Annotated in this window: 56 protein-coding genes (1 of these 56 cut by a window edge); 20 read left to right on the top strand and 36 right to left on the bottom strand. The window is 58.5% G+C overall.

Translation table 11 applies throughout. The annotated features are described in order from the left end of the window. The 4 genes from A15D_RS01335 to A15D_RS01320 form a co-directional block, all read left to right on the top strand. Window positions 1–561, top strand: the 3' portion of a protein-coding gene (locus tag A15D_RS01335; RefSeq protein ID WP_102790470.1) for a hypothetical protein. The gene continues 279 nt to the left of window position 1, outside the view; the window shows 561 of its 840 coding nt (coding positions 280–840); the start codon falls outside the window, past its left edge; it ends in the stop codon at window positions 559–561. A 92-nt stretch (window positions 562–653) separates the two neighbouring features. Next, on the top strand, window positions 654–884 hold the full coding sequence (locus A15D_RS01330) for a hypothetical protein (protein ID WP_102790469.1): 231 nt from the start codon (window positions 654–656) through the stop codon (window positions 882–884). A 74-nt stretch (window positions 885–958) separates the two neighbouring features. Beyond that, the gene (locus A15D_RS01325) at window positions 959–1,846 is read left to right on the top strand and encodes an NmrA/HSCARG family protein (protein ID WP_102790468.1); all 888 of its coding nucleotides are present in this window, start codon (window positions 959–961) and stop codon (window positions 1,844–1,846) included. Window positions 1,847–1,865: 19 nt separating this feature from the next. After that, the gene (locus A15D_RS01320) at window positions 1,866–2,306 is read left to right on the top strand and encodes an SRPBCC family protein (protein WP_102790467.1); all 441 of its coding nucleotides are present in this window, start codon (window positions 1,866–1,868) and stop codon (window positions 2,304–2,306) included. A gap of 19 nt (window positions 2,307–2,325) precedes the next feature. Here the strand turns inward: A15D_RS01320 and A15D_RS01315 are convergent, their stop codons facing one another. The 3 genes from A15D_RS01315 to A15D_RS01305 all read right to left on the bottom strand — a co-directional run bounded on the left by A15D_RS01315 (window position 2,326) and on the right by A15D_RS01305 (window position 3,781). Further along, the gene (locus A15D_RS01315; RefSeq protein ID WP_022985775.1) at window positions 2,326–2,688 is read right to left on the bottom strand and encodes an STAS/SEC14 domain-containing protein; all 363 of its coding nucleotides are present in this window, start codon (window positions 2,686–2,688) and stop codon (window positions 2,326–2,328) included. A 39-nt stretch (window positions 2,689–2,727) separates the two neighbouring features. Continuing rightward, window positions 2,728–3,189, bottom strand: coding sequence for a hypothetical protein (locus tag A15D_RS01310; protein ID WP_022985776.1), 462 nt, complete (start codon window positions 3,187–3,189; stop codon window positions 2,728–2,730). 145 nt (window positions 3,190–3,334) lie between these two features. Then, window positions 3,335–3,781, bottom strand: coding sequence for a YtoQ family protein (locus A15D_RS01305; protein ID WP_102790466.1), 447 nt, complete (start codon window positions 3,779–3,781; stop codon window positions 3,335–3,337). Window positions 3,782–3,916: 135 nt separating this feature from the next. Here A15D_RS01305 and A15D_RS01300 point away from each other — a divergent pair, with 135 nt between their 5' ends. Next, a complete protein-coding gene (locus A15D_RS01300) occupies window positions 3,917–4,708 on the top strand; it encodes a DUF3298 and DUF4163 domain-containing protein (protein ID WP_102790465.1) in 792 nt (263 codons plus the stop codon). A gap of 142 nt (window positions 4,709–4,850) precedes the next feature. Here A15D_RS01300 and cobS read toward each other — a convergent pair whose 3' ends face one another. Together cobS and A15D_RS01290 are read right to left on the bottom strand one after the other, a co-directional pair. After that, window positions 4,851–5,633: an adenosylcobinamide-GDP ribazoletransferase gene (gene cobS / locus A15D_RS01295; protein ID WP_102790464.1), complete on the bottom strand. Its 783-nt coding sequence runs from the start codon at window positions 5,631–5,633 to the stop codon at window positions 4,851–4,853. Beyond that, window positions 5,634–6,644, bottom strand: coding sequence for an AraC family transcriptional regulator (locus A15D_RS01290; protein WP_102790463.1), 1,011 nt, complete (start codon window positions 6,642–6,644; stop codon window positions 5,634–5,636). A gap of 89 nt (window positions 6,645–6,733) precedes the next feature. Here A15D_RS01290 and A15D_RS01285 point away from each other — a divergent pair, with 89 nt between their 5' ends. Further along, entirely contained in the window at window positions 6,734–8,437 is a 1,704-nt protein-coding gene (locus tag A15D_RS01285; RefSeq protein WP_102790462.1) for an alkyl sulfatase dimerization domain-containing protein, read from the top strand. A gap of 1 nt (window position 8,438) precedes the next feature. On the opposite strand, the gene A15D_RS01280 is transcribed toward A15D_RS01285, so the two are convergent. After that, window positions 8,439–8,972, bottom strand: coding sequence for a M23 family metallopeptidase (locus A15D_RS01280; protein ID WP_102790461.1), 534 nt, complete (start codon window positions 8,970–8,972; stop codon window positions 8,439–8,441). Then, window positions 8,951–9,835, bottom strand: coding sequence for a LysR family transcriptional regulator (locus A15D_RS01275; protein ID WP_102790460.1), 885 nt, complete (start codon window positions 9,833–9,835; stop codon window positions 8,951–8,953). Before A15D_RS01275 ends, A15D_RS01280 begins: the two co-directional genes overlap by 22 nt. A gap of 149 nt (window positions 9,836–9,984) precedes the next feature. On the opposite strand from A15D_RS01275, the gene A15D_RS01270 reads away from it, so the two are divergent. Beyond that, on the top strand, window positions 9,985–10,761 hold the full coding sequence (locus A15D_RS01270) for a ferredoxin--NADP reductase (RefSeq protein ID WP_022985784.1): 777 nt from the start codon (window positions 9,985–9,987) through the stop codon (window positions 10,759–10,761). Between the two features lie 323 nt (window positions 10,762–11,084). Continuing rightward, window positions 11,085–11,672, top strand: a complete 588-nt coding sequence (locus A15D_RS01265) for a protein tyrosine phosphatase family protein (RefSeq protein WP_022985785.1) — start codon at window positions 11,085–11,087, stop codon at window positions 11,670–11,672. A 7-nt stretch (window positions 11,673–11,679) separates the two neighbouring features. Here A15D_RS01265 and A15D_RS01260 read toward each other — a convergent pair whose 3' ends face one another. Continuing rightward, window positions 11,680–11,874: a YheV family putative zinc ribbon protein gene (locus tag A15D_RS01260; protein WP_022985786.1), complete on the bottom strand. Its 195-nt coding sequence runs from the start codon at window positions 11,872–11,874 to the stop codon at window positions 11,680–11,682. 56 nt (window positions 11,875–11,930) lie between these two features. Continuing rightward, on the bottom strand, window positions 11,931–13,967 hold the full coding sequence (prlC, locus tag A15D_RS01255) for an oligopeptidase A (RefSeq protein ID WP_102790459.1): 2,037 nt from the start codon (window positions 13,965–13,967) through the stop codon (window positions 11,931–11,933). Between the two features lie 182 nt (window positions 13,968–14,149). Between prlC and A15D_RS01250 the strand changes: the two genes are divergently transcribed. After that, a complete protein-coding gene (locus tag A15D_RS01250; RefSeq protein WP_102790458.1) occupies window positions 14,150–14,692 on the top strand; it encodes a gamma carbonic anhydrase family protein in 543 nt (180 codons plus the stop codon). A gap of 48 nt (window positions 14,693–14,740) precedes the next feature. Here the strand turns inward: A15D_RS01250 and A15D_RS01245 are convergent, their stop codons facing one another. The 7 genes from A15D_RS01245 to A15D_RS01215 all read right to left on the bottom strand — a co-directional run bounded on the left by A15D_RS01245 (window position 14,741) and on the right by A15D_RS01215 (window position 20,810). Further along, window positions 14,741–15,736 carry a lipid A deacylase LpxR family protein gene (locus A15D_RS01245; protein ID WP_102790457.1) on the bottom strand — a complete coding sequence of 332 codons (996 nt, stop codon included), beginning with the start codon at window positions 15,734–15,736 and terminating at the stop codon, window positions 14,741–14,743. Between the two features lie 55 nt (window positions 15,737–15,791). Then, window positions 15,792–16,223, bottom strand: a complete 432-nt coding sequence (locus A15D_RS01240) for an ion channel (protein WP_031226636.1) — start codon at window positions 16,221–16,223, stop codon at window positions 15,792–15,794. 14 nt (window positions 16,224–16,237) lie between these two features. Further along, window positions 16,238–17,053 (bottom strand): shikimate dehydrogenase, encoded by an 816-nt coding sequence (gene aroE, locus A15D_RS01235; protein ID WP_102790456.1) that lies wholly within the window; start codon window positions 17,051–17,053, stop codon window positions 16,238–16,240. Beyond that, window positions 17,050–17,958 (bottom strand): oxygen-dependent coproporphyrinogen oxidase, encoded by a 909-nt coding sequence (hemF, locus tag A15D_RS01230; protein ID WP_102790455.1) that lies wholly within the window; start codon window positions 17,956–17,958, stop codon window positions 17,050–17,052. The genes aroE and hemF overlap by 4 nt, the downstream gene beginning before the upstream one ends. Before the next feature lie 39 nt (window positions 17,959–17,997). After that, window positions 17,998–18,546, bottom strand: coding sequence for an L-threonylcarbamoyladenylate synthase (locus A15D_RS01225; RefSeq protein ID WP_022985793.1), 549 nt, complete (start codon window positions 18,544–18,546; stop codon window positions 17,998–18,000). 50 nt (window positions 18,547–18,596) lie between these two features. Further along, window positions 18,597–19,667, bottom strand: coding sequence for a DNA-processing protein DprA (dprA, locus tag A15D_RS01220; RefSeq protein ID WP_102790454.1), 1,071 nt, complete (start codon window positions 19,665–19,667; stop codon window positions 18,597–18,599). A gap of 72 nt (window positions 19,668–19,739) precedes the next feature. Next, window positions 19,740–20,810: a LysM peptidoglycan-binding domain-containing protein gene (locus A15D_RS01215; RefSeq protein ID WP_233191997.1), complete on the bottom strand. Its 1,071-nt coding sequence runs from the start codon at window positions 20,808–20,810 to the stop codon at window positions 19,740–19,742. Window positions 20,811–20,957: 147 nt separating this feature from the next. Between A15D_RS01215 and def the strand changes: the two genes are divergently transcribed. From def to A15D_RS01185, 6 genes are all read left to right on the top strand, one after another. Beyond that, window positions 20,958–21,464, top strand: a complete 507-nt coding sequence (gene def, locus A15D_RS01210) for a peptide deformylase (RefSeq protein WP_022985796.1) — start codon at window positions 20,958–20,960, stop codon at window positions 21,462–21,464. Window positions 21,465–21,646: 182 nt separating this feature from the next. Further along, window positions 21,647–22,627 carry a methionyl-tRNA formyltransferase gene (fmt, locus tag A15D_RS01205; protein ID WP_102790452.1) on the top strand — a complete coding sequence of 327 codons (981 nt, stop codon included), beginning with the start codon at window positions 21,647–21,649 and terminating at the stop codon, window positions 22,625–22,627. After that, window positions 22,605–23,921 (top strand): 16S rRNA (cytosine(967)-C(5))-methyltransferase RsmB, encoded by a 1,317-nt coding sequence (gene rsmB, locus A15D_RS01200; protein WP_102790451.1) that lies wholly within the window; start codon window positions 22,605–22,607, stop codon window positions 23,919–23,921. Before fmt ends, rsmB begins: the two co-directional genes overlap by 23 nt. After that, a complete protein-coding gene (gene trkA / locus A15D_RS01195) occupies window positions 23,918–25,294 on the top strand; it encodes a Trk system potassium transporter TrkA (RefSeq protein WP_022985799.1) in 1,377 nt (458 codons plus the stop codon). Before rsmB ends, trkA begins: the two co-directional genes overlap by 4 nt. A 157-nt stretch (window positions 25,295–25,451) precedes the next feature. Next, a complete protein-coding gene (locus A15D_RS01190; protein WP_102790450.1) occupies window positions 25,452–26,903 on the top strand; it encodes a TrkH family potassium uptake protein in 1,452 nt (483 codons plus the stop codon). A gap of 75 nt (window positions 26,904–26,978) precedes the next feature. Then, entirely contained in the window at window positions 26,979–27,605 is a 627-nt protein-coding gene (locus A15D_RS01185) for a hypothetical protein (RefSeq protein ID WP_102790449.1), read from the top strand. A gap of 115 nt (window positions 27,606–27,720) precedes the next feature. Here A15D_RS01185 and A15D_RS01180 read toward each other — a convergent pair whose 3' ends face one another. Beyond that, window positions 27,721–28,869, bottom strand: a complete 1,149-nt coding sequence (locus tag A15D_RS01180; protein ID WP_022985802.1) for an alkane 1-monooxygenase — start codon at window positions 28,867–28,869, stop codon at window positions 27,721–27,723. Window positions 28,870–29,013: 144 nt separating this feature from the next. On the opposite strand from A15D_RS01180, the gene A15D_RS01175 reads away from it, so the two are divergent. Further along, window positions 29,014–29,679 (top strand): GntR family transcriptional regulator, encoded by a 666-nt coding sequence (locus A15D_RS01175; RefSeq protein ID WP_102790448.1) that lies wholly within the window; start codon window positions 29,014–29,016, stop codon window positions 29,677–29,679. A 139-nt stretch (window positions 29,680–29,818) separates the two neighbouring features. On the opposite strand, the gene A15D_RS01170 is transcribed toward A15D_RS01175, so the two are convergent. From A15D_RS01170 to A15D_RS01115, 11 genes are all read right to left on the bottom strand, one after another. Then, a complete protein-coding gene (locus A15D_RS01170; protein WP_102790447.1) occupies window positions 29,819–30,220 on the bottom strand; it encodes a hypothetical protein in 402 nt (133 codons plus the stop codon). After that, on the bottom strand, window positions 30,217–32,418 hold the full coding sequence (locus A15D_RS01165) for an OsmC domain/YcaO domain-containing protein (protein WP_102790446.1): 2,202 nt from the start codon (window positions 32,416–32,418) through the stop codon (window positions 30,217–30,219). The genes A15D_RS01170 and A15D_RS01165 overlap by 4 nt, the downstream gene beginning before the upstream one ends. 191 nt (window positions 32,419–32,609) lie before the next feature. Next, window positions 32,610–33,032, bottom strand: a complete 423-nt coding sequence (locus A15D_RS01160; RefSeq protein ID WP_102790445.1) for a hypothetical protein — start codon at window positions 33,030–33,032, stop codon at window positions 32,610–32,612. Window positions 33,033–33,064: 32 nt separating this feature from the next. Continuing rightward, window positions 33,065–33,439, bottom strand: a complete 375-nt coding sequence (locus A15D_RS01155; RefSeq protein WP_022985807.1) for a glutaredoxin family protein — start codon at window positions 33,437–33,439, stop codon at window positions 33,065–33,067. A 585-nt stretch (window positions 33,440–34,024) separates the two neighbouring features. Further along, on the bottom strand, window positions 34,025–34,390 hold the full coding sequence (locus tag A15D_RS01145) for a hypothetical protein (protein ID WP_102790443.1): 366 nt from the start codon (window positions 34,388–34,390) through the stop codon (window positions 34,025–34,027). 308 nt (window positions 34,391–34,698) lie between these two features. Continuing rightward, window positions 34,699–35,334 carry a hypothetical protein gene (locus tag A15D_RS01140; RefSeq protein WP_102790442.1) on the bottom strand — a complete coding sequence of 212 codons (636 nt, stop codon included), beginning with the start codon at window positions 35,332–35,334 and terminating at the stop codon, window positions 34,699–34,701. Window positions 35,335–35,856: 522 nt separating this feature from the next. Continuing rightward, the gene (locus A15D_RS01135; protein ID WP_102790441.1) at window positions 35,857–36,996 is read right to left on the bottom strand and encodes an acyl-CoA dehydrogenase family protein; all 1,140 of its coding nucleotides are present in this window, start codon (window positions 36,994–36,996) and stop codon (window positions 35,857–35,859) included. A gap of 150 nt (window positions 36,997–37,146) precedes the next feature. Then, window positions 37,147–37,596, bottom strand: a complete 450-nt coding sequence (locus A15D_RS01130) for an OsmC family protein (RefSeq protein WP_022985810.1) — start codon at window positions 37,594–37,596, stop codon at window positions 37,147–37,149. 245 nt (window positions 37,597–37,841) lie between these two features. Next, window positions 37,842–38,699 carry a triacylglycerol lipase gene (locus tag A15D_RS01125; RefSeq protein WP_102790440.1) on the bottom strand — a complete coding sequence of 286 codons (858 nt, stop codon included), beginning with the start codon at window positions 38,697–38,699 and terminating at the stop codon, window positions 37,842–37,844. Between the two features lie 102 nt (window positions 38,700–38,801). Then, the gene (locus A15D_RS01120; RefSeq protein WP_102790439.1) at window positions 38,802–39,962 is read right to left on the bottom strand and encodes a S9 family peptidase; all 1,161 of its coding nucleotides are present in this window, start codon (window positions 39,960–39,962) and stop codon (window positions 38,802–38,804) included. Beyond that, complete coding sequence (locus tag A15D_RS01115) at window positions 39,959–40,603, bottom strand: VOC family protein (protein ID WP_102790438.1); 645 nt, start codon at window positions 40,601–40,603, stop codon at window positions 39,959–39,961. The genes A15D_RS01120 and A15D_RS01115 overlap by 4 nt, the downstream gene beginning before the upstream one ends. 161 nt (window positions 40,604–40,764) lie before the next feature. Between A15D_RS01115 and A15D_RS01110 the strand changes: the two genes are divergently transcribed. Then, window positions 40,765–41,688: a hydroxymethylglutaryl-CoA lyase gene (locus A15D_RS01110; protein WP_102790437.1), complete on the top strand. Its 924-nt coding sequence runs from the start codon at window positions 40,765–40,767 to the stop codon at window positions 41,686–41,688. 100 nt (window positions 41,689–41,788) lie between these two features. Here the strand turns inward: A15D_RS01110 and A15D_RS01105 are convergent, their stop codons facing one another. After that, window positions 41,789–44,323, bottom strand: a complete 2,535-nt coding sequence (locus tag A15D_RS01105) for a hypothetical protein (RefSeq protein ID WP_146026826.1) — start codon at window positions 44,321–44,323, stop codon at window positions 41,789–41,791. A 113-nt stretch (window positions 44,324–44,436) separates the two neighbouring features. Continuing rightward, window positions 44,437–45,081, bottom strand: a complete 645-nt coding sequence (locus A15D_RS01100) for a response regulator transcription factor (protein WP_102790435.1) — start codon at window positions 45,079–45,081, stop codon at window positions 44,437–44,439. Window positions 45,082–45,257: 176 nt separating this feature from the next. On the opposite strand from A15D_RS01100, the gene A15D_RS01095 reads away from it, so the two are divergent. Beyond that, the gene (locus A15D_RS01095) at window positions 45,258–47,354 is read left to right on the top strand and encodes an ATP-binding protein (RefSeq protein WP_102790434.1); all 2,097 of its coding nucleotides are present in this window, start codon (window positions 45,258–45,260) and stop codon (window positions 47,352–47,354) included. Between the two features lie 53 nt (window positions 47,355–47,407). Here the strand turns inward: A15D_RS01095 and A15D_RS01090 are convergent, their stop codons facing one another. The 6 genes from A15D_RS01090 to A15D_RS01065 all read right to left on the bottom strand — a co-directional run bounded on the left by A15D_RS01090 (window position 47,408) and on the right by A15D_RS01065 (window position 53,349). Then, window positions 47,408–48,544, bottom strand: coding sequence for a hypothetical protein (locus A15D_RS01090; protein ID WP_102790433.1), 1,137 nt, complete (start codon window positions 48,542–48,544; stop codon window positions 47,408–47,410). Window positions 48,545–48,888: 344 nt separating this feature from the next. After that, window positions 48,889–49,326, bottom strand: a complete 438-nt coding sequence (locus A15D_RS01085) for a PaaI family thioesterase (protein ID WP_022985820.1) — start codon at window positions 49,324–49,326, stop codon at window positions 48,889–48,891. An 88-nt stretch (window positions 49,327–49,414) separates the two neighbouring features. Beyond that, window positions 49,415–50,875: a sensor domain-containing diguanylate cyclase gene (locus A15D_RS01080; protein ID WP_102790432.1), complete on the bottom strand. Its 1,461-nt coding sequence runs from the start codon at window positions 50,873–50,875 to the stop codon at window positions 49,415–49,417. 165 nt (window positions 50,876–51,040) lie between these two features. Further along, window positions 51,041–51,589, bottom strand: a complete 549-nt coding sequence (locus A15D_RS01075; RefSeq protein WP_102790431.1) for a YggT family protein — start codon at window positions 51,587–51,589, stop codon at window positions 51,041–51,043. A 223-nt stretch (window positions 51,590–51,812) separates the two neighbouring features. Then, window positions 51,813–52,622, bottom strand: a complete 810-nt coding sequence (gene proC, locus A15D_RS01070; RefSeq protein ID WP_102790430.1) for a pyrroline-5-carboxylate reductase — start codon at window positions 52,620–52,622, stop codon at window positions 51,813–51,815. Window positions 52,623–52,665: 43 nt separating this feature from the next. Continuing rightward, entirely contained in the window at window positions 52,666–53,349 is a 684-nt protein-coding gene (locus tag A15D_RS01065; protein ID WP_102790552.1) for a YggS family pyridoxal phosphate-dependent enzyme, read from the bottom strand. A 229-nt stretch (window positions 53,350–53,578) separates the two neighbouring features. On the opposite strand from A15D_RS01065, the gene A15D_RS01060 reads away from it, so the two are divergent. Next, the gene (locus tag A15D_RS01060; protein WP_022985825.1) at window positions 53,579–54,613 is read left to right on the top strand and encodes a type IV pilus twitching motility protein PilT; all 1,035 of its coding nucleotides are present in this window, start codon (window positions 53,579–53,581) and stop codon (window positions 54,611–54,613) included. A 15-nt stretch (window positions 54,614–54,628) separates the two neighbouring features. Next, complete coding sequence (locus tag A15D_RS01055) at window positions 54,629–55,750, top strand: PilT/PilU family type 4a pilus ATPase (protein WP_102790429.1); 1,122 nt, start codon at window positions 54,629–54,631, stop codon at window positions 55,748–55,750. The last annotated feature ends 177 nt before the right edge of the window (window positions 55,751–55,927 follow it).

Here is a 55,927-nt window from a genome sequence, read left to right as displayed (position 1 = left end):
TACAAAGTAGACTCCAGTGCAACGCGCCACCTTGAATCCGATGTGGAATGGGTAAACCCGGATGGAGACGATATCACCATTTCCGCAGGAAGCCGGGTAAGCAGTTCACTGCAATATGATATATCCAAAGCCAGTTATTACTGGTCTTTTTACCACAACGACAAGGTGGAGCTCATGGCAGGGGCCGGGTTGCATGTCTCCCGCTTCGCTATCGATCTGAATGTGCTCAACACCCCCCTGGGGACCCCGTCAAGCCAGCGCACAGAAAACGCCGCAACCACCCTTCCGCTACCCACCCTGGGCTTTGGCCTGAATTATCAGGTTAACCCCAAACTTTATTGGTACCTGCGTGGCGAGGGGTTCTATCTGGAGTACGACGACTGGCGCGGCATGTTTACCGATATTGAAGTGGGCATGGAATACCGGTTGTGGAAAGGGCTCGGGGCAGGTATCGGCCTGGCCACTGATAGTCTGGTCGTTACCGAAACCACCTCCGACTTCAAATTCCGCTACGACAACCGTTTAAGCGGGGCACATTTTTACCTGTCCTGGACACACTGATTTCGCTGGCACGGGGGGCGGGGCAAGCGTATGATCGCGCGCCCTCGCCAGACTGGCTGGCGGGCTTCATTCATCTTCAGGAGGTACTCCCCATGGCCAAAGGCCCGAAACCCCTGCGCAACTGGGCGGCAATGGACCCATTGATGCGCAAGGGGGGTGCCCATCAGGCACCCCGCGGACAACTGCGCCCGCGACTGGACTGGCGTCAGGCTCTGGACGAATTCGATGACTGGCAGGCTCCCCTGCACAGCGACGATATCGAAGGGCCGAAAGGCCCTTCGTGCGTTATGGGCAGCCGGCGGCGACTTTCATCAACTTGCTGACGGTTTTCGTCATTGTTGTCCGGCGCGCTCACGCTATCCTGCTCAGAACCGACAAGTTCTGAGCAGGACCCTTTATGGCCAACAAACGCATTCTCGTCACCGGTGCCACCGGCGCCCAGGGTGGCGCGCTCATTCCCCTGCTGCTGGAGCAGGGTTTTGCCGTTCGCGCGCTCACCCGCAACCCGGACAAGCCCTCCGCCCGTGCGCTCTACCACCGGGGCGTGGAAGTGGTGGCCGGTGATCTCGACGACAGCGTTTCCCTGCAGCTGGCTTGCAAGGACTGTTATGGCGTCTTCGCCGTGCAGAATTTCTGGGAAAAAGGTGTGGGTTATGACCGCGAGATCGAGCAGGGCAAGCGCCTGGCCGATGCGGCTGCCGCCGCCGGTGTACAACATTTCCTGCAAACGTCCGTCGCCGGCTGCGAAGAAGCCGGCGACGTGCTGCACTTCGCCAGCAAGTGGGAAATCGAGCAGCACATCGAATCCCTGTCACTCCCCTTCACCATGCTCCGCGAAGTGTTCTTTATGGAGAACTTTTTCGAACCGGTGATGGGCAACAAGGGCAAAAAAGCCATAAACCCAGCCCTGGTGCTGGCCACCCTGGACGGCTGCCTGAACAAGGATGTGCCGTTTCACATGGTGACCGTGGAAGACATTGCCCGCGTCAGCGCGGCGATTTTCGCCGCGCCAGAGACCTGGCTTGGCCAGAAACTGGACCTGGCCAGTGATGTGCTGACCGTGGCGGACATGAAAGCGATCTACCGCCATGTAACCGGCAAGCGACCGCTGCCGATCAAGGTCCCGTTATGGGCCCTGCGCCTGAGTAACGCAGAAGCCGCACGGCAATATGTCTGGAATAACGAGGTACGCTGGCGCTTCCCGTTGGCGCCACTGCAACAGCAATTCCCGTTCCTGACCTCGTTCGAATCTTTCCTGCGCCAGCGCCTTAATACCCCGGCCTGAATTCATTACGGAGACCACCATGCCCGCCATTCATGCTGAACACTGCTACACGCAGAGCGCCAACACCGTGTGGCAGCGCATCCACGATTTTGCCGATCTGCAGAGCTGGTTGCCCGGCGTTACCGGCTGCACTGTAGAAGGGGAAGGCGTCGGCGCGATCCGCACCGTGGCCACGGCCACCGGAGGTGAGGTGGTGGAGGAACTGGTGGGGTATGACGACGATGCACGGCAGTTTTCCTACCGTATCCTCAAGGCCCCGGGGGTCAGCGCCAGTGCCGACTTTGTCGCCACGGTCACGGTACTGGGCGCCGCCGGTGGTGGCTGCAAGGTGACTTGGCAGGCCGATTTTCGGGCCGGCAACAACGCCCCTGCAGACAAGGTAGAGAAAGCCCGCCAGGGCGCCGAGCAAATGTACCGTTTTTGCCTGTCACACCTGGCCGGCTTGCTGGACAGCGAGTAACCCTCATGGGGCGCCTGATTCAGCCCTCACAGATCCAGAGTTTGGCTGCGTCCAGCTGGTCGCGGGGAAACACCTGAACATCGATGCCCGGCAGCAGCTTGTCGGCCAACACGCCCAGCCGGCGCAGCCAGTCTGAGTCGGTGACCACGGCCTCGCGCTCAAACTGCCTCCAGTGGCGAAGACCAAACTTCAAGTCTTCAAACAGGGCATCCATAGCCACACCACCAAAGGTTTCCATTTCTGCGTAAAACCGCACCTTGTCGTGTTTTTCCAGCGCCGTCTCCAGTGCGGCAGCCACCGTTTCGAATTCCGGGCGGGTAATTTTTCCGGAAATCCGCGCACCTACCACCCGGCTATCGTCGAAGGGAATCAGCGTCAGCATACATGCCTCCCCTGTATCACTGTCGTAGCTATCGTCCCATCAGGATTCGTTGCCTGCCGTCAGGGCCCGCCAGTTTTGTTTGGCTGCCGCCCAGCTTTCCTGAAATTGCTGTTTGGCTGCATCCCAGTTTTCCTTGCCGGCTTCCTGCATGGACTGATAGCGGGTTTCCAGCTCTTTCTGTTCCTGCTTCAATGCCGACAGGGCTTCCTGCTTTTGCAGTCTGGCATCCTGGGAAAGTTCCTGCCACCGGCTGTCGATATCCGCCTGCAGCAGGGTCATCTGCTGTTGCAGTTCATCCAGCGCATGGCGAGCCACCTGCATGGCTTCGTTTTTCTGCTCAACAGAATACTCGCGGATGTCCTCCATGGACTCTTCCATCTGGACTTCCACTTTCTCCGGTTCCGGCGTCTTGATGTTGGGCACACCTTCGGTACTGTCCGCCCAGGCAGCGGCGGTCGTCACCAGCATCAGGGTGGCAGCGGCCAGGATTTTGTGGGTCATGGGAGCTCTCCTTGATTCTTCGCTTGTCTTCACTGTGACAGACAAAAGGCGAAGATGACTCCCGGGAATTTGCAAAACCAGGTTAATTACCCGGTGCAACACCCCACAGACACCGGCCTGCGGGGGGCAACAGAAAGGCGAACGATCAGGCGTTAAGGATGTAGGCAAGCATCTCCACGACCTGCTCGGGTGTGCGGGCCACCGCATCCGCCGCGGCGTCCACTTCCTTGAGGGGGTGATCATGCTCTTCGTCATGCAGGATAATCATCGGGGTGCCCAAGGCGGCGGTGTAGCCTGCATCAAACGCCGCATTCCACTGCTTGTACTTGGGCCCAAAGCGCACTACCACCAGGTCCGCTTCATCAATCAGTTTGCGGGTACGCATACCGTTAATGCCCGCGCCAAGGCGGTCTTCCCAGAAGCGCTTTTCTTCCGCCCCAAGGATATTCACCCCAACCTTGTCACTGGCTTCATGATCCGTCACCGGACTGCTGAATTCGATATCCAGCTCCTTGTCAGCACAGCCCTGAATGATACGCTCACGCCAGTCGGTATGAATTTCGCCGGAAAGATAAACAGTCCAGAAGCTCATCGCGGTGTCTCCCTTGGGTTTCAGTGCGTGGCAGCATAGTGACAGCGGAGCCGGGTTGCAAAAACGCCCCTTGAACCCGACCGTTGGCTGCCGTTAAATGCCTGCAGTTTTTCGGGTAGGAATGAAGGGTGTCCCATGCGTATGACAATTGTGTTCTTGCTAGGTGTAATACTGCTGGCAGGATGTGACAGCAATAACGACCCCTCGCCGTCCGCCACAGGCGACACGGCAAGCCCCTCTACCGCCGCGAAAGCTCCCGGCCAACTGGTGCGGGTACTGCACAACCTGGACCGTACCGACCCTCAGTGCGATGGTGAGCATTGTGCTCGAGTCAGCATCGAATGGATCACTTTCGAAGACCAGCCAGAGCTGAACCAGGCGATCGAAAACCGTTTGGCGGCCGTACTGGTACAACAGGAAGGCGACGCCACCCATGACGGAACCATTGAAGGACTGGCCGAGGCGTTCCTGGCCGATGCCGCCGACATGGCCATGGGCTCCCAGGGCTGGAGCCTGTCCGCCAGGCTAAGCAAGGAATCCCGACGTGGCGACCTGCTCACCCTGCGCATCGAAAGCCATGAATACACCGGCGGCGCCCACGGCAACCCGGCCGTGACCTTTTTCCACTGGGATCTGGCCCGCCAGCAACGGCTCGCCCTCGACGATCTGATCGTCCCCGGTCAGCAGGACACCTTCTGGGCACTGGCCCGTGACGCCCACACTCAATGGCTGGACCAACAGAAACTGGACCAGAACTTCCGCGACAGCTGGCCGTTTGACCAGACCGACCAGGCGTACTTCAGCGAACAGGGACTGGTGCTGCTCTATAACGTCTACCACATCGCGCCCTACGCCATGGGGCAACCGGAGCTGACGCTGCGCTACGACGCACTGGAAGGCGTGATCCGAGACACCTATCTGCCTTGACCTTGCCGGGTTCAGGACAAGAGCCAGCCGGTGGGAGCGGTGGTTCCACCGCGAAAAAAAGCCGGGCAAGGCCATCGCGGCTGGACGACCGCTCCCACTCTCATTGCCCCGCTTGTGGGCGTAGAATCACCTGCAAGGCGCCCTAGAATCGTCCTTCCTGGCCCTGCACCAGCATCAGCAGGAAAACCAGCTCTGACAGAATCACACTGGCGCCGAGCGCATCGCCGGTGTAACCGCCCAGGCTGCGACGCAACATGGCGCCCCACACCAGCACAACGGATACCACCGCCACCAGTGCTTCCAACGCTACGCCGGTCACCAGTGCCAGCGCCGCCACACCGGCCACCGCCACCCCCAGCCGCTGGCCACTGAAGCCTTCTGCCACAGGCTTGCTCTTGCTGGTGTCCGGGTCACTGACATAGACCAGCGCTCGCATCAGGCACAACGGCGTCAGGCGACTGATGGCCGGGGCCAGCAGCAGGGCAAGCCACACCGGCTGCGTGTCGGTCAGCAAGGCGATCTTCAATGCCAGTGTCACCCCCAACGCCACCGCCCCGTAGGTGCCGATCCGGCTATCCTTCATGATCTCCAGGCGCCGCGCCACGGTATAGCCACCGCCCAGCCCATCAGCACAATCAGCCATGCCATCTTCATGGAAGGCGCCGGTAATCCACAGGTGAAAGCCCAACACCAGCAGCACACACACCTGCGGCGACCAGAACCCGGCCAGCAGCGTATAGAGCCCCGCATACAGCCCACCCAACAACAGCCCTACCAGCGGAAAATAGACACTGCACTGGTTCATCAACCGCTGACTGTAATCCACTGTCACCGGCACCGGGATCCGGGTAAGAAAGCCCATCGCCAACCAGAACGCCTGCCATTCCCGGCGCAGGCCTGCGGCCGTCGTTTGCTGCTCAGTCATTCATGAATCCTGCTGTCGAAAGGTATCCGGGCTAACACCGTACCAGCGACGAAATGCCTTACTGAAATTGCTGGCGTCAGAAAACCCCAATCGATGCGCCACCTCTGCCAGGCTGTCGCCACCGCGAACCAGTTGTGCTGCACGCTCGGCGCGCCAGCCATCCACCAACTGGCGGTAACCACTGCCCAACTCTGACAGACGCCGCCGCAAGGAACGCTCACTCATGGACACCGCCGCCGCCAGTGCCGCCAGGCCGGGCACGGCATCCCCCTGGGCCCGTAACAACCCTTGCAGGGTGAGGATCAGTGGCGGGGTGGCATCCAGCGCTTCCAGCTCCTTGCTGGCCAATTGTTCATGCTGGTGCCACAGGCCCGCATCCCCCAGCAGCAAAGGTTGCTGCAGACACTCCCGCGAGTGCCAGACGATATTCCCCTGCTGCTGGAACAGCACCGGGCAACCCAGCACCGCTTGCCAGGCAGCGGCGCTGGCAGGGGCAGTACGCTGCAGCGTGACCTGAGAGACGCCGCCCTCGGGATAAAGCCGTCGCAGATTACCCACATGCGCTGCCACGAAGGCATCAATTGATGCGGGATGGAGAACCACATCCGGCAAGCAGCAGATTTCCAGCCCCACCGCCTCCGGCCGTTGCTGTAACCGCACGATCACGCCGGTGGAAATCAACCGCTGGTAACGCACCGCCACGTCCAGAATATGGCCAATGGTTGGCGCCGTCTGAATCAGCAACCCCATCACTCGCAGATGCATGGGCAACGATGTTTTGCCCACCTGCAACCCTATCGCCGGTTCGCCGCTGCGTTCGGCAGCCAATGTCCATAACCGGGTCATGGCGGCCGTGGGGACCCGGCCACCGGGGTTGGCCTTCAAGGCATCCAGATCCAGCCCCGCCTCCCTGATCAAGGCGACCCCGTCCACCCCATAGCCATTGAGGGTTTCCAGCACGGCCAAAGGCCAGGCGGCCACCGTGGTAGAGGCCATGGAATCAGTGGCCACGAAGCACCGCACTCTGGCCAGCCGGAACCTTTGCCAACGATCGAGTCGGCACTAGCCTGCGGGGATCATCCACAAGACAAGAGAACATCATGCGCTACCTGTTTGTTGTGTTTGCCGCCCTGTTGGCGGCGTGCGGCGAAGAGCCCTTGCCCACCAGTACGACCCAGCTCGCCCCGGAGGCACTCAAGGCCCATAGCGACCTGTTCCGAAAAGGCGTCGAAAAAGTCACCGACGGAGTCTATGTGGCCATCGGTTACGGGCTAGCCAATTCCATTATGCTGGAAGGGGACGATGGCATCATCATCGTCGACACCATGGAAACGGAAGAAGAAGCCCGTGAAGTGCTCGCCGCATTCCGTACCCTCACCGACAAGCCCGTCAAGGCCATCATCTACACCCATAACCATACCGACCATGTGTTCGGCGCAGCGGCGTTTGCCGAAGGAAATGACATCCCGGTCTATGCCCATGAGAGCACCAGTTATTACATCAACCGGGTGGTCAATCAGATCCGGCCGATTATCACCGCGCGTTCCATGCGCATGTTTGGCAACCACCTGCCTCACGGCGAACACATCAATGACGGTATCGGCCCCCATCTGGGCATAACCCCGGACAGCCAGCTCTATGCCTTGCCGCCCACGCACACCTTCAAGGACTCGCTGTCCGTCAACATCGCCGGCCTGCAGATCGAACTGGTCCACGCTCCCGGTGAAACCGAAGATCAACTGTTTGTCTGGCTGCCGGAAAAGCGTACCGTGCTGACCGGCGATAACATTTATCAGACCTTTCCCAATCTCTACACCATTCGCGGTACCTATTATCGGGACGTGAAGCAGTGGGCCAACAGTCTCGATACGATTCGCGAACTGGGTGCCGAGCACCTTGTCCCCAGCCACACCCGCCCGGTTCACGGCGCAGACAAGGTGGCACAGCTACTCACCGACTACAGTGATGCCATCAACTTTGTTCACGACCAGACCCTGCGCTACATGAATCTGGGACTGACCCCGGATCAAATTGTGGAAAAGGTGCACCTGCCCGAGCACCTGGCCAGCAACCCCTGGCTACAGGAGTTCTATGGCAAGGTCAGCTGGTCGGTGCGCTCGGTGTTTGACGGCTACCTGGGCTGGTTCAGCGGTAACCCCAGCGAACTGCAACCGCTGGCGGAAGAGGAAGAAGCCCGACGCATGGCGGAGCTGGCCGGAGGCCGCGATGCCCTGCTGGACAAAGCCCGACAGGCATTGGCGAATCAGGATGCCCAATGGGCGCTGGATCTCAGTGATCATCTGATGCTGCTCAAACCGGATGACGATGCCGTCAAAACCCTGCGCGCGGATGCGCTGCGCCAGCTCGGTGAAAAAGAAGCCAATCCCAATGCCCGCAACTATTACTTCACCGTTGCCCGTGAAGTCGCGGACGGGTTGAATCCGGCTTTCCGTACACAAATGAGCGAGGACTTCCTGGCCACCCTGCCCATCGAGAATTTCCTCCAGGCCATGCCGGCACTGCTAAAGGCGGAAGACACACTCGACGAGAACGTAGCGCTGGGTTACGCCTTCCGTGACAGCAATAAGCAATTCACACTGCGTATTCGTCGTGGCGTGGCCAAGGTTCACACCGGCATTGATGACGATGTGGTCGCCACGCTCGACACCACCGAAGCCACCTGGAAGGCCATTGCTGCCGGCATCCAGAGCCCCGCCACCGCCCTTGCCGGCGAGGCCCTGGATATCGACGGAAGCACCCTGTCCGCCATGAAAGTGCTGGGTTACTTCGAGAAGATCGACTGATTCAACCGTCGCGATCGAGGGTGAAATGTGCCGTGGGGTCGAGAAAGAACATCTTCTTCCAACCCTGCGGTGCGGCATCCCGGCGCCACGGCATCGGCAACAGGCTGAGCAGGGAATAGTGGAGGTGCGGCGGCTTACCCGCCGCATTGCCACTGTCCCCCACCGAACCCACCGACTCACCCGCTGCCAACCACACCCCACTGTCAGCAATGCTCTGCAAGTGGGCGTAGTAATGCAGCCGCCATTTCGGCCCCAGTATCAGCACCACCTTGCCGCCGCGGGACACGTCACCGCGATACAGCACCAGACCGCCACTGCTGGCGACCACCGGGGTACCCGCCGGGGCAAAGATATCCACGCCCTTGTGGACCCCGGATTTCCCCCAGGGGTGATACCAGAAGGTTTGCGGATGCCAATCGTGGCTATCCGCCCCCTGCACGGGAATATGCCGCCCCTCTGGCAGCAACAGCCCAATGATCAGCAAGGCCAGCAGCCCCCACAGGCCGCGCCGGATTACCGTACGGAATCGCGACATAGTTCCAACCACCGTTCAATGCCCGGGCTACGGTATTTCTGCCGGTGCAGGACAAAGTAAAACTCCCGGTTGAAGTCCCGGTGCGGCACCGGCAACTCCACCAGCGAGCCCCGTTTAAACGCTTCCTTGAGGCAAACCCGCGACAGGCAGCTGATCCCCAGCCCGGCCTCCACCGCCCGTTTGATGGCCTCGGTATGCTCCAGCTCCAGGGCCAGATCCAGCTCTGGCACCAGCCCGTGCAGCGCCCGCTCGAAGGTCTGCCGGGTGCCAGAGCCGGATTCGCGCACAATCCAGTGGGCCGCCCTGAGGTCGTCGTCTGTAAGCGCTCCCTTACCCGCTAACGCATGCTCCGGGCTACAAAACACCACCAACTCATCATCACACCAGGGCAGCAATTCCAGATCCGGGTGATTCAACTCCCCTTCAATCAGGCCCAGATCCAGCTCGAAGGTAAGCACCCGGTCGACGATGGCGCGGGTATTGGCCACCTCCAGATGTACCCGTGCGCCCGGTTGCTCTGCCATGTATTCGGCCATGATGGCCACCGCCAGATAGTTACCGATCGTCAGGGTCGCCCCCACATTCAAGCGCCCCAAATCCCGGTGAGACTGCAAGTCCGACTCCAGTTCCCGGGCCTGGGCCAGCAGCGCCTCTGCCCGTGGCCAGAACTGGCGGCCCAGCTCATTGAGCTTGAGGCGCTTGCCGGCACGCTCGAAAAACTTCACCTCGTAGAGGCTTTCCAACTCCTTGAGCGCACCGGACGCCGCAGACTGGGACATATTCAAATGGCTGGCTGCATGGCTCACATTCTCAAAATGCGCAATGGCCAGAAACACTTCCAGCTGCCTGAGGGTGTAGCGCATGATCGATTTCCATGATTAAATGATAATCGTTATCGTTAATAGATATCGATTTTGTCGATATCAAATATCGGAACAACCCATTTTACCGATAAATCCATTTCGATTAAATTTCCACCAACTGGAATTTTGGAATAAGCGCTGATTTAACTATGTCTAATCTGAATACTGAAACCGTCACAAGCGTTCGTCACTGGAACGATACCCTGTTCAGCTTTACTACCAGCCGGGACCCGGGTTTCCGTTTCAAGAACGGGCATTTCACCATGATTGGTCTGGAGCAGGACAATGGCCGCCCGCTGCTGCGCGCCTACTCCATTGCCAGCGCCAACTATGAAGAAGAACTGGAGTTCTTCAGCATCAAGGTGCAGGACGGCCCACTGACGTCACAGCTGCAGAAAATTCAGCCGGGCGACAAGATCTATGTGAGCCGCAAGCCCACAGGCACCCTGGTGGCAGACCACCTGCTGCCCGGCAAGAACCTGTGGTTGCTGTCCACCGGCACCGGCCTGGCCCCGTTCATGAGCATCATCCGTGACCCGGAGATTTACGACCAGTTCGACCGGGTGATCCTGACCCACGGTGTGCGTCATGTCTCCGAACTGGCCTATCAGGACACCATCGAAAACGAACTGCCCAACAATGAGTTCTTTGGTGAATTCCTGAAAGGCAAGCTGCTGTACTACCCCACGGTCACCCGTGAGCCGTTCCGCAACCAGGGCCGCCTCACCGACCTGATGACCAGCGGCAAACTCTTCGAGGACCTGGGTCTGCCCAAGCCGAGCCTTGAAAACGACCGCTTCATGCTGTGCGGCAGCCCGGCCATGCTCAAGGACACCACCGCCATCCTCGACGACTGGGGGTTCAAGGAAACCCGTGGCGGCGAACTGGGTGAGTACGTGATCGAGCGGGCGTTTGTGGAGAAGTAGACAATACGCGTCGCGACAACACGCCATAAAAAAAGGGCCGCATTGCGGCCCTTTTTGCTGGCGCCACCGGCCGCTGCAACGGGCCAGACTGTCGGCGAATCACCACCGTTTCCGCCAAGAATGTCAGAGAGCCCGGATATTCCCGCTGCTGCGGATACGTAAACCGGAGAGAGAAAAACAAGAAACGGGGGTGGGGATCACACCCTCCTGCGCGCAGCATGCAATGGCTGTTTATGTATACGCGGTGCACTATTGGTCATTGCTGGAACCTACCACTGCCCCAACACTGTGCCTATTCGCCGCCACTGCAGAGAAGCCGATCCATGGCAAGGCCAGGCAAAATCAGAACCCTGATCAAGCTGTTTGATGTCCGCTACTTCAACGGCTTCAACAGTCTGCGCAGCAGCCTGGGCTTTACCCGTACCCTGTTTCGACCTGCGCCCCGTGCCGTGCGGCTGGAACAGATATTTAACTACCTTCCAATCAGCTCCACGCTATCAAGCTCCGGGCAACCCACGGTGGCTCAGTTTACTCGCATCGCCGAAGCCGGCTTCGCCACCGTGATCAATCTTGCTCCCCACGGCGCAGAGAATGCCCTGGAAGATGAAGCGACCGTGGTCACCCGACTCGGCATGCGCTACGTACATATCCCGGTGGACTTCAAAAACCCGACGGAATGGGACTATCTGCGCTTCTGTTTTGCCATGAAAGAAGCAGGGACGTTGCCGGTGTGGGTACACTGCGCCGCCAACATGCGCGTGTCGGCTTTTCTTTATCGTTACCGGATCGAGAAGCTGGGAACGGGCAGGGAACAGGCTGCTGCCGACCTGGCCCGCATCTGGACCCCTTTCGGGGAATGGAAATCCTTCATCGAACGAACCGGTTCTACAGAGCGGAGTTCGGGCCGCTGATGCAGCACTATTTCTTGGGCGGCAACAGGGTGACCGGCCTGGCCAGGGCATCGGTCGCTTCAGGCGGCTTGGCATCCAGGTCCTTGCTGGCACCACAGGACACACACTCCATCCACTGGCGATCGTCTTCGATGACGCGCTGAATCTTGTCCTGCTGACCACACTCCGGGCACGTGGCCCCGGCAATAAACTGACGTTTCATGTTGCTCCCTCTCTTACACAGGGGCGGCGCAAGCGCCGCTCCTGCGGTGAGGCTCCCTAGCCGTTGATACCGGAATGACGCAGCAGCGGTTCCACACTGGGCTCGCGGCCCCGGAAGGCCTTGAACAGTTCCATGGGTTCGCGGCTGCCGCCCTTGGCAAGAATTTCGCTACGGAAAGCGCGGCCAGTTTGTTCGTTGAACTCACCGTCTTCTTCAAAGCGCGAGTAGGCATCGGCAGACAACACTTCCGCCCACTTGTAGCTGTAATACCCCGCCGCATAGCCGCCCGCAAAGATATGGCCAAAGCTGTTGGGGAAGCGGTTGAACGCCGGCGGCTGAATCACCGACACCTGCTCACGCACATCCTTCAACACGGCATACAGGTTCATGCCCGGCTGGTACTCAGCATGAATCCGCATGTCGAACAACGAAAACTCCAGCTGACGCACCATCTGCATGGCGCTCTGGAAGTTTTTGGCGGCGAGCATTTTTTCCAGTTTTTCCTTCGGCAGCGGTTCACCACTTTCAAAGTGACCGGAAATCAGGGCAATGCCTTCTTCGGTCCAGCACCAGTTTTCCAGAAACTGGCTGGGCAGTTCCACCGCATCCCAGGCGACACCATTGATACCGGAAATCCCGGACACATCCTGCTCGGTCAGCATGTGATGCAGCCCGTGACCGAATTCGTGGAACAGGGTGACCACTTCATCGTGTGTCAGCAGGCCCGGCTTGCCTCCCGCGGGCGGTGCAAAATTACAGGTCAGGTAGGCCACCGGCGTTTGTACCGATCCATCCGCCAGGCGGCGGCGAATGCGCGCATCATCCATCCAGGCGCCACCGCGCTTGCCGGTGCGGGCATACATGTCCAGATAGAAGGCCGCGCGAACACTGCCGTCATCGTCCACCAGCTCATAGAAACGCACATCGTCATGCCAGGTTTCCACGTCCTGGCGAGCCCGGAACTGGATGCCGAACAGTTTGCCGACAATCGCAAACATGCCGTTGATCACGGTATCTGCCGGGAACCACGGACGCAGTTCTTCTTCGGAAATACTGTAGCGTTCCTCTCGCAGACGCTCGCTCCAGAAACCGATATCCCAGGGCTGCAGGTCATCCGCCCCCTGCTCTGCGGCGTACGCTTTCAGTTCAGCCAGTTCCTGTTCTGCCTGCGGCTTGGCCCGTTCGGCCAGGTCTTCCAGGAAGCTCATGACTTCCTGTACATCGCGGGCCATTTTTGTCGCCAGGGATTTTTCGCCATAGTTGGCAAACCCCAGCAGCTGGGCCTGCTGATGCCGCAGCGCCAGAATTTCATCCATGATCGCGGCATTGTCGAACTTGCCGGCATGGGGGCCCTGGTCCGACGCCTTGGTGGTCCAGGCGGTGTACATTTCCTCTCGCAACGCAGCGTTCCTGCAATGGCTCATCACCGCGATGAACACCGGCGCATCCAGTGTCAGCAACCAGCCTTCCTTGCCTTCCGCGTTGGCGCGATCGGCCGCCCCGGCACGGGCGCTTTCAGGTAGACCCTCCAGCTCAGCCTCATCGGTCACGTGCTTGCTCCAGGCCTGGGTGGCATCCAGCACGTTGTCTGAAAAGGTGCTGGTGAGCTCGGACAACCGTTTGGAATTGGCCATGTACTCGGCTTTCTTGTCTTCCGGCAGGTCCACCCCGGACAAACGAAAATCCCGCAGGGTATTGTCGATATCTTTCTGCTGGGCCTCGGTCAGCGAATCCCATTGCGCACTGTCGCGCAGGGACTGATAGGCGGCACACAAAGCCGCGTTCTGTCCCACTTCGGTGCCGTATTCGCTGAGCAGGGGCAGACAACTATTGTAGGCATTACGCAGGGCCTCATTCTGGGCAACGGCGTTGAGGTGCCCGGCCGGGCCGAAGGCCTTGCCGAGACGGTCATCTTCCTCATCCAGCGCCTGCACCAGACTGGCGTAATCAAATTGTCCCGCCGCCAGCACCTGCTCGATACGGGCACGCCCCTGCGCGACCAGCTGCTCGACAGCGGGCAGCACATGCTCCGGCTTGATCTCGGAGAAGGGCGGAAGGTCGGTGTAATCAATCAGCGGATTGTTGTTGCTCATGGGGTCTCGGTCCTGCGTTGTCTGTACAACCTGAAGGTGGATAATGGACCTTCACGGTGTGTTGCACCGTAGGGCGGAAATAGCCTCAGGCGATCTCCGCCGATTTGGCGTTTGATGGCGGAGATGGACTGGCCCCTTTCCGCCCTACAGTTATTCATTTGTTAATCCAGAGTGTATCAGTGATGGGGATTCGCCGCTTTGAAGACAAGGCCCCGCAGTTGGGTGAACGGGTATTTGTGGACAGGGATGCCACCGTCATCGGGGAGGTGCACCTGGGCGATGACTGCTCGGTGTGGCCCAAGGCGGTGATCCGGGGCGACATGCATCGCATCGAAATTGGCGCGCGGGTCAGCATTCAGGATAACGCCGTGCTACACATCACCCATGCCTCCACCTTCAATCCCGGCGGCTACGGGCTGAAGATCGGCGACGATGTCACCATTGCCCATCAGGCCATGCTGCACGGCTGCACACTGGGTAACCGGGTCATGGTGGGCATGCAGGCAATCATCATGGATGGCGCTGTGGTGGAAGACGAGGTGATCGTGGCGGCCGGTTCTCTGGTGGGCCCGGGCAAGCGGTTGGAAAGTGGTTTTCTGTACCGCGGCCAGCCCGCCCGGCAAGCGCGCCCGTTGACCGGGGAGGAACGGCAGTTCCTGACCTATGTGGCGGGGAATTATGTGCGCCTGAAGGATCGTTATCTGGAAGAAGGGGGGCATGTGTAACCCTTGCTGGCGCGCCCCCTTGTAGAAGCCCGGCTCCCACAAGGGCAATCAGATCTGCCACATGAACGACATGTTGCCGAAGCTCAGCGGTTCATTGCTGTCACGCAGTGGTGAGCTGGAGCCTTGCAAGGTCAGGGTGAAAGAAAAGCGGTCCCAGCGAACGCCGCCGCCAATCACCAGACCGAGAATGCCGTCGCGGGTTTCTACCTGATAGGGCCCACTGTGCTCTTCCAGATAGGAATAACCGATATATTCCCCAAACGTGGCAACAAAGGCTTCCCAGCCAAAACCGTGTCCGTCGAACAACCCCACCAATGAACCCGCCGTGCCGATACCCGCATAATCCGGTATGAAATTACGCGGCAGGTTTCTGCCAAAGCGCAGGAAGCCCCCCGCCGAGGCGGTGGCATGGAAATTATTGGCATCCACGCCAGCGGCATATCCCAACTCGGTTTGCCAGCCACTGTCAGAAACCCGCTGCCAGGCCCGGCGTGCATGGATAACGTACGCGCCACCAATCACATCCGGCCCAAGCTGGTGTTCCCAGCCCTGCGGCTCGGTAGAACCGGTGATGCGATGCACCATTTTCTGGCTCTGCTCCGCACCGGAGTCTTCTCCGACCACACCGATGCGCACGCCATACCCGGTAAGACTGTCTGCCCCCCAGCTGAACAGGCCGGCTTCCAGGTTGCTGTAGCCGATGTAGGGCAGGTCCTGGTAATCCGGCGTAGTCCGGCTGATATCTGAAGGCGTGATCATGGCCTGCTCAAGGCTCAGGGTCATGGCATTCTGTCGATCTCTCACCCCCACTCCCGGCAAGGGGGAAAGCCCTTTTGCCAACGAGCAGGTCACAGAGCCTGCCTGGCCGCAATCATGCCCATCCCCCACCCAGCTGAGGCGAACGCCATTGGTATATTGCCCATCAGAACCGACGAACAGATCGTTATCCCAGGAAAAACCTAACGTCGATGCGGAGGCTGCTACAGGCAAAGCGATAATAAAGAGACCCAGGCTCGATGCACGGGCCAACAGCGGTGTGGACATACCTTTCTCTCAACAGATTATGTGGTTGCCCCCGAAAGGCCGCCCTGCAGCAATATCAGAAACGCCAGCGCCGCTGCATGACCAGGAAGGCAAACGATGCCGACCAGGTAATCAAAATCAATCCATTGAGAGCTTCCACCCCCGCCACTAGCCGCAAGGTGCCCATGGGATAGAGATCCCCGAGCCCCAATGAGGTATAGCAGGCTGCCGAAAAATACAGGTGATCCAGGAAACTGCCATCCACGGCGCCTCCCAGATTCATGGCGGTATCGTTATTGTCGATCCAGAAATAAATGAGGCCGTAGAGCGAAATTTCAACCATGTGCGCAGCGAACATGATGATCACCACCACAAGAATTTCACCCCGTACCCGCTGCTTCCAACGCTTGAGCAATTCGGACAGCCCGGCCAGAGTCCAAAAATGCAGGGTGACAGTGACAAGCACCATGGCCAGCGAGACCACCGAAGCATAGATCACCTCATACATCACCCCACCTTCCATCATCGGCGCATCATCGCCATGACCGGGGCCGTATCGGGCCGCCAGCCCCGCCAGAGTGCAAAGGCTTCCGCAGCCTGTTCCACCAGCATGCCCAGTCCATCTGCGGTGGCCGCCGCGCCCTGCTGCTGCGCCCAGCGCATGAACGGCGTGGGTTCGCTGCCATAGACCATGTCGTAGGCCACGGCGCCCTCCGCCAAGAGCCCGTCGGGCAAGTCAGGCATGTCACCGTGCAGCCCCGCTGAAATGGCATTGATGACCAGATCAAACTGCCCCATGAGATTTTCCAGGCCACTGCCAAGCACCGGTGAGTTGCTGCCGTCCATAAACTGGCGGGCCAGAATTTCCGCTTTCTCTCGGGTGCGGTTCGCGACCCGCACCAGGGTCGGTTTTTCTGCCAGCAACGGCCCCATGACACCCCGCACCGCACCACCAGCACCCAGTACCAGCACGCGCTTGCGCTGAATCGCCCAGCCCAGATTCTCGCGGATGTCGGTGACCAGCCCGGCGCCATCGGTGTTGTCACCGTTCAGTTGATCCCCTTCCCACCACAAGGTGTTGACGGCCCCCGCAAGGTCAGCTCGCTCGGTGACTGCACCGCATAATTGATAGGCTTGTTCCTTGAACGGAACCGTGACATTGGCCCCCAGCCCACCATCAGCGCGCAGCGCATTTACCGCTCCGGCAAAATCGTCCAACGGCGCTTCACGTTTTTCATAACGCAGGTCGTCACCCTGCTGGGCGGCAAAAGCATGGTGGATATCCGGCGAGCGAGAGTGCGCCACCGGATTACCAAAAACGCAGTACAAGGCGGTCATAGCCACTCCCGCTGGATCAGGAATTTTTCATACAGCTCGGCTTCAGCACTGCCGGGCTCCGGATGCCAATCGTAGTCCCAGCGCACCAGCGGCGGCAGCGACATGAGAATGGATTCCGTACGGCCACCGGATTGCAGACCAAAGATGGTGCCGCGGTCGAAGACCAGGTTGAACTCCACATAACGGCCACGGCGGTAGAGCTGGAAATTGCGCTCGCGCTCACCGTATGCCAAGTCCTTGCGACGGGCCATGATCGGCCGGTACGCCTTCACATAGGCATCGCCGACACTGCGCATCAGGGCAAAACTGGTATCGAAATCGAAACGGTTCAGATCATCGAAAAACAGGCCGCCGACACCACGGGGCTCGTCCCGGTGCTTGAGATGAAAGTAGTCATCACACCAGCGTTTGAATTCCGGATAAATGTCATCGCCAAAAGGATCACAAGCCGCCTTGGCGGTGCGATGCCATTGCGTTACATCCTCTTCAAAACCGTAGTAGGGCGTCAGATCGAAGCCACCGCCAAACCACCACACCGGTGCTTCGCCTTCCTTTTCGGCCACGAAAAAACGCACATTGGCATGACTGGTGGGGACATAGGGGTTTTTCGGGTGAATCACCAGAGACACCCCCATGGCCTGAAAACTGCGACCGGCCAGTTCAGGTCGTGCGGCGGTAGCCGACGGTGGCAACTGACTGCCAAATACGTGGGAAAAATTCACCCCGCCTTTCTCGATCACAGTGCCGTTTTCCATCACGCGACTGCGGCCACCGCCGCCCTGTTCGCGATCCCAGGCATCTTCACGGAACGCACCGCCGCCATCTTCGGCCGCCAGTTCCTCACAAATACGGTCCTGCAGGTCCAGCAGGTAGTCTTTTACCGCCTGCAGTGAAACGTCTGACATGCTTTTCTCCCCGGGAATGACAGAGGCCAGGCACACGCGTCAGGCGCGCAGGGTCTGGCCGCTTTCCAGATCGATAATGGTAGAGGGTTTGCTCGCGCGGTCACAGGCGCCGGACACAATAAAGTCCAGCCGATCCCCAAGCTGGCGCGCCACCTGAAACCGGTTTCGGGTAGACGGACGCCCGGACAGGTTGGCACTGGTAGAAATGATCGGGTGCCCGACCAGCCGACACAACTCCCGTGCCAGCGGGTGATCCGGCACCCGGATCGCCACCTTGCGATGCTTGCCGGTCACCCACGCTGGCACACTGGGCCCCGCCTCTACCAGATAGGTACGGGGCGCCGGCCATTCACGGCCCAGCTGCTCGTGCTGGCGTGCATCCAGTACCACATGGGGCGCCAGCTGCTCCAGATCCGCGCCGATCAGAATCAGCCCCTTGTGCTCCGGGCGCTGCTTGATCGCCAGCAGGCGCATGACCGCCGTCCGGCTGAAGGGGTCACAACCGAGCCCGTAGACGGATTCGGTGGGGTAAGCCACCACACCACCCGACTGGATGATGTGTGCGGCACTGAGAAGATGCTGATACATGCCAGGCCCTGCAGGGAAAAACGCGAACTTACCCTGCCCGCAGGCCTGACTCAAGACGTATGGCTGGCAGAGCGCTTCAGGTAACCACCTGACACCCGCTCCACCCAGCCTTCCAGCTCCAGATCCGACAACTGCCCGGCCAGCTCCTGCATGGGCAGGCCGGTACGCGCCTGCAGCACATCCATGGAATTGAGCCCCGAGGTCAGATGCTGCAGCAAGGCGGGCTGCGCCGCGTCTTCGCGGACACCGCTGGCCTCCACACTGCGCCGGAAATCCCCAAAGGCCCGAAAGATATCGTCCACGGATTCCAGCCAACTGGCCCCATCACGCAACAGTTGGTGGCACCCCTTGCTGAGCGGATTATGAATGCTGCCCGGGATGGCAAAGACCTCACGGCCCTGAGACAAGGCTGTGCGGGCAGTGATCAACGAACCACTGCGCAACGCGGCTTCCACCACGATCGTCCCCAGCGACAACCCACTGATAATACGATTACGCATGGGAAACTGGGACGGTAGCGGTGCCGAGCCCGGTGAGAATTCTGTCACCACGGCCCCGCCACCCTCGACGATCTGACCCGCCAGCATGGCATTGCGGGGCGGGTAAATCCGGTCAGGACCACTGCCCAGCACCGCTACGGTCTTGCCGGTAGCCAGCGCGCCGCGATGGGCTGCGGCATCCACGCCCAGCGCCAGACCGCTAACCACCACAAAACCGGCGCCAGCCAGCTGGCGGGCAAACCGGCGGCTGTTATCGAGCCCATCGGCAGAGGCGTTGCGGGCACCGACGATGGCCAACCCCGGCGCATTGAGGATGCCGACGTCGCCCCGCACGGCCAGCACGCCGGGAGCATCCTGAATATCCGCCAGCAACGACGGGTAGTCCGCATCGCCCAAGGCGACCCAGCGCCAACCCTGCTCTCGCAGGTTCTCGTAATGGGCAGACAGAGTGCCGGTGTTGTCCAGCAAGCGAGCCCGTTCTTTCAGGCCAGCGGGCAACATGGGCAGAAAATCGGAGACCGGTGCGGACCCGATACGGTGTTGTTTCAAGGCGCGGCCCAGGGCCGCTGATGACGGGGAAAACAACGCCTGCAACAGCAGGCGTTTGAATTGTCCGTCCATCGCCCACCTCCTTGTGTGCGTTGACGGTTATCAGGACTGAAAGCAGGCGAGCGCAGACGCCGGTTTACGGTATCAGTAGCTTCCTGCCGGGCTTTCAGCAGCGTCGTTCATATAAATAGGACGAGTGGATTCCATAATCAAGCCGTAGCTGACCTTGTCGAACACCCGGAAGATCACCAGCGACCCGGTCTTCTCGCGGGGCAGCTGAACGTTATCGCCAAGCTGACGGTCACGCACCACTTCGCCGGCACCAAACACGTCCAGCACGTTGCCTTCCTTCAGGCCATCGCGCAGGCCCTTGCTCAACACCACTACGTCGTTACGGGCCACACTGTTGATACGGTCGAAGAAGCGGATGATCTTGGCTTCTACCTTGGTATCCGGTGCAGATGGATACAGCACTGCGCGCACGCGACGATCTTCCGTGGAGAAGATGCGGTCATCGATGCGAATGTCTTCGGTCGAGCTGGTGACCCGCAGGCTCAGCATCTCGCCTTCGTGGTTGGATACGCGGCTCAGGCCTACCTGGCGGGCTTCGTAGCCCAGCACTTCATTGGTGTCAGGGTCCACATACTGCTCACCGGTACGGTAAATGCCGTAGCCCTGATCCAGCTCTTCCCACTGGGTACGGCTGTCACGGGCATAGACCGTATCGCCTTCACCAAACACCACCCGGCGGTCACGCCCACCGACAATGTAGGGGGCTTCCTGGATTTCCTGACGGGTGACCACCAGGCCTTCCTTCAGGTAGGCAGCAATGGCACTGGCGGGAATCGCCGGGATCGCTTCGTCGTTGGCAATCTCACGCACCTTGGGGGTGAGCTTGACCACACCGTTGTCCATGACCTGCTCCTGCACGCCACGCTCAACGCTCAGCCGGGGCTCACCGTTAACGTAGGACAGGCGGATCTCATCGCCGGGGTAGATCAGGTGAGGATTGCTGATCTCCTCGTTGATCTGCCAGATTTCCGGCCACTGCCAGGGTTCTTCGAGAAAACGGCCACTGATGTCCCACAGGGTGTCACCGTTTTTCACGTAATATTTGTTGGGATGCCCCTCTTTCAGGGTGACGGCGGCGGAGGCCAGAGTGGCAACCGATAGCATCAACCCGACAGTGAAGGCGCGCTGGACCGATTTCATCATCATCGGATTCCTTTTATCATTATTGGACTCATCCCCAAGAGCTGCCGTGCGTCCTTGAGGCAGGCACGGTTTCTTTTGGATATTAGCAATGCGATCATATATTTAGCAACCAAATTTCGAGTGCTACCGCAACTGCCGAGAACGTACATGGCCAAACTGGAAATACTGGAATTCCCTGACCCCCGGCTACGAACCGTAGCAAAGCCGGTGGAAAAGGTGGATGACGAGCTTCGCAAACTGATCGACGACATGTTCGAAACCATGTACGACGCCCCCGGGATTGGCCTGGCCGCCACCCAGGTGAACGTACACAAGCGTGTCATCGTCATGGACCTGTCCGAAGACAAGTCCGAGCCGCGGGTGTTCATCAACCCGGAAATCACCCCGCTCACCGACGATCTTGCCCCCTACGAGGAAGGCTGCCTGTCGGTCCCCGGCTTCTATGAGAAGGTCAAGCGCCCGGCACGGGTGAAGATCAAGGCGCTGGACCGGGACGGTAATGTTTTCGAGGAAGAGGCCGACGAGCTACTGGCCACCTGTATCCAGCATGAAATTGATCACCTGGAAGGCAAGCTGTTCGTGGACTATGTCTCACGCCTGAAGCGCGACCGGATCAAGAAGAAGCTGGAGAAAGTGCACCGGCTGCAGGGGTGAAAGGCAGCTGACAGCTTCGAGCGACCAGCTGCGAGGCGCGATCGCACTCCTTCATTGATTCACCTCAGTGCCCGCGCCCAACCCGCAAACGCGGCTGATTCGCTTCAGCCTGCACACATCATCAATCGCGTAGAGGCTCGCAGCTCATAGCTCGTAGCTCACCGCTCTAAAGAGGCCGCTCATTGAAACCCCTACGTCTCGCCTTCGCCGGCACCCCGGATTTCGCCGCCGCCAGCCTGCAGGCCTTACTCGACAGCCAGCATGAAGTGGTAGCCGTACTCACCCAGCCGGACCGCGCTGCCGGTCGCGGCAAGAAGGTCCAGATGAGCCCGGTCAAACAGCTGGCCCAGGCCCATCACATTGACGTGCTGCAGCCGGAAAACCTCAAGGGCGAGGCCATTCGCCAGCAGCTGCGCGACCTGAATCTGGATGCCCTGGTGGTGGTCGCCTACGGCCTGATCATTCCCCAGGCCGTGCTCGACATCCCACGGCTTGGCTGCCTGAACGTGCACGGCTCCCTGCTGCCCCGCTGGCGTGGGGCAGCGCCAATCCAGCGCGCCATCAGCGTGGGCGACACCGAAACCGGCAACACCATCATGCAGATGGAAGCCGGGCTTGATACCGGCCCCATGCTGCTCAGCGAAGCGCTACCCATCGGTGACAGCGAGACCGGCGGCGAGCTGCACGACCGGCTGGCTGCCCAGGGCGCTCGCCTGCTGGTCACCGTACTGAATGATCTGGAGCCGTATCTGGCCAACGCCACCGTGCAGCCTGACGACGGTGTCACCTACGCCCACAAACTCAGCAAGGCCGAGGGGCTGCTGGATTTCCGCCTGCCCACCCGCGCCCTGTATAACCGCATTCGTGCCTTCAACCCCTTTCCTGTCGCGTGGGTGCCTTTGAAAGGCCAACCCATGCGCATCTGGAAAGCCAGCGAAAGCCCCCTGCCCGGCAAGGATGACGACGAACCCGGCCATATCCTCAACGTGGATGACAACGGCATTCAGGTGGCCACAGGTGATGGCATCCTGACGCTGGAAGAGCTGCAACTGCCTGGCAAACGGCGCATGGCCGTAGCGGACCTGTTGCGCGGCAACCCCGACCTGTTCCAGGTGGGCGAGCCTCTTGGTGATCCGCTGGATGCAGACCGTGGCGACGCCTGACCCGCGGCTCAGTGCCGTGCGTGTCCTTGACCGGGTGATTCCCGGCAAGGGCGACGGGGAAAGCCTGCGCGAGGTGCTGCGGGACTTCCCCCTGGCTGGCAGCGACGGCGGCCTGATGCGCGACATCAGCTTTGGGGTCTGCCGCCATTTGCGCCCCCTCAACCACTGGCTCAACCAGCAATTATCCAAGCCCCTCAAGGCCAGCGCCCAACCTGTGCGCCTGGCCCTGCTGGCCGGACTGTACGAGCTGTGGTTCACCGAACGCCCGGCCCATGCCATCGTCAATGCGTACCCGGCCCTGTGCCGCAAGCTGAAAGCCCCCTGGGCCGCCGGGCTCAGCAACGCCGTGTTGCGCAAAGCCAGCCAGCTACCTGCTGAGCACGCGCTTGCCGACGCCACCCCGAACATCCGCCTGAGCCTGCCGGACTGGCTGTACAAACGCTGGCGCCAGGACTGGCCGGATCAAGCCGACGCTATCGCCCAGGCCAACCTGCACACGCCGCCCTTTACCTTGCGGGTCAATCGCCAGCAGCAACAGCGCGCCGGCGCCATTGCCGCCCTGGGTGAGGGCGCCCGCCCCGGTGAACTGTCCCCCTGGAGCATTTATGTGACGCCGGCCCGGCCGGTGTTCGATCTGCCCGGCTTTGAGCAAGGCGCCCTGTCGGTACAGGATGAAGCCGCCCAACTGCCCGCAGAATTACTGCAGGCACCGCCCACTGGCCGCATTCTCGATGCCTGCGCGGCCCCCGGCGGCAAGACTGGCCAGCTGCGCGAGAAATTCCCCAACGCCGAGCTGGTCGCGCTGGAGCTGGAAGGCAAACGGCTGCGCCGTATCGAAGAGAATCTGGCCCGCCTCAACGCCACCGCCACCCTGTTGCAGGGCGATGCCAGCCAGCCCGACAGCTGGTGGGACGGCAAGCCGTTCGATGCCATCCTGCTGGACGCTCCCTGTTCCGCCACCGGCATCCTGCGCCGCCAACCGGATGTAAAGTGGCACCGAAAGTCGTCGGACATTCCGGTACTGGCCGATTTACAAGCCCGCATGCTGGATGCACTATGGCCGCTGCTCAAACCCGGCGGCATGCTGGTGTATGCCACCTGCTCGGTACTGCGCGAAGAGAATGATCACCAGATCAGCGCCTTCCTGCAGCGCCAGCCACAAGCCCGGGATGTGACGCCGCGGCCGGAACAGGCCACAATGGTCGACGCGGGATGGCAGTTGTTTCCGCAGCAAGACGGACCGGATGGCTTTTATCTGGCTTGCCTGCGCAAGGGGGCTCAGCAGGATACATGAAGATCATTATTCTCGGTGCCGGTCAGGTGGGGGGCACCCTGGCGGAAAACCTGGCCAACGAGCGCAACGACATCACCGTCATCGACACCGATGCGGAGCGTCTGCGTGAGCTCGGCGACCGACTCGACATCGGCACCGTGCGCGGCATGGGCTGCTACCCTGCGGTATTGAAAGAGGCCGGCGCCGAAGACGCCGACATGCTGATCGCCGTAACCAACTCTGACGAGGTGAACATGATCGCCTGTCAGGTGGCTTACTCCCTGTTCCGCACCCCCTCCAAGATTGCCCGTATCCGCACCGCCCACTACACCAGCCGGTCGGAAAAGCTGTTCAACGAAAACGCCCTGCCCATCGATGTGATCATCAGCCCCGAGCAGGTAGTCACCGATTATATTCGTCGCCTGATTGAGCACCCCGGAGCCCTGCAGGTAGTGAACTTTGCCGGCGGCCGGGTACAGCTGGTGGCGGTGCGCGCCTATTATGGCGGCCCGCTGGTCGGCAACGAGCTGCGCGAACTGCGCAAGCACATGCCCAATGTGGACACCCGCGTGGCGGCCATCTTCCGTCGCGGCCGCCCCATCATTCCGGAAGGCAACACCGTTATCGAAGCCGATGACGAAGTGTTCTTTATTGCAGCCAAGAACGACATCCGCGCCGTCATGAGCGAACTGCGTCGTCTTGAGCACAACTACAAGCGCGTGGTCATCGCTGGCGGCGGCAACATCGGCTACCGTCTGGCCAAGACCATCCAGACTCGCTACAACGTCAAGGTGCTGGAGCGCAGTCCTGATCGCGCCGAGTGGCTCGGGGAAAAACTGCACCAGACCGTGGTGCTGCAAGGCCTCGCCACCGACCGTGACGAACTGCTCAAGGCCAACATCGAAAACACCGATGTGTTCTGCGCCCTGACCAACGACGACGAGGCCAACATCATGGCTTCGTTGCTGGCCAAGCGGCTGGGCGCACGTAAAGTCATGACACTGATTTCCAACCCGGCCTATGTGGATCTGGTGCAAGGGCACGACATCGATATCGCCATTTCGCCTCAACAGTCCACCATCGGCAGCCTGCTCAGCCACGTACGCCGCGGCGACGTGGTGAACGTCTACTCCCTGCGTCGCGGCGCCGCCGAAGCGATTGAAGCCATTGCCCACGGCGACGCCAAATCGTCCAAAGTGGTGGGCCGCGCCATTGAAGATATCGACCTGCCCGAAGGCACCACCATCGGCGCCATCGTGCGCGGAGAAAAAGTACTGATTGCCCATGATGACGTGATGATCGAACCTGACGATCACGTCATCCTGTTCCTGATCGACAAACGCCGCACCCGGGACGTAGAAAAACTGTTCCAGGTGGGCTTTACGTTCTTTTAGGAGATTCTGTGGTGGCTGGAGTGGCGGCAATGTTGGCAGTTTCGTTTGACCGGTCGGACGTCGGGCGTCGGACGTCGGACGCTTTTAACCTCGCATCACGTTTCAGTGTTTGCGCGTCAGATATCACACGTCCGACGTCCGACCAGGCCTCCTAACCATGCACTTCGCGTTGATCTCAAAGATCCTTGGCCTGCTACTGGTGGTATTCAGCTTTACCATGATGCCCCCCGTGGCCGTGTCATACTGGTATCAGGAAGGCAGCGAAGGGCCATTTCTGATTTCCTTTGTGATCACGCTACTGCTCGGGCTCGGGTTGTGGCTGCCGTTCTTCCGCAACAAGGCGGAATTGCAAACCCGTGACGGCTTTCTGGTCGTCACCCTGTTCTGGTCGGTGCTTGGGGTGATCGGGGCACTGCCGCTGATCATCAGCGATGATGTGCCCGTAGGTTTTACCGATGCGGTGTTTGAGTCGGTCTCCGGGCTTACCACCACCGGCGCCACCATTCTTTCCGGCATCGACTTTTTACCCAAATCAATTCTGTTCTACCGCCAGCAGCTGCAATGGCTCGGCGGCATGGGCGTGGTGGTCTTGGCAGTGGCGATTCTGCCCATGCTCGGCATCGGGGGCATGCAGCTGTACAAGGCCGAAATCCCCGGCCCCATGAAAGATGCCAAACTGACCCCCCGTATCGCGGAAACCGCCAAGGCCCTGTGGTTCCTTTACCTCTTTATTACCGTGGCCTGCGCGACGCTTTACTGGGCCTTCGGCATGAGTGTTTTCGACGCCATATGCCACAGCTTCAGCACTGTTGCCACGGGCGGGTTTTCCACTCATGACGCTTCCATGGCGTACTGGGACAACCCATTGATTGACTGGACCGCCACGATTTTCATTCTGATCGGCGGCCTGAACTTTGCGCTGCACTTTGCAGTATGGCGAGGCCGCTCCCTGTTCGCCTATCTTCGCGATCCGGAATTCCGCTTTTTTATCGGCCTGTTCATGATGTACACCGCCATCATTACTGCAGGGCTATTGTTCTTCCACTACGACTTCCACTTTTTTGATGCCCTGCGCCACTCGGCATTTCAGGTGGCCTCATTCAGCACCGGCACGGGTTTAACCAGCACCAACGCCGCCGCCTTCCCCGGCTTTATTCCTTATCTGCTGGTATTCACCAGCTTTATTGGTGGCTGTGCAGGCTCCACCGGCGGCGGCATGAAAGCCGTCCGTGCGGCACTGGTCTTTCATCACAGTGTTCGGGAATTGCGCCGCCTGATTTATCCCAATGGCATTTTCGCCCTGCGCTTTGGCCGTCAATCCGTTCCAGATCGTGTACTGCAAGCGGTATGGGGGTTTGTGGGCGTGTACATCACCATCTCGGTAATCTTTACCCTGCTGTTCACCATGACCGGCATGGACCTGACCACCGCGGTCAGCGCCGTGGCGGCCAGCCTCAACAACCTGGGCGTCGGCATCGGCCAGGTTGGCGGTGGCTTCATCAACATTACCGATAGTGCCAAATGGATGATGACCATCCTGATGATTGCCGGACGCCTGGAAATTTTCACCCTGCTGGTTCTCTTCACCCCCATGTTCTGGCGCCAATAAACGTCTTTTGCTCGCGTCAACGCAAATATGTGCCTGCGCGGACCGACTCACTTCACCTGATAACAAGGAAAAATCATGCCCTGGCTTTCGCAACTGCTTATGCAGCTGCCAGCATTTTTGATGGCATTAAGCGGGTTTGTACTCGCCGGCGTTTTCTTTCAACGGGCGCGTACCTCCGCCATTCTTGTCACCCTCGCCAGTGTGCTGACGTTGCTGCAAAGTGCCTTTTCCATCTTTACTCATAGGGTATTGCTGGAACGCATGATTGATGGCCAGCTAAGCAATGATATTTACAGTCTGATTGCCGCGGGCAGCTACACTTTTTTCTATATCGCGATCAGTGCCCTGCTACTGGCCGCGGCATTTACCGGTCGCCGACCAGAACCTTCGCCCATGGATCACGAGGTGGCGATTCGTGCGCCTCTCAACGAGGCAGGCGCAACCCTGGCGCATCGTGGCGCACTGGTGCTCATCCTTGGCCTGCTGGGACTGCTGATGTTTGCCCCGCTCGGCATCGCTGCCTGGATCATCGGCAGCAAGGATCTTGCCGCCATTCGCGATGGCCGCATGGACAAAAGCGGTGAGGGCATGACCCTGGCAGGCAAGGTGCTCGGCATCATTGCCACTGTCCTGATGCTGATTGGGGTACTGGTCCTGCTCGCCGTGATGGCTATCCTGGCAAGCGAATACAGCGGTTACTGAACGGCTAGCCGCGAGTTCGCCCCATCCGTGCCAGCGACTTTCGCAGCCCGCCCCTCAACAAAAAGCCCCGGCATTGCCGGGGCTTTTTGTTTCGCGGTTAGTGATTCATTGTTTTTCAGGCAATGTTGTTCACCCGCTTCGCCTCACGGAACAGCTGGTCCATTTCACCCTCGTAGTAGGCTTCCACTCGTGGGTTCATGACTTTCTTCCACAGCGGCGGGAACAGAGCCAGAACGTACATGGCGGCATAGCCACCCGGCAGTTGCGGGCTTTCTTCGTAGTGACGCAGAACCTGGTAACGACGCTTGGCGTAAGCGTGGTGGTCACTGTGTCGCTGCAGCTGGAACAGGGCAATATTGGTCAGCAGGTAGTTGGAGTTCCAGCTGTGCGCCGGGGTTACTCGCTCGAAACGCCCTTTGTCGTTCACACGACGGTGCAGACCGTAATGCTCGATGTAGTTGATGATCTCCAGCGCCAGGGCGGCGAAGAAGCTCTGCCCCAGGAAGAACACCACACCCTGCCAGCCCCACAGGGCACCAAAGGCCACCGCGAACAGGGCAGAAATGCTGTACCACCAGATCAGCTCGTTGGACAGGCTGATGTTTTTCTTGCCCTTGCGCTCCAGGTACTGCTTTTCCAGTCTCCAGGCGTTGATGAAGTTACGCACGAACGCCTTCGGTAAAAAGTCATACAGGCCCTGGTTGTACTGGCTGGACGAGGCATCATCCGGCGTCGACACGTGCACGTGGTGCCCACGCACATGCTCGACCTTGAAACCGGCATACGTCACCGATGACAGCAGCAGGCCACCCATCCAGTTTTCAATTTTCGGATCCTTGTGGATCAGTTCGTGGCCCAGGTTAATGGCAATGATCCCACCCACGGTACCGATGGAGACGATCCAGCCGATCTTGCCAAGCAGACCGTAATCGTTGGTCATAAAGATATGGCCGGCATAGAACAGCACCGCGATCCATACAAAGCCCATCAAAATGGTGAACACCCGGTAGATCACTTCCTCGGTCAGGGAAGGCACCTGCACTTCTTCATCCGGATTGGAGGGGTCCTTGCCGATGATGTAATCGGCCACCGGGATAATCCCGAAGATGACGAAGTACATAAACCAGGCCCAGTAATCCTGGGTCCCGCTCTCTACACCGATGTACGCGGAAAACGGCACCAGCGGCACCATGGTTCCCCAGAACACCACGTAGCTCCATTTTTTTATTGTCAGCATCCGGTCCGGATTCACATTCTCGAACATGGCCTTGTCCTCGCTAGTTCAAGCCAACAGTAACAGTCATCGATGACAACATTATGCCTCATTTCCTGAATTGTCAAACAACTCAATTCATGACATAGTCACCCTCATGCCGGATAATGCCGCCATCAACGGAAAGGACCCGTCATGTCACTGAAAGCCGTCAGCCTGAGCGAACAGATCGCCTCCCATCTTGCCGAGCGCATTATCAAGGGGGAGCTGCCCCCGGGGGCCCGCCTGCCGGAAAATGAGCTGGCCAAAGAGCTTGATGTGAGTACTAACTCACTTCGGGAGTCTTTCAGGCTGCTGGAAAAGCAGCATCTGATTGAGCTGCAACCGCGCAAGGGCGCGCGGGTGTGTGAGGTGACCGATGACCAGGTGAAAGACCTGTACGAATTCCTGTTCCTGCTGCTGTCGCAGCTGGCAGAACGGGCCGCCGTCGTCTGGCAGCCGGGGCAAATTGAGGATTTGATGAACATGCTGCCCCAGCTGGAGCAGCATTTTATGAACGATGACCTGCCCGGCGCACACCAGCTGGCCTTCCGCTTTGTGGAAATCGCCACCGTCCGCTTTGCCGGCAACCGCTACCTGCAAACCGACATTCAGGACCTGATTCCCCTGCTGAAGCGTTATTCCTACATGGCACTGCAGGAAGACACCTCGGAATTCGATGTCTCCCTGAAAATTTTCAAACGCCTCCTGGTCAACATCGTGGGACGACGCCAGAAAGACGCCGGTGCAGATATCCGCGAATACGGGGAAAATCAGTGCCAGATCGTCCTGCGCGCCATCGCCAAGCGCAACGCCGCATAAAGGACAGTTAACCGTTAATAGTGAGGAGCAGAGCGCCCAACGCCCCTCCGTAGGAGCGTCGGTTATTCGCTACGCTCACCCTTCGGGCCGCCCTGCGGGCGTTCCTTCGCTGCGCTCGGTCGCGGCGCGATAGCCACGCTCAAAGCAAGCGAGAGCGCTGCCGGTCCCCTTCGTGGAAGGCGGCGAGCAAAGACCACCCCAGAAATGCCGTACAGGTGGTGAGGTAATCGCGGATCAGGAATTGCAGCAACGCCACATCCAACGCGGCATCGAAAGGCTCAAAGCGGCATTCCACCGCCTCCGGCGCATCCCTTGTCTTGCTGTCATCGCTGACCACAACCTGCAACCTGGCTGCATCGGCATCCCATTCACACAGCAGGTAGCGGGAATCATCGCGCACATTCCGGTCCAACAGGCTTACCGCTTTTTCCAGCGCCGCTTCCACGCCAGCCTTGATGGCGTCCTCGTCATTCCCGGCGCAGTTCAGGGTGTACAGCACGGTCCCTTCTTGCTGAGCCTGCTCATTCCATTGCAGTGTCATGCCTCGTCTCCTGACAACCCGGCCAGGCGCGCCCGCGCCGCGTGGAGTTTCTTGTAGCTGTCGATCAGGCGCAGATGCTTGTCCAGGCCCTCGAGCTGCATGTTGGTCGGAGTCAGCCCCGGGAAACGCACACGGCCTTCCACCGCGCCGACCACCTGGTCCATGGTCTCGTCGCCAAACATGCGCTTCAGGTTATAGAGGTAGTCGTCCAGTTCCAGCTCCTCATCCAGCACAATCTCCAGCACCGCATTCATGGCGCGATAGAACAGCACCCGCGCCACCGTGTTGTCGTTGTACTGCAGGAACATCTCGACCTGTTCGGCCGCCTCTTCCAAACGCCCCAGGGCCAGATACACCAGCAGCTTCAGCTCCAGCACGGTGAGCTGCCCCCAGACGGTGTTCTCATCAAACTCAATGCCGATGAGGGTGATAATGTCGGTGTAATTGTCGATCTGGCTGTCTTCCAGACGCGCCACCAACGCGCCCAGCGCATCGTCGTCCAGGCGATGCAGGTTGAGGATATCCTCACGGTAATCCAGCGCCTTGTTGGTGTTATCCCAGATCAGGTCTTCCACGGGGTACACCTCGGAAAAGTCCGGCACCAGGATCCGGCAGGCCGGGGCGCCCAGCTGGTCATGCACGGCCACGTAGACTTCCTTTTCCTGCTCTTCGAGAATCGCGAACAGTTTCTCCGTTTCCTCCTCGGTGGTGCCGGAGAAATCCCAGTCCTCAAACTCGTAGTCCGCTGCCGCACTGAAGAAGCGCCAGGAAATCACTCCGGTGGAATCGATAAAGTGCTCAACGAAATTATTCGGCTCGGACACTTCCATGCTGTTAAAGGTGGGTGGCGGCACATCATTCAGACCTTCAAAGCTGCGCCCCTGCAGTAACTCGGTAAGGCTGCGCTCCAGCGCCACATGGAAGCTGGGGTGCGCGCCAAAGGACGCAAACACACCGCCGGTGCGCGGGTTCATCAGGGTCACACACATCACCGGAAATTCCCCGCCGAGAGAGGCGTCCTTCACCAGCACCGGAAAACCCTGGGCTTCCAGTGCCTTGATGCCTTCCACAATCTCCGGGTAACGGGCCAGCACCGCGTCAGGCACATCCGGCAACACGATCTCCTGCTCGATGATGTACTTCTTCACTGCCCGCTCAAAAATTTCCGACAGACACTGCACCTGCGCTTCGGCCAGGGTATTGCCGGCACTCATGCCATTGCTCAGAAACAGGTTCTCGATCAGGTTGCTCGGGAAGTACACCGTCTCGCCATCGGACTGACGCACAAACGGCAGCGAACAGATACCGCGATCCACACGGCCGGAATTGGTATCAATCAGGTTGGAGGCGCCCAGCTCCCCGTCCGGGTCGTAAATCCCCCGGGTATGGGCATCCAGGATCTCGGCAGGCAGCGCGTCATTCGGCCCCGGCTTGAACCACTTTTCATTGGGGTAATGCACGAATTCGCTGTTGGCGATTTCTTCCCCGAAGAACTGGTCGTTGTAGAAAAAGTTGCAGCTCAGCCGCTCGATGAATTCCCCCAGCGCGGAACACAGGGCGCTCTCCTTGGTGGCGCCCTTGCCGTTGGTGAAACACATGGGCGAAGCCGCATCACGGATATGCAACGACCAGACATGGGGAACGATATTGCGCCAAGACGACACCTCGATCTTCATCCCCAGCGTTTCGAGGATGCCACTCATGGTGGCGATGGTGTCCTCCAATGGCCGGTCCTTGCCCTCAATCAGCGTCCGGCCCGCCTGCTCCGGGTTCACCGTCAGCAGCGCCTGGGCATCTTCATCCAGGTTCTCTACCGCTTCAATCTGGAAGTCGGGGCCGGTCTGCACCACCTTCTTCACCGTGCACCGGTCAATGGCCCGCAAAATGCCAGTGCGATCCTTGTCGGAGAGGTTCTCGGGCAGCTCCACATGAATCCGGAAGATCTGGTTATAGCGGTCTTCCGGGTCGACAATATTGTTCTGCGACAGGCGGATATTATCCGTGGGGATATCCCGGGCCTTGCAGTACACCTTCACAAAATAGGCGGCACACAGGGCTGACGACGCCAGGAAGTAGTCAAACGGACTGGGGGCTGAGCCATCACCCTTGTAACGGATGGGCTGGTCGGCAATCACCGTGAAGTCGTCGAATTTGGCTTCCAGACGCAGGTTGTCGAGAAAGTTGACCTTGATTTCCATGAGGGTACAGCCGAGGTTGGGAGGTGAGTGGATCCAGGGAGCATTATCCCGGTTTTGACCCTCCCCGTCTTGCACCGCGGGCAACACGGCTTATCGTAGAAAACGGGCGACCGACCACGATCACCCTGGCGCGGAAATCGGCCCCGGCGAAGCGCCCCTGGCACCCGACCCCCGAGCCTGCCCGGAAACACTCATTCCGCAATCTGGCAAACACCTTGCCCTGAGGCGTCAAGCGACGTACAGAAGCCCGCCACATCCGGGTTCTCGAACTCACTGGAAATCAACTCACCCGGAATCAGCCCTTCATCCCAACGGGTGGTCATCAATAGATGGTGACCCGCCTCTTTATCCTCAAAAATCTCCACCACCGCATGGGTCTGGTGAATATAGAGGTCACGAAGATCCTTTCGGCAACGTAGCTCGCTCCTGGAATCTTCACCGCAGTCATAGCCCGCCCCGGAAAAGTACTCCGTTGCCATCTGCAGAAGTTCCGGTGCCTCTAGAGTCTCTTCAGTCGTGATCACCCTGGCATGGTCTCCCGCCACGTTGGTACAACCGGCTAACCCGACCCACATCCCAAAGACCACAATCCGCACAACACAATCCGACTTCATAGATTCGCTCTTCACAACGCCAAAACGTATGACTACCGATACCCTGCCTGCTGATAAAGCCGATCACGATAACGCCCCAACACCCTCTCAGGATCCGGTCTCACCATCATCTCACCATTCACATCGATCACCGGAAGCTGATAACGCCCGGTGGACAGCCCTGCTGCCTGCATACGCGAATGCAAACGCTCAGCAACTTGCCGATCATCAACGATAAAGTAACGGTAATTCACCCCATTACGCTCAAACACCTGCAACGCACGCTGCGTCCAGCCACAGGTATCACGTCCATAAACCGCGATGTAAGAACGCGCCTCCAACGGAGCCACGCTGGTCTTTGGGGCAAACCTGTCCCAAGCCTGGTAGCCGGCGACAAGAAATAGAATGAGGATCAGCAGGTTCTTCAATGTGTGCCTTTAGCGTCAACGTTGGGGGGGGGCAGCGGGAAATTGGTTAATTATAAGCTCAGGGTTTCCTTTTTGATCACGGAGACTCGACCCTGAACCATACCTCTCAACATAACGCCGATGACAGGAGTAATTTCAGGCTGCCCCATAGCTCAAACTGACAACCTGCCAAACGGCACCATCCCATTCCCAGACTTCCGAAAACGCCACTATCGGCCCTTGGGACTGACCCGAAACGGTATACCCTTGGCCTGTTATTGTGGTGCTGTTACCCGTACTCCGAATCCTTAGCGCTGTATCGTGCTTCCGCCCGCCTTGGGGAAACCAACGCCCATTACGTTTGGCTGACGAAATAGCGTCGATCTGGGATTTCTTGGATTGAATACCCCGCTCTGTAGTAATGGTAAAACGGTTTGCCTGGACCCGGGCAAGGTGCTCAACATCACCTGCAAAAAAAGCCGAATACCAGTTTTCTCGTACTTGTGTCAGATCTTCATGATGCATGAACAGGCCGTGTCCCAAAAAGTGGTTACAGATCAGCTGGTTTGGAGCGCAGCGGAAAACCAGTCAGACAACCTGCGATTGTTAGGCATGTGGGACTATCTTAACGAATGGTAAAGTAGGAAACACCCTTAATAATACTTCGCTGTCTTGATGCTTTTTTATATTAACCACAAAGATCCCAGTGTTTGCGCGAATATGAATCCATATTTTAGATTCTTCGCCTAAAGCTGATTTTAACGCCGATTTATGCTGCCCAGCATTTTCGATTATGGCTAAGCCTTGGCCGCTGATAATATTATTCCCTATATCCTTCTGGTCAAAGAAGGTAAACATTTCTAGATTTGCTTCAGAGAAATCACAATTTTCAACCTTGCCTCGGATACGCCCTGACCATGTACCTTTAAACTTACAATTTTCGAAGTTTGCCTCTATGGTACTTACGGACATCTTTCTTCCTGGCCAGATTGAGCAATTAGTAAATGCATTAGTACCGAGTATGTTTGGCGTAGCAGACGAGTTTGAATTAACTCTTATACAGCAGTTATCAAACGTACAATTCTGGAAAACATGAACCGCATTTTTGAACCCGAGGTCGATTTCAACTCCCTCGAAGTGTTCATTGTAATATTTGTGCTGCTCCTGTTCCGGCACATTGTGTTCGAGTTTACGGTACATACTTGTATGCCTAACGCCCGGCGCAGCGGGCCAGTTGTAGCGACGAAGGAGCGGAAACTGGGTCCGCCTGCCGCCGCTTGTTATATCTTAATTGTCAGCATTTCATCCAAAGTCTTCATAAGCATAAACATAGCTTTCGTCATGGGAGATTTGAAACTCTTAGATGAATAATCAGAAAGAGACGTGAAGCTTGAGTCATCAATAACTCGCTTTAGTTGCTCTACATGAGGATCTTTTTCAATTTCTTCTTCTAACGCCTCAAGTTTTTGGTCGATATCAGCCAGAGAGTTCAGCCGTTCGCTCAGCTCATCAGAAGCGTCTATGTATGACCTGATTTGCCGCACGTAGTACTTCCTTTGCTCCTGAAGAAACAAGGACATACTTGCCTTACGCACCAGCAACTCCATTTCTTTCCTTTGCTTCTGAAGCTCATCCAATTGAGATATCTGGGCGCTTTGAGCTTCCTCAAGTCGTTTGATCTCTTCCGATGCCTCCACAACCTTTCTCAGGGATTCAATTTCAATATTCTGTATGTCATTTCTAGAAAGCGGGGGCTTAAAGAATGCTGCCAACCCCATCAAAGATGCCAGCGCACCAATGATTCCGCCAAAAGTCAGGTACTGCTGCTGAGTAATCCAGGCCTCTGACTGCGCGTACCATCCGACTGCAAAGTAAGCAAAGCTGAGCAGTAGAAAAATAGCTATGAATTTCCTCATCCCCACCCCCTATGAGATATAACAGCGTATTCAGTCGAACGAATCGACTTAACTCAATTCGACATATTTATTTTCGCTTTTGCGGTTTTACCCACAAAAACTTGACCACCGACAATCACTTAACCCGTAGTTGAGAACTTCTCCCATCCGACAAAACTCGAATCGTTCGACATAATACCGGGACGACCGTACTGTTCCGTCGATTTACCCCTCGAATAAAAACACTCTATATCAGTCAGTTAGCATTTTCTGTAAGCCATATCTTACACACCATACCCTGCTATCCGTTGAGCACGGCTTATGCCACTAATTAGTGGCATCATTTTTCCAGGCCGGTTTCGGCTTTTCTTCCAACGATCCGGTTGCGCCTGCAGGCAGAGTCCCACGAAAGACCGCCCCAACCAATCCGGTTTTGACTTGGACTTTCCTCATAACTCAAAGCTCAAAGCTCGTAGCTGATTTTCCCCAGCCATAAAAAAACGCGACCGAAGCCGCGTTCTTGTTCGACATCTCCTGGGGGAATTACCGGCCCAGAATATCCCGGGAGATAATTTCCTTCATGATCTCGCTGGTACCGCCGTAGATGCGCTGGATGCGGGCGTCCACGTAATCACGGGAGATCGGGTACTCCTGCATGTAGCCATAGCCACCGAACAGTTGCAGACACTTGTCGGCGACCACGCCCTGCAGCTCGGTGGTGGTGAGCTTGGCGATGGAGGCGTTGGTGGTGCTGAGTTCCCCTTTATCGTATTCGGTGGTGCACTGGCTGCAGAACGCCTTGTTGATCTGGGTCTGGGCGTGCAGGTCCGCCAGCACGTAGCGGGTGTTCTGGAACTTGCTGATCGGTTGACCGAAGGCCATGCGCTCCTGGGTGTATTCAATGGTGCGCTCGATCATGCCTTCACAGGCGGCCACAGCCCCCAGGGCGAGGATCAGGCGCTCGCGGGGCAGCTCGTTCATCAGGTTGGCAAAGCCTTTGCCTTCGCCACCCAGAATCTGGTCGGCGCCGAGCGTGACGTCTTCAAAAAACAGCTCGGAGGTATCAGCCGCGTGGTGGCCCATTTTTTCCAGGTTACGGCCACGGGAAAAACCGGGCAGGGTGCAATCCACGGTGAACAGGGTCATGCCTTTGGAGCCGGCATTGGGGTCGGTCTTGGTGGCCAGTACGATCACGTCGCAGTGCTGACCGTTGGTGATGAAGGTCTTCTGACCATTGATCACGTAGTTATCGCCGCTCTTGTCGGCACGGGTCTTCATACCCTGCAGGTCGGAACCGGCACCAGGCTCGGTCATGCCGATAGCGCCGACGGCTTCGCCGGAAACCATTTTCGGCAGCCAGGTCTGCTTCTGCTCTTCTGAACCCAGGTGAAGAATGTAGGGGGCAACAATGTCGGAATGCACAGACAGGTTGGAGGCCAGGGCGCCGTAACCGGCACGCGAGCACTCTTCGATGATGACGGCCGACAGGGTGAAGGTGGCGCCGAAGCCGCCGTACTCTTCCGGTACGTCAACGCACAACAGGCCGTTTTCGCCCATCTTGTTCCACAATTCGCGGGGGAATTTTTCGTCTTTTTCCCACTGGTTGTAGTAGGGGGCCACTTCGTTTTCGAGGAATTTCTTGACGTTGTCGCGGAACAGTTCGATTTCGTTCTGATCAAGCATACTGGCTAGTCCTGTTGGTCAATAACGGGCACGGGCAAGGCCCTGCCGGCAAAATATGGCCAACATTCTAGCGACAAGCCGGGCGGCTCACATCCTCCCGGGGTGACCCTTCGGTCCGTTGTATACCCCGGCAGGATCACGCCCTGTCATTTACGCCGGTTCGACGACGATATCTGCGGTGAGCGAATTGGCCACAAAACAGTTGCGGTGCGCACTGTCGTGAAGCTTGCGCAGGGCCGGGCCATCCAGATCGGTTTCGTCGAAGACCACCCGCGGCCGCAGCACAATGCGGGTGATAGCCATGCGGCCGTCGGCGTTCTTTTCCACAACGCCCGAGGGCTGATCGATGTAACTGAGGACTTTGATGCCCCGCTTGGCGGCGATGGAAAGGAACGTGAGCATGTGGCAACTGGCGGTAGCAGCGACAACCGCTTCGTCCGGGTTGACCCGATTGGTCTGGCCAAAAAAGTCTGGCGAGGCCGACGCCTGCACGACCTCCCCTCCCCCCAGGGTCCATTCGTGATCCCGGTTGAAGGATTCATAGTCGAACGGTGTGTTCGGCTTGAGATGCCAGGCTACCGTTGCACCATATTCATTCATGGTCGATCTCCCTTTCTCTACACGATGACTTTCACCATGAGCCGGTTGGCGCCGAAAGGCAACTCAACCAAGGTCGATCTTGATCACCGTCAAGGTTTGGCGGGTGGACGGCGCTTCTACCGCGAATGAAGAGCTGGGAAGGGTAATCGCGGTCGAACGACCGCTCCCACTCTATCGCCTGACACCTGCGGGCGACTGCAAGGCAACATAGCGTCTGCCACCCTCAGCTCGCTGGGGCTTCAGTGTTACTCCGTGCTCGGAACCGGTTTGAGCAGACAGCGTTCAACCTGATCCATAACCCGGGTGCTGTACAGCAACGCGCAGTGTCCCAGATAGGGCACATTGATGTTTTCTTCTGCTCCGTGCAGCACGGCGGTGGACACCGGCAGGACGAAGTTGTCCATGTTGGAGTAGATGGAAAAATAGCGGGCACTGCCGGGGCAGGGCTCCCCCGTAGCCAGCTCGCGAATGAACGGGCTTTGATAGCGCAGCTGCGCGGCGGCGCCCAGCGGCGGGAACAGGGCAGCAATACGCGAACCATAGTGTGGGCTGCCCAGCGTCACCACGCGGTCCACTTTACCGTCCAGCCCCAGATTTTTCATGGCGTAACGGGTCAGCGGGCCGCCCATGGAATGGCAAATCAGATGGGCTTTTTCTGCGCCGGTGGCATCGAGAATACGCTGAACGTGGTCGACCACCTGCTGCGAGAGTTTACGGGCATTGATATGCGGCGGGGTGTAACTCACTGAATAGACGTTGGACCAGCCACGCCATTTAAGTCGCCACTGCATGAACAGAAAGTTGGCACTGTTACCACCGTAGCCATGCACCAGAATCACCGGCACCTCACCATGATGGCGGGTACGCGCCGGCGAAGCATCATGGATCAGGCGCAACGGGTAACTGGCCACCAGCAGGGTCAAGGCGGCAGCTTCCTTGACGATGCCGAGCACCACCGACAGCGGGCGCAACGGCTCTTCACCTGGCAGTGCTGCCTGCTCCGGAAAACTGCGGCGGTCGTAATACCAGCACAGGTAAAACGCCAGAGTGGTCAACACCGTGCCCAATACCAGCAACGCCAGTAACATCAGGATCACGCTCATAAACAGGCCGCCTCTTTCGAATTATTTTTATCGACACTACCAGTCGGCACCGAATGCCGGCACCAGCCGGTAAGACTGTCAGACAGGATAGCGAAATGCAGCCTACATCAGCCCCTGGGCCTTGAGCCACTCGGTGCAGTAACCCACTGCTTCAGCCATCTTGTCCTGCTGGCCGAAATAATAGTGGTTAGCGCCTTTCACTTCACGCAGCTCGGCCTGCCCCGGGGCAAAACTGTCATACAAACGGTGCGTGTGGCTGGGGGTACAGGCGTTGTCGGCGGTGTTGCCGATCACCAGCGCCGGTATGCGGATGCGTTTGGCGCAGGCCGGGCCATTGGCACGGGAATCATCAAAGCTCCACTGGCTGAGCCAGCCCCGCAAGGTGTTGAAACGGGCCAGCGCCACCGGGCCATTGTTGACGGTTTCCGGGTCACCGAGATAGCAGGTTCCGGGGGCGCGTTCATTGGGGTCTTGTTCCGGGTCCAGCCAGCGCACATCACACATGGTGCGATGTACCACGAAACCAAACTCTTCCGTGTTCTGGCCCTTGCTGCGGAAGTCTTCCAGCTTGCTTTTCACCCAGTCGGTAATGCGCCGGTTGCGGTCGATCTGTGCCTGGCGGAAACGGGCCACAAACGCCTCGCTGTAGGGCGGCTGATTGGGGCAGTCCGGATGATAGATGTCCAGTTCCCGGTCTCGGTCGTCCGGGTTGTTCTCGTCCTTAACCGACGGGTCCAGCCATTCGGTCATGGTAATGGCACGGGACACATGGGCTGCCAGCAACATGATGCCGTCGGCGGGAATCAGCTTCTGGGACACCAGGTCGTAGGGGTCGCCCGCAGGGGTCTCGGTAATCTGCGGGTCTTCCGCTTCGGCCTGGTACATCAGACTCAGGGAACCACCGCCCGACCAACCACCCAGCACCACTTTTTCGTAACCCAGTTTTTCTTTGGCATAGCGCACACACGCGCCCAGATCCGCCACCACTTTTTCCATCAACAGGGCACTGTCGGCACCGCGATAGCGACTGTTGCAATAAATCACCGACAACCCGGCCTTGGCCAGCGCCGACACCATCGGCAGGTAGGCGCCACCGCCCACCGGGTGCATGAACACCACCACGGTCTTGCCGGGCCCGCTTTTCGGGGTCAGCAGGTGGGCTTCCAGGGTCACCAGGTCCATAGGGCCGGCATAGGTATCCTTGAAGCTGGATTGCTCGGTAAACGCGATCAGATGCGGGGTGCGGTCGTAGTGCTTGCTCATTCTGCCTGTTCCTTGTTCTTGTCTTTCTCGCCTTTCTCGACCGCGGCTTTCACTTTGGAAAAATCGGTCTTACTCATATCGATGCCGCGCATGTCCAGGGCGGCGCCAAACAGCGCCTCTTTCTGGGCTCGGGTTTTTTCTGTCCACGCCTTGAGCGCATCGTGGGCCTGGGCGGCATCCGCTTCCACCACCTGGTCGTAACTGGGATCACGCACCGTGATTTCCAGCGGAATGCCGTTGGGGTCGACAAAGTAGATGGAATGAATGAATTCATGGTCTACCGGGCCAAAGCAGGGGCGGCCGGCCTTGTTGATGCGACGGCGCCAGTCTTTCAGCTCTTCCATGGTGTCCACTTCGAAGGCCAGGTGGAGATCGAAGGCATGGCGCGGGCGAAACATCATCTCGTCGGCACTGTCCGGGGCATCAAAGAAGGCCACGAAGTTGCCATCCCCCATCTGGAAGAAGAGATGCATGTAATCCACCTTGCGGCCGGTGCCGGGCTCTTCATCGAACACCATGGCCAGGGTCAGAGGCATGCCCAGCACATCCTCGTAAAACCAGCGGGTCTGTTCCGCATCGCGGCAGCGGTAGGCGCCGTGATGGACGTGTTTGAGCGTGGCACAGGGGGTCAGGCTGCTCATGGAGTCGCTCCTGTTTGTTATCGGTATCAGTGGCCCATTGTGGTCACAGGGGCGCGCCGAACTGAAAACCGAAACCACCAAGAACTTGTCAGTTCTGGCCACTCGCGCATGCCGTTGCACAGTGGCACACTGAGCGCCCAGTTAACGGGTAGGACAAAGGTATGAGCGACCAGGCCATCATCAATGAAGTGGGGCTGCGCGACGGGCTGCAGAACCAGCCGGTAACCGTCGACACCGACACCAAGGCACAGCTGGCCCGGTTGCTGGTAGACGCGGGCATGCGCTACCTGGAGCCAGTGAGCTTCGTGAGCCCGAAAGCCATTCCGCAAATGGCCGACGCGGCGGCGCTCACCCCCCTGCTACCCCACGACGAGGGCCTGCATTACACCGCGCTGGTCCCCAACCTGAAGGGCTACCAGCTGGCGCGGGACGCAGGCTACCCCACGGTGGCGCTGGTGCTGTCCACCACCGATACCTTTAACCAGCGCAACCTGAACATGAGCCTGGAACAGGCCGCCCAAAGCTGCGAGGCGATCATTGCCGCCGCAAAAGAGGACGGCATTGCCACCCGCACCTACATTGCCGGTTCGTTCGCCTGCCCTTACGACGGCCCCATGCCAGTCACCCTGCCGCAGAAACTGGCCGCGCGCATGTTTGCCGCCGGTAGCGACGAAGTGGCCATCGCCGACACCATTGGCGCCGGCAACCCCCAGCAGATGAAGGACATCATGGCGCCGCTGATCCGGGAATTCGGGGCGGAGAAATTCTACGTACACCTGCACGACACCCGCGGGTTGGCTGCTGCCATGGCCTGGGCCGCCGCAGATCTGGGTGTGCGCCGTTTCGATGCCTCGGTGGGCGGCCTGGGCGGCTGCCCGTTTGCCCCCGGTGCCACCGGCAACATGGCCACGGAAGATCTGGTCTACCTGCTGGAAAGTGCCGGCCTGAAGACCGGTATTGATGTAGAAAAATTGCGCGCCGCGGTGGCGCTGGCGCAGCAAGCGACCCAGCGACCACTGGGTGGCCGCATCCTCAGCTGGATGGAATCCCAGGAGAACCAGGGCAAGACACCCTGCCTGTGGTAATCGGCCAACAAAGAGGCCAACCCCCACCATCAAAAACGCCGGGCAACCTCACTGCCCGGCGTTTCATTGTATGGCGTCTTATCGCCTGTCTATCCCGTTATCAGGGTGTGTAGGGATAACGGAACTCGCCAGACAAGGAAATGGCATCATCATTGTTGGGCAGGACCGGCCCCATATTCCTCGCCACCAGGGTTGCGATATACGTCCCTTCTACCACGCCATCGCTTACGCTGGTCACATTGATGGTACAGGAGGCGCCTTCAGACAGGTTTTGGGTGCCTGACTGGGTGTAGGTCGCGCCGTAGGGAATGTTGGCCGGCGTTGACAGTGACATGGTCGGCTTCAAGCCACCCACATCAGTGTTGCAGGTAAAGCTGCCCACCTGCATGGGAATGTTGGACCACACCATCCGCAGCTGATTGTTCGGCGATTCCAGATCACTGAACACCTTGGAGAAGTAACCGTTACTGCCGTTGGAGGAATACTCCGAGGCCAGCTGAAAGCGCTCCCCCTGGGTGAAATGCGTGTTGCCATCATCAATGGTCATGGAAATCCCCTGGGTTTCCTGACCCAGGGCGCCTTCATCACCGCCGTTGTCAGCATGGAAGGTCTGCGTGGTGAAGTTACGGAACTTGCCATGCACGACCAGGGTTCGCTCGGCCGCCGGCAATTCAATATCGCCTGTCCCCAACCCTGAGCCAAAGGCGGCACCGCCCCCATTACTCGGCCCCATCAAGGTAGCCGTATACGTGCCCACATATTTACGGCCAGCATTCTGTTCGACGGTAACCGTACAACTTCCCCCATTGGCACTCTGGAACTTGAACAGCGGGTCACTGACCGTCACCCACCCCATCTTCAGAGTCACTTCCGTGTCACCATCCTCGCAGCTGTACTCTCCAGCTTCCGGGTTATTGTTGCTGCCGGCCTGGATCTCGAATTTCAGCGTGTGGTCAGGATGTGAGCCATCCAGCAATGGCCTGCCACCCAGGAAATGGCCAGAGCGCATTTCGCGAGTACCGCTATCAATGGTCATGTCCCAACGGATTTCATCTGCCAGCGCCGGCGCCTCACCCTCTGTGCCAGTGTGAATGAAAATACGGAACTGGCCACCGCTCAGGGTGATTTGTTCATCATCCTTGTCGTTGCTTAGCGTGGCGCTGATGATGCGGCCTTCCGTGGCGCCGTTGCTGAAGTGGTAATCCACGTACAACTCGCACTCTGTAGCCGTCCAGGTTTTCTGCACCACTGGGCTGGCAGCGTAGTCTACCGTCAGCAGGGAGACACCCGTACTCTGGCCACACAGCTGAGTGCCCAGATTGCCGTGGGCCACGTTCACCTGAGCCCAGGCCAGATCATCGCCATTAAACGGCGTCGTATTAATGGTGTTGTAATCACTGTCATAGTTATGGGCACGAATCTGGCGCTTGGCCGTGGTGGCCATGAACGATTCGATAAACGGTTGCTCCAGGGCCCAGACCTTGCCATCGTGCACCACTGCGACACCATTGCGCATCTCCAGCAACTCCGCACCGGGCTCTGGTTCCGGGTCTGTGCTGTCTTCCTGAATCAGGGCACGCGTGGTTGCACCAGCCCCGTCATCATGAATGATTTCCATGACCTCCAGGTCTGCGTTGAGATACACCCGTACGCGCTCGTCGCTATCAGACTGGCCATAATTCACCGCGACACGACGGTCGGTGGCCACATTGGTGCGGTCATAAATTTCAACAATGTCGGCAACGGTAAAACCGATGTCGGTGTCAAAATCGATATCACCCTGTGCCGAAATGATAACGGTGCCACGGGCATGGTTACGGGTGGCACTTCCACAACTCGCGCAGTAACCCGGGTCACCCTCGCCGTTACCGATCACCGTGTAAGTACCGGCGTAATTCGTGAGTACGTTGAGGTTCGCGGGTAATTCCGGGTCAACCGGTTCTTCGTCTTCCGGTGCGTCCGGGAACTGGCCCAGGTTGCCGTCTTTCACCAGATTCAGCAGTGCGTTGTAATCAGCGATAGAAGGGTCGTCATCAATGGCTTCCTGGATCGCATCCAGCACCTGGTCCCAGGCATCGCCAACCGCCAGCGCGGTGCTGAACGGGTCGCCGCCGGGCAGGGTAAAACCGGCATTGGTCATGGCCGTAAGCAGCTCGGTTTTCTTGCTGGCAATGGTGCTGGCATCGGGCCAGTTGGCCGGGGTCGCAATCCAGCTGCCGTCGGCAAGGCCGGTAGCAAGGGCCAACACCATGTCGGTGATCGGGGTGATATTGATCGTTCCTGCCTGGCTGGCATAGCTGCGCAAGGTTACCGAGGGCGTACCGCCGGTTACCGTCAACACACACGGCAAGGCAGTGCTGGTGATGTCGCCACTCCAGACCCCATCGGCATTGGTGGTAACGGTGGACGTGAAGCCACTGCCATCGGCACATTCTGCGGTAACGGTGCCGGTCTGGATGGCGGCACCGACGGCTGCAGTACCAGAAAGGCTTGACGCGGCAGGCGCAGACGGCCCGCCGCCTCCGCCATTACCGCTCGAACTATCGCGACTGCTGTCGCCGCCACAACCTGCCACGGCCAGGATGACCCCCAGCAGTCCGGCACGAAACACGAACTTCCCTATTGTTGGCTGCATACCCGATCCCCACGCTGCCTGATTAAAATGGATACTGGCAGCATAGGAGTGGTGGGGAAATTTCAGCACCCCTTAAACAGGGGGGAGGAAACCGGAAAGCACGGGGGGCTCGTTCAGGAGGGATTCACCAGCCCCATATGGATCGCTTTCAGGGTCGCTTCCGCACGGGTATTGACCTGCAGCTTGGCGTAGACATCTTTCATGTAACCGGCCGCCGTATAGTGGGAAATACCCAGCTTCTGGGCTGCATGCTTCACGCTCAATCCCTTGGCGATCAAGGTCAGCATATCCTTTTCTCTCCCGGTCAGGGTCGCTTCCTTTTCGCCAAAGACAGGATGAAACTGCTCAAGTACGCACCGGGCAATGGAGGCTGACAACGGGGGGCGACCAGCAAGGATGCCGGACAACTGATTACTGAATTCGGCCTCGGTATCATCTTTCAACAAGTATCCATCCGCCCCGGACCGCAAGGAACCAAAAAGATGCTCGGCATCATCAAAGATGGTGGTGACCACACACATCGCCTGGCGATTGGCTTCCTTGAAGGGTCGAATCAGTCCAACACCATTCCCGTCGGGCAAGCCCAGATCAATCAACGCCAGATCATAGGCGTGCGCATCGATTTTATCCCGGGCTTGCGCCAGCGTTCCCGCCTGGTCTATCTGTGTCGGCGACAGCAGGCTGGCCACCTGTGCGTGCAGCCACTGAGCCACATCAGGCAGATCTTCCACAATCAATACCTGCCTGATTGCATCCATGCTTGCACTCCAAATCCGCGAAAATAAAAATGTGAACCGAATCACGCAAATAATATATTCTTCAATCGTCCAAAAACAGATTGTTCGAATCACCGTAGTAGTAATCGGTGGCAACCCCATGGATCAACCCCCGAAAAACGGGGGTGGGGTAATGTCATTGCACATAGGGAACATGCATGCTTTCGCTGAAAACACGAATTATCGCCGGGCTTTTCCTGGTCGCCATCTATGGCTTGCTAGCTATCGCCACCGCACTCTCCCTACCTTCCAGCAACATTGTTTTTCAACACAATGCTGAACAGCTTGTCGCCACCATCCCTGGCACTGGCGATATCACGGTGGTCGCGTTCAGTAACGGGCAATCCTCCCATCCCGCCACGCCCTCTCTGCTACTGGAAGAGCCGGATGTACTGCCTTACTACAGCGATCTCAATCGTTTTTTCGACACACATAGCAAACTGTCCCAATGGCTTACCGAGGGCACGTTGCTGCTGGTAGATGACGCTGACAACCACTACCCCGTGCAATCACAGCAACGCCAGCTGACCCAGCTTCCCGGCCTTTTCTGGTTACAGCTGGTCTGTGGGCTAGCCGGAATGGTGATTTGTATTCTTGTCTGGGTGCCCGCCAAGCGCGAGATTTCCATCCATTCATTCGCGTTAACAGGACTGAGTTACGTCTTGTTCTCTTCGGCCGCGGCAATCTACAGCACTCGTGATTTTTTTATTTCCGGCTCACTGTTTACCTGGCTGTCCGGTCTGAATCATTTTGGCGCCTTGCTGTTTTCCGCATCGCTCGCCGCTTTCCTGTGGAACTACCCGCGCCGCTTCCCGTATCGCTGGCTTACCGCAGGGTTTTACCTCACGTTTGCCGTGGCCATCGTTATTGATCAAGGACAATGGGTTGCAAGCCCGGTTGACGGCTTTCATTCCTGGGTGATGGGGATTTTTCTGGCGGGGTTATTAGGTTCAGTCTGGCAGTGGCGGCAAACGCGACAGCAGCAGGGCGACCGATCCGCGTTACGCTGGGTCGTCATTTCCATTGTTGCGGGCACCGCCTTTTTCGCCGGCGGCATGATTCTTCCTGCCATGCTACAGGTCGCTCAACCGGCTTCTCAGGGTTTGCTTTTTACCACCTTCCTGCTGATGTATCTGGGCATGGCATTAGGCGTGGTAAGGCATCGCCTTTTCGCACTGGAGCCGTGGTGGTTTTCATTATGGTCCTGGTTGTTGGGCGGCCTCTTTATCATGCTCACGGATCTGTTGCTGGCCATGATGCTCAGCCTGTCCGGGCCGGTCACGCTGACCCTGTCCGTCGCCCTGATTGGCTGGCTTTACTTCCCCTTACGCCAGTATCTGTGGAAGAAAATGTTCCTGCGCCATCGGCAGGAACTGGATGAATGGTTAGCACAGGCATTGCCCGCCATGCTCAAAGCCCAACAGGATACGCAGACCAACGCCGGCATGGAGCAAGCCTTGAACGCGGTATTCCAGCCTCTTGCCATTGAAGCCATTGCCACAGTTGCCCCGCATATTCACATCCCTGATCAGGGAACCACCCTGATTGTTCCAGACCCTCTGGAACAACGCAGCTGGAGACTGCAACACGCTCAACAAGGGGCGCGCGTTTTCAATCGGCAAGATAGTCGTATTGCCGGTCTGGTACTGTCACTGCACCAACTGGTAAGCCAGGCCAGGATTGCACACGCCAAGGGAGTCAGAGAGGAGCGGCTTCGCATACGTAGGGATATGCACGATGACCTCGGTGCCAAACTGCTGCAGTTACTGCACCGTTCCTCCGACACCACCAAACCCCTGGTTCGCGAAGCCATTCACGACTTGCGGGATCTTCTCAAGGACATGGAAGGCGAATCACTCTCCCTGGAAGCCGCGACCCTCCAGTGGCAGGAAGAAACCCTGCAGCGCTGCAAAGATCATGGCGCAGAACTGGTTTGGCAAGCCCGCGCCAGCACAACGGTTCTTGGCGCCAGCGAGTTCAGTGAACTAACACGTATGTTGAGGGAAGCAGTGACCAATGCCCTCAAGCATGCCTCAACCACCGTTTTGTCTGTCACCGTGGAGCAACCTGGCGCTGTTTTGACACTGCTAATCGAAAATGATGGTGTGCACGCGGATCATGCTCAAGGATCGGTACGAGGCCTGGAGATCATGGATAGTCGGGCCCGTAAACTGGGTGGATGCTGTCAATACCACAAGGTTGAGGGTCGCTGGCAAGTCACGCTGGAGGTTCCACTGTCCAACACCATCGCCTGATGCCACCCACAAAAAACGGGCCGCAATGCGGCCCGTTTTTTATGGTTTCAGAATCAGCGCGATGATGACGCTTTTACAGCAACCATGCCAACCAGCCCTTGGGTCAGGCTCTGTGTTTCTGCATCATAAGATGCAGGAATCAGATTAACCTGGTATCGGGTTATGTCTCTGGCTGTAGAGTTGGACGTTCCACTCATGGCACTCAACAGACCCAACCCCTTGCTGAGACCAGAGGTGAGCTTGTCGGTTGTCGTGGTGACATCCTCGATGCTGCTGTAGAACGCGTTGGGTGTAGCCAGTGCATTGCTGGTGCTGAATACCGGCATATGATTTGTCTTGATCATGCACTCTTCCTTGCCAAAACGACTCCAGCATTTTTGCTGTGCCACCGGCTGGAAGCGAACATCTCCACGAGCGGTTAGCTGAATCGTGGCATCCACCTTGGCGGAGTCCTTGTTGGAAAGCCCGGCAAAACTTTTATGGCCATCCGACTCCAGCTTGGCAAAGTCGATCAGGATATTAATGTTCACACCAGTGAGTCCAAGATCCTTGATCAGGCGACCTTCATGTTGCTGGGCGGAACTGCCCGCTGCAGCCTTGAACGCTTGCCCAAAACCGCTTGCCGTGCCGATGTAACGAGGATCAGAAATAGTCTCTCCCTCACGACCCATCACCAGATAACGCGTGCCCCCTGTTCCCTTGTACTCAAAGGGGCTTTCCCGGCCTTCAGCATGCATGGCCTGGTAATGCGGGTTCGCCTTGAGGGTCTGATGCGGCACCACCTCAAACCCCGCGTTGGCCAGCTGCTGCTCAGCGTTATCACAGGCCTTGTTGGCAAGACGCTGCATCTCGGCTTCTTCCACCCCTTTGGCCGCATACGTTACGGTCACTTTGACATCGGAACGGCGGGTTGTACCCGTGGCGCGCGTGGCATCGGAACGGAAGCCGCCGCTGGTAGAGGCAGACGCTGCACTGTTGACACCAAACATGACGTTGCAGGACAACACCCCGATCTTGTCGACCCCTTCCATGTACTTTTCGTTTTCCGCTGCAATAAAGGTGTCCGCCTGGCTGGCGGCAGAACCCTTCGCATCATAGGTCGGTGCTTCGCTTGCGGTGGTTGCACAACCGGACACCAGTGCGGTTAGCGCCATGGCTGGAACAGCCTTGTTCCCGAATATCATTTTCATTGGTTTTCCCCGTGGATTTTTTTGATTTTTTCCCTGTTGGCAGCATACGGATTCATGACGCAAGTTCAGGCCATCGACCCAGCCGTATGCATCCAATCCTGACAACGGAATCAGGTGTTCACGGTGAGAAAAGCTGGTCAGAAATCCCGGCAAAGCTGGAGGGGTGAAAATGGAAAGTCATGTGTACGACTGGCAGAACGGGCATCCTTGCCGGCCAGGTACACGACCAACACATCCTTTGCCATGACCAACTTCCCTGCCATGAGAAGTTGGTCACATCCTACGGTGCTGCCGGAGAAGCGTGACCCCCCTGAACAGGGGGGTGCGGTGAAGGGGCCGTACGCTTAGCGCGGCGCGATAATCATGCAGGTGCAGGTGGCATGGGCGTAGAGTTTGCCTTCGTCATCGACAATGCGGCCTTCCGATATCACCAGGTTACGACCCCGATTGATGACTTTGCCTTCGGCTTTCAGTGGAGTGTTGAACGGAACCGGACGGCACATTTTGATGTTCAGGTCGGTGGTGCCGTAACTCTCACCAGCGCCAAGCACGGTATGCGTGGCACAGCCGGTCACCGAATCCAGAACGGTGGCGGCAAAACCGCCATGCACCCCGCCAAGCGGGTTGGTGTGCCGCTCATCTGCGGTGGCAATGAACACCACTCGGCCTTCTTCTACCGTGTCGGGATCCATGGGGATCGTTTCGGAAATCGGGGCGCGGGGAATCTTGCCCGCCGCGAAAGCCTGCATGATTTGCAGGCCGGTCATGGACGCAGGGTTCATGATGGAATCCTCTTGAAATGATGGACTCCATTCTAGGTTCCTTTTTGGAACTTACAATCCCATACAGGCCGTTTACCTGCGCGCCCTGCTACAGTGCCACTGCACGAACACAGTTACGCCCCTGCTCCTTGGCGGCATAGAGCGCCTGGTCTGCAGCACTGAGCAAGGCATCAGCGGTTGGTGTCTCTTCCGGGTCATTAGGCACCAACGTAGCCACCCCCACACTAAGATGAACCTCGCGGGGCAACCCTTCGATACCCGATACCGCGGTGCGGAACCGGTCTGCCACGGCCTGGGCCTGGTTGATGCCGGCGCCAGGCAACAGCGCCACGAATTCTTCGCCACCGTAGCGGGCCAACATGTCGCTCCCCCGGGTCACGCCCTGCAGCGCCTCAGCCACGGCCTGGAGAGCAGTATCCCCCTCGCCATGGCCATATTGATCGTTGAATTCCTTGAAAAAATCCACGTCCATAAAGACCGCGGAAAGAGGTTCCCGGGTTCGCAAACTGCTGGCATGGGCCTGACGGAGAAACTCCATCAATACCATACGATTATTGAGGCCGGTAAGCGGGTCGGTTCGGGCCAGATCCGCCAGCTCCTGATTCAGTTGTGCCAGCTCATCGCGCTGTTCCAGCAGCGCCGTCTCTGCCAACACCCGAGCGGTGATATCTTCGATCTGGGACAGGAAATAGCGCGGTGTCCCATCACGGTGACGCACAATCGATACCGCCAGCAACACCCAGACAATATGCCCATCGCTGTGGAAATAACGCTTCTTCATCCAGTAGCTGTTCTTCTTCCCGTCCAGCAGGGCCTGGACATGGTCCATGTCGGTGTCCAGATCTTCCGGGTGGGTAATGGTCTGAAAATCGATTTTCAGCAGCGCCTCTTCGCTGTAGCCCACCAGCCGACACAGGGCCTTGTTTACCCGTAACCAGCGCCCTTCAGGCGACACAATCGCCATGCCAATCGCCGCAAACCGAAAGGCCCCTTCAAACAGCGCCACGCTTTGCTCCATCTCGTGGACGGCTTTTTCTCGCTGACGACGCAGGCTGGCTCGTTCTACCGCAAGCCCTATCGACTGAGCCATCAGTTCAAGGAACTCGATTTCTTCGATAGTGAACGGAAAAGGGCGAATCGCCGGGTCGCTAAAATTGAGGGTGCCAAATACCTTGCCGGCCACATGGATTGGCGCGGCAATATAGGATTCCAGCGCCATGCCCACATAGACCGGGTGGCTGCGCATATCTTCCAACGCGCCCACATGATGCAGGGCAACAGTCCCCTGCTTGTGAATCACTCTTGAGCAGTAGGTATCACCCAGCGAGAAGACATCGCCCACCTGGATTCCACCCGCCTCGGCATCTACGGCCAGCACCGTATACTGCTGATTCTGGATCCGGCTGACGATACCGACAGACAACCCGAGCAGGTCACAGCCGGCCTTCAGGTAAGCCTGGTACAGGCTGCCCAGATCCTGATGATCCTCCAGTGCCAACCGGTGTAATTCCCGAAGACTGGTGACACTGAAGTCGCGACGGTCATCCATGCCTCGCCTCTCCTGTTGCATTACGCTTCCCTGATAGTTATCCCATTGACGGGGGCGCAAGTAAAAAGGAGTTATGAAAAAGATGCATATCACTGGTCCGCATTTTCAGGCCACTGAAACAAAAAAGGCGCCATCGGCGCCTTTTCTGCAACTTTTTCCGGAAAATCAGTGCAATCGGAACAGGATCTGCAGCAATTGAATCCCCAGCAGTACCACCAGCGGGCTCAGATCAAAGCCCCCCATGGGCGGCAGCAACTTGCGCACGGGAGCCATCACCGGCTCCGTAATCTGAACAATGATCCGCACCACCGGGTTGTAGGGGTCAGGCGCTACCCAGCTAAGGATGACCCGGATCAGCACCGCCCAGAACACGTAGTTGAGAATCACGCTGGCCAGCTCTCGCAGGGCATAGAGCACCAACTGCCCCCCGATACCGCTGGGGAATCCGCCCACCTGGATGCCAAGAATGACCAGTGCCTTGAGAATAATGAGTGCCACCACCAGCACCAGCGAAGCCACGTCCAGACCACCATACCCCGGGATAATCCGGCGCAGGGGTTTGAGCAACGGGTTGGTCGCCTTGAGCACGAACTGGGAAATCGGGTTATAGAAATCGGCACGCGCCAACTGCAGCACAAACCGGGTCAGCACAATAAAAATGTAGGCGCTGAAGGCAAAGTCCAGCAGATAAATCAGGGCACCCTGGGGGTTCATGGATCACTCCGTTGGTCGCAACAGGGGGTAGAGTTTGGGGCAAGACGGGGGAAAATCAAGCTGTCAGCTATGAGCTATGAGCTGCGAGAAAAAGACGCGCCACAGCCATCCTTTAACCCAATGCCATTCCCGCACTCAAACGATAAGGCGCGGGCACAGGGGTCGAAAATTGACACCTCTTCCCGCGCCTCGTAGCTGGTAGCTCACAGCTCGTAGCTGCTTTTTACCCGGCCAACTCTTCTGACCGCTCCCGCGCGGCGGCGACGGCGGCCTGAACCTGCTCGCGGAAACCCGCTTCCTCAAATACGTTCAGCGCAGCGGCCGTGGTCCCGCCCGGGCTGGTGACCTGTTGGCGCAGGGCATCCGGGCCGACTTCACTGGTAATGGCCAGCTGAGCGGCCCCCCAGGCGGTCTGCAGCACCATCTGACGAGCGGTGGCGGCATCCAGTCCCTGGGCTTTGCCCGCTTCGATCAGCGATTCCATCAGCAAGAAGAAATAAGCCGGGCCAGACCCGGACACGGCCGTCACCGCATCCAGCTCTTTTTCTTCGTCGAACCAGAAGGTCAGACCCACAGAGCCCAGGATTTCCTTGGCCATGGCTTTTTGTTCATCGCTGACACCGGCTGCCGCAAACAGCCCGGTGGCCCCTGCCTGTACCAGTGAGGGCGTGTTGGGCATGGAACGCACCACCGGGGTCTCGCCTAGCCAGCTTTTCAGGTTGGCCACGGTGATACCGGCAGCGATGGAGATCACCAGCGGCTGGCGATCGGCGATCAGATCACGCAGGTTCTCACAAACCTCCTGCATCATCTGTGGTTTCACAGCCAGCACCAGCACATCCACACGGCTGAGCACATCCCGGTTGTCGGCGCTCACGTGTACCCGGTGTAGCTGGGCCACTTCGTCGAGGCGATCCTTTGACGGGTCGCTCATCCAGATTCGGGCCGGGCGAATTCCTTTCGCCACCATGCCACCGGCCAGGCTGGTTGCCATGTTGCCGGCACCGATAAAACCGATCAGTTGCTGTGCCATAACTGCGTTGTCCTGTAGTTGTCGCGCAAGCGACACGCCAAAGCTAGCGGGCCGGGCGGGGGCCAAACAGGGCCGTACCCAGGCGAACCAGGGTGGCGCCTTCTTCGATGGCCACCCCAAAATCCGCACTCATGCCCATGGAGAGCGTGTCGAGGGCCGGCATTGTATTGCGCAATTGTGACAGTGTCATGGCGAGCTGTCGGAAAGCCGCCCGGTTGTTGTCATCACTGTCCGCCCGGGGGATCGCCATCAGGCCGCGCAGCGTCAGGTTCGGAAGGTCTACAATGGCCTTCGCGAGCTCGGCCACGCCCTCCAGGGGCACCCCGCTTTTGCTGGCTTCGTCGTCCACATTCACCTGTATACAGACCTGCAGGGGGGGCAACGTCTGCGGGCGCTGCTCGCTCAAACGGCGCGCCACCTTGAGGCGGTCCACGGAGTGCACCCAGTCAAACCGGGCAGCGATATCACGGGTCTTGTTGGACTGGATCGGGCCGATGAAGTGCCATACCAACCCTCGCTCCGCCAAGGCATCCATCTTGTCGAGCGCCTCCTGGAGGTAGTTTTCGCCGAAATGGCACTGGCCCTGGTCCGCCAACACCGCCAGCTCATCAGCACTGCGGGTCTTGCTGACGGCTAGCAGCTGTACCTGCTCCCGGGGTCGCCCGGCCTGTTCACAGGCGTCCTGCAGGGCGTGTTCAATCTCTTGCAGTGGGGTCTGTTCCGTCATGTTCGCTCGGTCAGTTGGGGCAAAAAGGGCCAGCGGCAGCGGTTGAGCCGTCTGGCGGCAGGCAGGTACCAGCCGACAATTCACCACACGGTTTCTTGAACGCCTCAAAAGGTCGGGTTACTTTAGGCATGCGACGATTTTCTGAGGCTCCCGGCCAATCGGGAGCCAACATAATAACAAAGGGCCGCCCAAGGCACCCTTTACAACGCCATAACAGCAAGTACACACCATGGATATTACCGAGCTGCTCGCCTTCAGCGCCAAGAACGGCGCCTCTGATCTTCACCTGTCCGCAGGTCTGCCCCCCATGATCCGCGTTGACGGCGATGTTCGCCGCATCAACCTGCCGGCCATGGAGCACAAGGAAGTCCACGCGCTGATCTACGACATCATGAACGACAAGCAGCGCAAGGACTTCGAGGAATTCTTCGAGACCGACTTTTCCTTCGAGGTTCCCGGTGTAGCCCGTTTCCGGGTCAACGCCTTTAACCACAACCGGGGTGCCGGTGCGGTATTCCGGACCATTCCTTCCAAGGTACTGACCATGGAAGACCTGGGGATGGGCAAGGTATTCCAGAAGGTCTCCGAGTTCCCCCGTGGCATTGTGCTGGTCACCGGCCCCACCGGCTCCGGCAAGTCCACAACACTGGCGGCCATGCTCGACTACATCAACAACACCCGTTACGAGCACATCCTCACCATCGAGGACCCCATCGAATTCGTACACGAATCCAAGAAATGCCTGGTGAACCAGCGGGAAGTCCACCGTGACACCCTGGGCTTCGCCGAAGCCCTGCGCTCGGCCCTGCGGGAAGACCCGGACATCATTCTGGTAGGGGAAATGCGGGACCTGGAAACCATCCGCCTGGCACTCACCGCGGCGGAAACCGGGCACCTGGTGTTCGGCACCCTGCACACTACCTCAGCCGCCAAGACCATTGACCGGGTTGTTGACGTTTTCCCCGCCGAAGAAAAGGCCATGGTGCGCTCCATGCTGTCCGAATCCCTTCAGGCGGTAGTGTCACAAACCCTGATGAAGAAGAATGGCGGCGGCCGGGTGGCCGCCCACGAAATCATGATCGGTACCCCCGCAATCCGTAACCTGATCCGTGAAGACAAGGTCGCGCAGATGTACTCCGCCATCCAGACCGGCGGCGCCCTGGGCATGCAAACCCTGGATCAGTGCCTGCAGGGTCTGGTGCAGAAGGGGCTGGTGGCCCGGGAAGTGGCCCGCGAAAAAGCCAAGAGCCCGGACTCGATCTAACGAGGAGATGTCACCATGGAATTCGAAGAGCTCCTCAAACTGATGGTCCAGAAAGGCGGTTCCGACCTGTTCATTACCGCCGGCGTCCCCCCCAGCATGAAAGTCCACGGCAAGATTCTGCCGGTGACCAAAAACGCCCTGACCCCGGACATGACCAGGGATATCGTGTTCGGCGTGATGACCGAAAAACAACGCAAGGATTTCGTTGAACACCACGAGTGTAACTTCGCCATCTCCGCCCGCGGCATTGGCCGTTTCCGGGTCTCGGCCTTTTACCAGCGCAACCTGGTCGGCATGGTGCTGCGGCGTATTGAAACCAAGATCCCCAATGTGGATGACCTGCGTTTACCGCCGGTGATCAAGGAACTGGCCATGACAAAGCGTGGCCTGGTGATTTTCGTGGGTGCCACCGGTACCGGTAAATCCACCTCGCTGGCGTCCATGATTGGCCACCGCAACAAGAATTCCAAGGGTCACATCATCACCATCGAGGACCCCATCGAATTCATTCACCAGCATCAGGGCTGCATCGTGACCCAGCGCGAAGTGGGCATCGACACCGACAGCTTTGAAGTGGCGTTGAAGAATACCCTGCGTCAGGCGCCTGATGTGATTCTGATTGGTGAGATCCGCACCCGGGAAACCATGGACAAGGCCATCGCCTTCGCCGAAACCGGTCACCTGTGTCTGGCCACCCTGCACGCCAACAACGCCAACCAGGCGCTGGACCGGATCATTCACTTCTTCCCGGCCGATATGCACGACCAGCTGTGGATGGACCTGTCACTGAACATGAAAGGCATTGTTGCCCAGCAGCTGATCCCCACCCCGGACGGCAAGGGCCGCCGCGCGGCCATTGAAGTTCTGCTCGGCACGCCGCTGGTGCAGGACCACATCCGCAAGGGTGAAGTGCACATGCTCAAGGAGCTGATGAGCAAATCCCGCGAACAAGGCATGCAGACCTTCGACCAGGCCCTGTATGACCTCTATTCCGCCGGCGAAATCACCTACGAAGACGCCATGCTCCACGCCGACTCGCCCAACGATCTGCGCCTGATGATCAAGCTTGGCAACGAAACCGATGCCTCAAGCCTGGATATCGCCACACGCGGGTTGAGCATCGAGGACACGGAATAAAAGTAGTTAACAATTAACAGTGAAGAGTGAATAGCTACGCGGGGAAGCCCGTGCTGGCGGAAACGACAAGGCCGCGCCCGAATGATTGGGCGCGGCCTTGTCTTTTGGTTCATCGCGGATTAACGGGAATCGTCCACAGAAAAGTCCCTTCCGTAGGAGATTCTATGTTGTCCATCC

The sequence above is a fragment of the Alcanivorax sp. MD8A genome (assembly GCF_002888555.1).
Classification (GTDB): domain Bacteria; phylum Pseudomonadota; class Gammaproteobacteria; order Pseudomonadales; family Alcanivoracaceae; genus Alcanivorax.
Note: the sequence above shows the minus strand (reverse complement) of the source record. Positions and strands in the feature narration are given on the sequence as shown.

What these genes read in the sequence shown, in the direction of transcription:
- A15D_RS01240 (WP_031226636.1), bottom strand. Translation starts at nt 16,223, where the DNA reads ATGTATGAGGTGATCTATGCTTCGGTGGTCTCGCTGGCCATGGTGCTT.
- def (WP_022985796.1), top strand. Translation starts at nt 20,958, where the DNA reads ATGGCCAAACTGGAAATACTGGAATTCCCTGACCCCCGGCTACGAACC.
- A15D_RS01105 (WP_146026826.1), bottom strand. Translation starts at nt 44,323, where the DNA reads ATGCAGCCAACAATAGGGAAGTTCGTGTTTCGTGCCGGACTGCTGGGG.
- A15D_RS01260 (WP_022985786.1), bottom strand. Translation starts at nt 11,874, where the DNA reads ATGAAACGTCAGTTTATTGCCGGGGCCACGTGCCCGGAGTGTGGTCAG.
- A15D_RS01215 (WP_233191997.1), bottom strand. Translation starts at nt 20,810, where the DNA reads ATGATGAAATCGGTCCAGCGCGCCTTCACTGTCGGGTTGATGCTATCG.
- A15D_RS01130 (WP_022985810.1), bottom strand. Translation starts at nt 37,596, where the DNA reads ATGAATGAATATGGTGCAACGGTAGCCTGGCATCTCAAGCCGAACACA.
- A15D_RS01175 (WP_102790448.1), top strand. Translation starts at nt 29,014, where the DNA reads ATGTCACTGAAAGCCGTCAGCCTGAGCGAACAGATCGCCTCCCATCTT.
- A15D_RS01075 (WP_102790431.1), bottom strand. Translation starts at nt 51,589, where the DNA reads ATGAACCCCCAGGGTGCCCTGATTTATCTGCTGGACTTTGCCTTCAGC.
- trkA (WP_022985799.1), top strand. Translation starts at nt 23,918, where the DNA reads ATGAAGATCATTATTCTCGGTGCCGGTCAGGTGGGGGGCACCCTGGCG.
- A15D_RS01110 (WP_102790437.1), top strand. Translation starts at nt 40,765, where the DNA reads ATGAGCGACCAGGCCATCATCAATGAAGTGGGGCTGCGCGACGGGCTG.
- A15D_RS01180 (WP_022985802.1), bottom strand. Translation starts at nt 28,869, where the DNA reads ATGTTCGAGAATGTGAATCCGGACCGGATGCTGACAATAAAAAAATGG.
- dprA (WP_102790454.1), bottom strand. Translation starts at nt 19,667, where the DNA reads ATGGACGGACAATTCAAACGCCTGCTGTTGCAGGCGTTGTTTTCCCCG.
- A15D_RS01225 (WP_022985793.1), bottom strand. Translation starts at nt 18,546, where the DNA reads ATGTATCAGCATCTTCTCAGTGCCGCACACATCATCCAGTCGGGTGGT.
- A15D_RS01320 (WP_102790467.1), top strand. Translation starts at nt 1,866, where the DNA reads ATGCCCGCCATTCATGCTGAACACTGCTACACGCAGAGCGCCAACACC.
- A15D_RS01095 (WP_102790434.1), top strand. Translation starts at nt 45,258, where the DNA reads ATGCTTTCGCTGAAAACACGAATTATCGCCGGGCTTTTCCTGGTCGCC.
- A15D_RS01125 (WP_102790440.1), bottom strand. Translation starts at nt 38,699, where the DNA reads ATGAGCGTGATCCTGATGTTACTGGCGTTGCTGGTATTGGGCACGGTG.
- A15D_RS01160 (WP_102790445.1), bottom strand. Translation starts at nt 33,032, where the DNA reads ATGAAGTCGGATTGTGTTGTGCGGATTGTGGTCTTTGGGATGTGGGTC.
- proC (WP_102790430.1), bottom strand. Translation starts at nt 52,622, where the DNA reads ATGGCACAGCAACTGATCGGTTTTATCGGTGCCGGCAACATGGCAACC.
- A15D_RS01330 (WP_102790469.1), top strand. Translation starts at nt 654, where the DNA reads ATGGCCAAAGGCCCGAAACCCCTGCGCAACTGGGCGGCAATGGACCCA.
- A15D_RS01280 (WP_102790461.1), bottom strand. Translation starts at nt 8,972, where the DNA reads ATGTCGCGATTCCGTACGGTAATCCGGCGCGGCCTGTGGGGGCTGCTG.
- rsmB (WP_102790451.1), top strand. Translation starts at nt 22,605, where the DNA reads ATGCAGACCGTGGCGACGCCTGACCCGCGGCTCAGTGCCGTGCGTGTC.
- A15D_RS01090 (WP_102790433.1), bottom strand. Translation starts at nt 48,544, where the DNA reads ATGAAAATGATATTCGGGAACAAGGCTGTTCCAGCCATGGCGCTAACC.
- A15D_RS01310 (WP_022985776.1), bottom strand. Translation starts at nt 3,189, where the DNA reads ATGACCCACAAAATCCTGGCCGCTGCCACCCTGATGCTGGTGACGACC.
- prlC (WP_102790459.1), bottom strand. Translation starts at nt 13,967, where the DNA reads ATGAGCAACAACAATCCGCTGATTGATTACACCGACCTTCCGCCCTTC.
- A15D_RS01165 (WP_102790446.1), bottom strand. Translation starts at nt 32,418, where the DNA reads ATGGAAATCAAGGTCAACTTTCTCGACAACCTGCGTCTGGAAGCCAAA.
- A15D_RS01120 (WP_102790439.1), bottom strand. Translation starts at nt 39,962, where the DNA reads ATGAGCAAGCACTACGACCGCACCCCGCATCTGATCGCGTTTACCGAG.
- A15D_RS01170 (WP_102790447.1), bottom strand. Translation starts at nt 30,220, where the DNA reads ATGACACTGCAATGGAATGAGCAGGCTCAGCAAGAAGGGACCGTGCTG.
- hemF (WP_102790455.1), bottom strand. Translation starts at nt 17,958, where the DNA reads ATGTCAGACGTTTCACTGCAGGCGGTAAAAGACTACCTGCTGGACCTG.
- A15D_RS01300 (WP_102790465.1), top strand. Translation starts at nt 3,917, where the DNA reads ATGCGTATGACAATTGTGTTCTTGCTAGGTGTAATACTGCTGGCAGGA.
- A15D_RS01100 (WP_102790435.1), bottom strand. Translation starts at nt 45,081, where the DNA reads ATGGATGCAATCAGGCAGGTATTGATTGTGGAAGATCTGCCTGATGTG.
- cobS (WP_102790464.1), bottom strand. Translation starts at nt 5,633, where the DNA reads ATGACTGAGCAGCAAACGACGGCCGCAGGCCTGCGCCGGGAATGGCAG.
- A15D_RS01275 (WP_102790460.1), bottom strand. Translation starts at nt 9,835, where the DNA reads ATGCGCTACACCCTCAGGCAGCTGGAAGTGTTTCTGGCCATTGCGCAT.
- A15D_RS01140 (WP_102790442.1), bottom strand. Translation starts at nt 35,334, where the DNA reads ATGAGGAAATTCATAGCTATTTTTCTACTGCTCAGCTTTGCTTACTTT.
- A15D_RS01325 (WP_102790468.1), top strand. Translation starts at nt 959, where the DNA reads ATGGCCAACAAACGCATTCTCGTCACCGGTGCCACCGGCGCCCAGGGT.
- A15D_RS01085 (WP_022985820.1), bottom strand. Translation starts at nt 49,326, where the DNA reads ATGAACCCTGCGTCCATGACCGGCCTGCAAATCATGCAGGCTTTCGCG.
- A15D_RS01190 (WP_102790450.1), top strand. Translation starts at nt 25,452, where the DNA reads ATGCACTTCGCGTTGATCTCAAAGATCCTTGGCCTGCTACTGGTGGTA.
- A15D_RS01135 (WP_102790441.1), bottom strand. Translation starts at nt 36,996, where the DNA reads ATGCTTGATCAGAACGAAATCGAACTGTTCCGCGACAACGTCAAGAAA.
- A15D_RS01115 (WP_102790438.1), bottom strand. Translation starts at nt 40,603, where the DNA reads ATGAGCAGCCTGACCCCCTGTGCCACGCTCAAACACGTCCATCACGGC.
- A15D_RS01065 (WP_102790552.1), bottom strand. Translation starts at nt 53,349, where the DNA reads ATGACGGAACAGACCCCACTGCAAGAGATTGAACACGCCCTGCAGGAC.
- A15D_RS01270 (WP_022985784.1), top strand. Translation starts at nt 9,985, where the DNA reads ATGTCTAATCTGAATACTGAAACCGTCACAAGCGTTCGTCACTGGAAC.
- A15D_RS01185 (WP_102790449.1), top strand. Translation starts at nt 26,979, where the DNA reads ATGCCCTGGCTTTCGCAACTGCTTATGCAGCTGCCAGCATTTTTGATG.
- A15D_RS01060 (WP_022985825.1), top strand. Translation starts at nt 53,579, where the DNA reads ATGGATATTACCGAGCTGCTCGCCTTCAGCGCCAAGAACGGCGCCTCT.
- A15D_RS01145 (WP_102790443.1), bottom strand. Translation starts at nt 34,390, where the DNA reads ATGTCCGTAAGTACCATAGAGGCAAACTTCGAAAATTGTAAGTTTAAA.
- A15D_RS01285 (WP_102790462.1), top strand. Translation starts at nt 6,734, where the DNA reads ATGCGCTACCTGTTTGTTGTGTTTGCCGCCCTGTTGGCGGCGTGCGGC.
- A15D_RS01250 (WP_102790458.1), top strand. Translation starts at nt 14,150, where the DNA reads ATGGGGATTCGCCGCTTTGAAGACAAGGCCCCGCAGTTGGGTGAACGG.
- A15D_RS01080 (WP_102790432.1), bottom strand. Translation starts at nt 50,875, where the DNA reads ATGGATGACCGTCGCGACTTCAGTGTCACCAGTCTTCGGGAATTACAC.
- A15D_RS01055 (WP_102790429.1), top strand. Translation starts at nt 54,629, where the DNA reads ATGGAATTCGAAGAGCTCCTCAAACTGATGGTCCAGAAAGGCGGTTCC.
- A15D_RS01315 (WP_022985775.1), bottom strand. Translation starts at nt 2,688, where the DNA reads ATGCTGACGCTGATTCCCTTCGACGATAGCCGGGTGGTAGGTGCGCGG.
- A15D_RS01265 (WP_022985785.1), top strand. Translation starts at nt 11,085, where the DNA reads ATGGCAAGGCCAGGCAAAATCAGAACCCTGATCAAGCTGTTTGATGTC.
- aroE (WP_102790456.1), bottom strand. Translation starts at nt 17,053, where the DNA reads ATGACCGCCTTGTACTGCGTTTTTGGTAATCCGGTGGCGCACTCTCGC.
- A15D_RS01245 (WP_102790457.1), bottom strand. Translation starts at nt 15,736, where the DNA reads ATGTCCACACCGCTGTTGGCCCGTGCATCGAGCCTGGGTCTCTTTATT.
- A15D_RS01305 (WP_102790466.1), bottom strand. Translation starts at nt 3,781, where the DNA reads ATGAGCTTCTGGACTGTTTATCTTTCCGGCGAAATTCATACCGACTGG.